Raw genomic sequence first — 57,671 nt, forward strand, 5'->3', positions numbered from 1 at the left:
TACAATCGATTCCGAAGTTCAAGGAACACGAACTGGCGAAGAAAATCGGACCGTGGTTCTTGATCAGCTGTTTGTTCAACGCAGGTTGGATCGTCTCGTTCACGTTTGAACTGTTCGTTGTCTCCGTTGTCGTCATCGTTGGTCTCTTGTTGTCTTTGATCGTCATCTACTCAAAAATTGACCGTGAGACGAAAGGATTACGCTTTAAGCTACCGTTCTCGCTTTACCTCGGCTGGGTATCGGTCGCGACGATTGCCGACATCTTCCTGACGATCAATGCAGAAGGTGTAACATCTTGGCTTGGAATTGGAGATGCGGGCTGGACGATGATCATACTCGTCGTCGGAGTCATCATCGCTCTTCTCTTCATGTTTGCGAACCGTGATCCGATTTATCCGCTTGTCTTCGTCTGGGCGTATATCGCGATCAACTTCGAGTCCGATAATGGTCTCGTCGATACGACGGTTCTCGGTAGCGTCGTCTTATTATTAGCCGGTTATATCTTCCTTCTCGTTCGGATGCGCCGCCAAGTCAGCGTGAGCAAGTGACGTTCCTTTCTCGTTCAAACGGCGTATACTAAAAGAAAGGAGTGAATGACCATGAACATCACATTTACACCGTCTGCTCAGGAGCGAATCCGCCAATTACGCGGTGAAGTATCCGGTCAACTGCATCTCTATTACGATACAGAGGGTTGTGGTTGCGGAAACTCTGGTATTTTCAGTATTCGCATCGTCGATGAAGCGACACCGGAAGACATGACGATTGATTCAAACGTCGGTCCTGTTCTCGTCAAGCGGTGGTCGAGTCATTTCCTCGATCAAGAAATGACACTCGATTACAACGAGGAGAAAAAAGCGCTCATCTTAAAAAGTGATGGCCAATACTTCAATACGAATGTGCTCGTGACGGATCAAACAGGCTGCGTCCTGACGGTTCGCTCATAAGCGCAAATGAAAAAGGCAACTTCCGTCGTGGAAGTTGCCTTTGTTTGTGTTCGAACAGACAGGTGCTGCGTCGAAAGCTAGATGGTCTGAGTATGATTGAATGTACTAGATGTCTGTCTGCGTCGTGCACGAGCTGGTAATATCCCAGCGCTTTGCGTCCCGCATGCATCATCCTCGCATGCTTATCTAGTATACGAACGAAAGTCATGTTTGGATTGCCTTATCCGACATTTAGAACGGTCTCTTCGATCGCTTGCTGATTTAAATCCTTCACATGCATCGGTCTACTATAGTAATAGCCTTGTCCATAATCACAACCGAGGCGTTTCAAGAAGAGATGCTGTTCGAGCGTTTCGACACCTTCTGCGACGACTTCGATCCCAAGACTCTTCGCAAGCTGGATGATCATTTCCGTAATCGCTGTTCCCCGTTCGTCATGTGGGACTTCATCGATGAACGACTTGTCGATCTTTAAGATATCGATCGGCAAATGCTTCAAGTGCGTTAGCGACGATAGACCCGTTCCAAAATCATCGAGAGCGATTGTCAGACTAAGCTGTTTCAATTCACCAAGCATCGTCATCGCCCGGTCCAGATTCTCCATAACGGACGTTTCCGTTATTTCGAGTTGTAGTTGCAATTCACTTCCGTTCTTCAAGGAATGATGAACGATTTCTTTAATCATCATATTATGCGACTCCGATCGGAAATGCATCGCGGATAAGTTCACCGAGACTTGGCGAATGAAATAATCTTCTTTCTTCCAAATCTCCATCTGTGCAACGGTCTCCTTCAACACCCACTCGGTCAAACGATGAATTAAACTATACTTTTCAGCAAGTGGAATGAATTCCGCCGGTGAGATGAAACCGAACTTCGGATGATTCCAGCGAATTAGAACTTCCGCCTGATCCACCTTGCCTGTCGCGAGTGCGATCTTCGGTTGGTAGACGAGAGCGAACTCCTTGAAATCCGTCATCGCCCGGCGTAAGGAACCGACGATCAATTGCTCTCTTTTGTCGGAATGCAGGGAATCATCGTACACGATGAATCGATCTCTTCCTTCGTTTTTGCCGACCCGGAGAGCACTTTCCATTTGACCAATTCGCATTTCTAACGTTTCTCCCATATCCGGTAAGATGACACCCATCGTTGCTGTCAAATGGATTGGTTGATCATCTAAGTGAATCGGTTGTCGAATATCTTCTAAAATTTGTTCGAAAGTACGAAGTAATGCATCAGTAGGTACTTTTTTGATAAGAAAAAACTGCGTTCCATTATAACGAATACATGCTTCATCTTCCGATAAGGACGCACGCATCCGATCTGCAAACTCACGAATGACGGCATCTCCTTTATCAAAACCAAACGTATCATTGACCCATTTGTACCCGTCCAGGTCAAGTATAGCCATCGCCATCTCGTCTTTAGACTTTCCGTAATGCGCATCTACTTTTATCATATGGTGATCTAACCATCTACGGTTATGCAAACCGGTCAAATGATCAGTATATGCCATCATCTGTAAGGCACGTCGTTCTAAATGAATATAGAGTCCAGCGATTAAGATCAAAATCAAAAATACCGGAATGGCTACATCGTTTAAAATATTCGATGTAATAGGACCATCACCAATACGTCCTGCTTGATCAATCGGGATACAAAAAGATGTTCCTAACATACCTACATAATGCATGGAAGAGATAGCAAAGCCCATTACAATCGCAATGGGAATAAGAATTCTTTTCTTATCAACATGTCGTAGACGATGTAAGAGTAACAAGGCAACATATGCTACAGTGATCGCAATTAGGATGGATAGAGCGAACAACCCTGTTTCATAACGAATCGCGCCACCAAAATCCATTGCCATCATCCCAAGATAATGCATCATCGCAATACCTACGCCCATCAAAGAACCTGCTAAAATGACTTTGTTTCGTGTAATCGCTGATGAGTAGAGTAGATAAAAGGCGATGAAGGCAGCTAAAATAGCTGGAATGACGGATAAGAACATTAAAATCCAGTCATAACGAACCGTGACGGATAAAGCGAAAGCACCCATACCAACGAAATGCATCCCCCAAATCGATAGTCCCATCGTCAAAGAAGATAAGAATAACGCTCGTTTTTTCAAAGAAGTCGCCTTAGCCAAACGTCGATTTAATTCAAGCGATCCATACGATCCAATGATCGCGACGAGTACCGACAGTACAACTAAGCCCACTTCATAGTGCTTTGTTAAAATAATCCATTCATTCATTGTATGTGGCCTCTCCTTATAGAACTGACTTTCTTCTTAGTATCGACGGTTATGAAGTATATTTTCAGTCGAAACTTGCATTTCATGCGATTTAATTGATATTTTCTATTTTTTAGTCTTTTTTTCTTAATGTAAAACGCACAAAAAAAACGAATTCGTCGTAGACGAATCCGCAGACTGAAGACAAAGTGCAATTTTTCTCTAACGAGAAGGATTGCGCTTTTTTGTTCGTCTCGAATCGTTTTCCTGGGACAAGCATCGCGCCGCTTCGCTTCGCTGCAGGGTCGCTCTTGCTTGTTTTTCCCTAAGAAGCGATTTCGAGTGAACAAAACACTTCTCTGATCCTTCTTCCGGGTATAAAAAAGTAGAAAAGAAGAAGGAGGACTTCCTATGATGGGTAAGAGAGATCACCATCATCGCTCAGAGAATGTCACCATCACATTGGAACAATTGGTCCCGCAGGACCATCTCGTCCGAAAAATAGATGCAGTCATCGATGTCGACTTCATCTATAGTGCCGTAGAGAACTTGTATAGCGAAAACACAGGAAGACCAAGTGTCGATCCCGTTCTGTTAATCAAGATGGCGCTTCTTCAATATGTATTTGGTATTCCCTCTATGCGGCGTACCATCAAAGAGATTGAAACCAATGTGGCATATCGTTGGTTTTTAGGTCTTGGTCTGGATGAGAAGGTGCCGCACTTCTCTACGTTCGGCAAAAACTACGTCCGGCGTTTTCAGGATACAGACGTCTTTGAGAGTATTTTTTATCGGGTCCTCACGCAAGGAGTCGAAGCCGGATTCGTGGACCCATCGGTCCTCTTCATTGACTCCACCCACATCAAAGCAAACGCGAACAAGCGGAAGTATAAGAAGAAGTTCGTTCGACGCGCCGCACAACAGTACAAAGAAGAACTAGACCAAGAAGTCAACGAGGATCGGATTTTGCATGGAAAAAAGCCTTTCACCCCCAAGATGAAGAAAGCTGAAGAACACGAGACGAAGGAGAGTACGACAGATCCGGAGAGTGGCTATTACGTGAAGGGGGAGCGTGAAAAACAATTCGCCTATTCGTGCCATACCGCCTGTGATCGGCATGGCTTTGTCCTCGGGATGATTGTAACGCCCGGAAATGTCCACGATAGTATCGTCTTTCCTGCACTTCTTCAAACGGTTACGCAACATTTTGGACAACCATTCGCAGTCGTCGCCGACTCTGCCTATAAGACTGTTCCGATCGCCCATCATCTTCTCAAACAAGGCAATTTTACCCGTCTTTCCTTATACACGCCCCAGAGGGGTGAAAGGAATGTTAAAAACAAAAGACTTTTACTATGACGAACATTATGACTGTTATTTATGTGAAAACAATCAAGTTCTCCGTTATCGAACGACGACGCGAGACGGATACCGTGAATATGTCTCGAATCCTTTTGTGTGCGAGACATGTCCTCTTCTCTCTCAATGTACGCAGAGTCGCGACCATAGAAAAGTCATCCATCGACATCTTTGGCAAGATGCGATGGATGAGGTGGAGCATCTCAGACATACAGTTGTGAATCGTGCGTTGTATCGAAAGCGTCAGGAAACAATTGAGCGTGTCTTCGCAGACACCAAAGAGAAGCATGGCATGCGTTGGAGCCGCTATCGAGGGCTGAAAAAAACGACGCTTCAAGCGATGCTTACTTTCATTGCCTTGAACCTCAAAAAGCTTGCGAATTGGTCCTGGGATTCCCCCGGGAATCCATGTCTTCACTACGTTTTAATAGGGAGTACATACAACAAACCCTCATTCCGATCATGAAATGAGGGTTTGTCTACAATCTGCGAATTCGTCGTAGACGAATCCGTTCGTATTTTTAAAATTAAAGTGCAACTGAGGCCACGATTTCTCCCGTAGGTTTCGCTAAATCCGGCTCTGGTTCGACAGTGATTGCTACAGCATCGACGTCACCATTACCTTTGAGTTGAAATACCGCTGCTGCTTCGCCGTCTTTTTCAATAATACCGTTCGCAGTCGGTGTCTCACCTTTGATGGTCCATAATTGATACAATTCTCCTTTTTTCAATGGAGGCAAATCTTTCAATTGAACGAGCATATACGACTTATCGTTTTGTGTAAATACCATGCTTGATCCCTTGATTGACTCGTTGCTTTCAAAGTTTCCCATTCCTTTAATTTCATCCATCGCCAGTGTTTCCGGTGTATCTGTACTTTCTTCCTGTGACAAAAAGTAGGCATTCGCACCAAGTGAAAGAATAAGGGCGGCAGCAATGCTCATCAACCAGCCAAGTGGGACACTCTTTTTCTTCGTTTGTTGCTGACGTGCTTGTTTAATGTCTACTGGAGTAGTCATCGGTTCTTCTTTAGGAGACTCCGTCTCTGTTGAACCAAGAACTTCTCCAAGAATACGTGCTTTCATTCCTACAGGAACAGGACGCTCCGGAAGCGATTCAGCGATGGGAAGCATGAGTTCTTCCATTTCTAAAAGTGCTTCGCGACATTCTTCGCACGTCGCAAGATGCGCTTCGAACGCGTCGCGATCTGCTGAAGAGAGTGTTCCATTGAAGTAATTGATCAAGTCATGACAACGTTCTTCCATCTCGTTCCCTCCCATCTAATCGTTTTCTTAATGCTTGAATCGCACTTCTGATACGTGTTTTGACTGTTCCGAGTGGTAAGTCAAGTTGATCTGCGATTTGTTGTTGCGTTAGTCCCTGAAAATAGACTAGTTCGATCAAATCCTGTTGTTCTGATTTTAGTTCACTTACGGCGCCCCGCACTTCCGCTGCAGTTTCGCGTTGCATGACGGTCCGCTCAACAGGTTCATCATATCCGCCATCTCGTTCTTCAACTTCAATCGTCGGTTGTCGTTTTTCACGACGTAAACAATCAAGAGCCGCATTACGCGTGATCGTCAAAATCCAAGATGAAAACTTTCCTTTTTGTGTATCAAAATTAATACGACCATTCCAAATTTTCATCCATACTTCTTGAATGACTTCTTCAGACAATCGATCATTATTCGTAAAGCGATAGGCGAATGAAAATAACAATCGCTCGTACTTCTCATACAAAGTCTCGAGTGCCTGTTCATCACCGCTACGCATCAGATGATAAAGCGATTCATCGGATTGAGTATGCATCCTTTTCCTCCTCCTGATATCAGCTTCATCATATAGTATACGAGAGCTAACACCAAATCGTTTTAGTTTTCATCAATTTTCTAAGTAAATTCCTCACCACATCCATATTCCCTGATTTCAAGAAAAGTATATCTTAAAATTCGATAGAATTGACAGTAATACCGTTATGGGCATAGCATAAAGGTATTACTCAGACGTTAGTTCTACTATGAAACGGAGGAACATATATGGATTATGATCGCAAAATGAAAAATCGCGTCAGCCGAATCGAAGGGCAATTACGTGGTATCCTTCGTATGATGGAAGAAGGGCAAGACTGTCGAGATGTCATTACTCAACTTTCCGCTGCTCGCTCCGCGATTGATCGTACGATTGGTGTCGTCGTAAGCTCCAATTTAATTGAGTGCGTAAAAAACGCCGAACAAAATGGTGACGGTCAGACAGAAGAGCTTGTGAAGGAAGCTGTAAATCTTCTTGTCAAAAGTCGCTAATTACTATAAACCACCCATCAGAGTAATTTTTATCTGATAAAAAAACAGGGTCAAGATTTCATTGAAATCCGATTCCCTGTTTTTTTAGGTTTAGTATAAAACTTTGAGTTGATCCAAGTACACCTTACTCTTAATGGTTGTTCCTTTTTTCGATGTATCCGTTTCAACAAAATACAACGATTCGATTTTAAGAGGTGTTGGCCACGTCGGATCGAGTGTCGCTTGTACCGTTTTAAATCCTTTCCAATCTACCTTCTTGACGAAATCCACGACATGTCGATTTCCTGCAGCATCTTTGACTTCTGAGCGAAGCCAAGGCGCGCGTCCATCTCCATACACATCCATCGTCAATGCACGGGCAGGAGAAGGAATGATCCATGATGCTTTTTTAATGTACATGGCTCCGTTTTGTTTCTTCCACCCTGAATAATCGTATGTCATTTCAAGTGATTGTTTGCCACTGGATTTCTGTAAGGAACTGAGACGGACAGCATAACTCGAAACATAAGGAGATTTCGCTTCGTAGACTCCCTGTTCGAAGGAATCGATGACTTCCTCTTTTTTCATAGCAGAGACGGTGACCGGTAGTCGAACCGTCTTCCCTCCAGATGAGACAGTTAGTTCTGTCTTCCCGATTTTCTTTGCAAGAATATTCCCTTTTGTAATCGATGCGGTCGCTCCGTTTGCAACCTGGTAATTGAGTTGCGAAGCAGGGATTACGACACGTCGTCCGTTTAGCCATCCTTCTGATGAAATCGCGAGGCGTTGTCCTACTTTTAACAAGATCGGACGCCCTCCATTGACTGTAAGACCGGTCAAGCGATTCGTGACTGGAATCGATACGGTTCGTTTAGCACGATCAACTTGCATCGTACCTGTCCATTTTCCAGGAGTCAGCGGTGCCGTGACTTGTAAGCCTTTGACACCTGTCCCTTTCCAAATAATCGATTTCTTCGTTGCATCTACAGGCTGTCCATTTGCATCCGTCAGCTTTAATCCAAATCCACCTTTTTCACCTACATATAATTCTTTAGGGGCAGTCAATAAAATCGTCGTCGCTACATTCGATGGAACATAATGAGTGGCTAATATTAAACCGTTCGTAATAGAGCGACTTCTTCCATCTGCCGGTACATTCGCTGTTTTAGGTAAAAACTCTCCAGCGCGTCTGACCATTATCTCTGTCGATCCCCCACCATCAAATGCGAGGGCCGACGTTACACCTAAACGCTTCATTTGCTCCACTGCCTCAAGCATCGTAATCCCTTTTGAATCAAGACGAGCTTGATCCACCGTAATAATTTGAACTGTCCCGTTTGATGTTGTACCGATAAGTGTCCGCGCCTTACGAGCGAGCATCAAAAAGCGGTCATGGTTCAATGCTAGGCTGTCTAAACTATATCCAACTCCATTTTGAATCAACCAGTTATATCCAGATACTGCTTCTTGAATATCGTTACGCATTTGAAGATTCGATAATTGAACTAGATTTAATTGTGTTGATAACAGACCATTTGATTTTTCTTCTGCTGCTTTCACAAGTGCAAGTAGTGCCGCTTTTTGTTTTCCGAGACCAACGAGGACAACTCCAGCATCGGGTAAGCGAATTTCTTTACGGAATGTCGTATCTACCGATTCAACGGTCCATTGATAGTTCTTCCCGAGTGTAAACGCCGATGTCGCTGTTCCTTTTAAATAGACGATAGCAATTTCTTTTTTCATCGCTTCTGACGGCTCAATTAGCTTCAGCATTTTTGAAGCATGATGAGCTGAACTAAAGATACCGATTCGATTCGCTAAGTTCTCGTTACGGTTAACTGAGTGGATCGTTACCCGCTTCGTATCAGTCGTCGCAGATCCGATGATACCGAACGACCCGATCTCTGGTTTCCCTTGTCCGTTGATCATGAATGATGGGAATTTTGTCGCAGAATCTTTTACACTATGACTAACCAGTACTTGATTTTGCTGAATTTGAAGTCCAATCGGTAACCCCGAAGCTACTCGATACATATCGGCATTGATCGCTGTTACGACACGCCCCCCGCTCGCTGTCACGCGACTAACTTGAGAAGGTAAAGATTCTGTTGCTAATACACGATCTCGTCCTTTCGTCGTCATCCAGTAGTTACCGGTATCGGGCTGAACCGTTATATGTCGAAATAACTGTGGTGTACCCGAAAGTGTTTCTGATTTTGTCGTATAGGTCACACCTTTTGAAATCGTTTCTGCCTGAGTGGTAGAGACAGATTGAAAAAGACAAAAAGTTGTTAATAAAATACAAATTTTCTTGAACATAACACACCTCCGTTATATATTATGCCTTTTTTAGTAAATAAATGACATAATTAATTTAGGAGAGGTTTATTTTTATTCATAACAGGTATAGAAAGTAGTTAACTAATTCCTTTTAAGCCACATATGTTGCAATCAACATATGAATCTATTCATACATGATGTAGGAGGCCTTTTCATGAGTGTATCTGTATTTATTGATGTCGCGTGTAAGACAGGTGAATCTCCTGTCTACGATGCGAAAACAAAACGCTTTTATTTTGTCGACATTCCGAATCAACTTCTTTTTTCATATGACCTTGCCACAGAAGCACTCAAGCCGTACACGTTACCAAGCGCCATCACATCAATTGCCTTGACGGACGCTCCAGACTTATTACGTGTCACGGCTGAACACGGATTTGGGACGTTTGATCTCAAGGAAGGTCATCTGTCTCTTGAGCATCAACTGTCACTGCCCGATTCTGACCGAATGAATGACGGGAAGCTCGATCCGACTGGACAATATGTCGCTGGTAGCATTAATGAAGAAGACGGTAAGACTGCTGGATTGTTCCGTCTGCGTCATGACGGTTCCATCGATGTCTTGCACGAAGACTTGACGAACTCGAATGGACTCGTCTGGTCAGAAGATGGCAAGACGCTCTATCACATCGATACACCGACAAAAAAAGTCTATGCCTTTGACTACGCTCCGGACGCACCACTTTCCAATAAACGTGTCGCCGTTGACCTTGAAGAAGAAGAAGGGTTCCCGGATGGTATGACGAAGGACGCGGAAGGTCATGCTTGGATCGCGCATTATGCTGGATCATGCATCACCCGTTGGAATCTTGCGACTGGTGAAAAACTCGATCATGTCGACTTCCCTGTTTCGAATCCGACGTGCCCGATTTTCTATGAAGATCGATTGCTCGTCACGACGGCTGCCGACGGAGATGATGCACCACATGCCGGTGCCGTCTTCGCTGTGACATTTGAATGATTCATAGAAGAGGGATCATCTTTTTACAGGTGATGCCTCTTTTTCCACATAATGCGTCTAGACGCATCTAAAAAAACAGACGATACTAAAGAAGAAAACTATTCATTTTTTTGAAGGAGTGAAGCCGATGCGTGTCACGACAATCGAACGTTTACACCAACTGCAGACGACCCCATCCTTTTTCCCGGTCAACTGCTACCTGTTTGAAGAAGCAGACAGTTTGACATTGATTGATGCCGGCCTCGGGATCAACGCAAAGGCGCTCTATCACTATATTCGAAAGCAAGAGAAACCGCTTGGTGCAATCATCCTGACTCATGCGCATGCCGATCATGTCGGTTCGCTTGATTTCCTTGCGAACGCCTTTCCTCTCGCTCAAGTCTGTATCAGTTATCGCGATGCTGCATTGCTAAGTGGAGACGAGACGCTACGCGAAGGCGAAACGACACCTTTAAAAGGTGGTATTCCGAAAAACATCAAAACACGTCCGGATCGCTTGCTCGAGAGTGGTCAACAAGTCGGAAGTCTCAGTGTCATCGCCTCACCCGGTCATACACCTGGTTCGATCTCACTTTGGCATGAAGGGAGCCGGACGTTGATCGCTGGCGATGCTTTTCAGACGCAAGGAGGACTCGCCGTCTCCGGTGACGTCCGCTGGCAATTCCCGTTCCCTGCACTCGCAACATGGGATCCGGACGTCGCCCTTCGCTCGGCTGATCAACTGACGGAACTGTCTCCGGATATACTCGCTGTCGGACATGGTCCGCTAATCCTTGGACCGAGTTATGAGATGCGCCAAGCCGTCGATCGATTCTCTCACGTCTTACAGACGAAAAAAACATCACCTTTCAAGTAATGTACGCATTTGAAAAAACATCCGCGAACGTGTTCCTGACATGTCCGCGGATGTTTTTCTTTTCAACAGACGACTCACGTCTGTTCTGTAACAGCATAACGATAGACGCGTGCTTCGTAAGGACGCAAGATATCCGGGCTATCCGGATAGTTTGATATGAGCAACTTTTCCTGTGGTAAGACGAGGGCGGTCTGCATCGGTTCATCGTGTACGTTGAGGACGATCCGCCAGACTTCTCCCTCTAATTCCCGCTCATAGATATAGAGATACGGATCATGAAGCGCTAAGTCTCGGTATGTACCGTAGACCATAATCGGATGATCCTTTCGCATCTGAATCAGCGACTTGTAAAAAGCAAGCACGGACGATGGATCTGCTTCTGCTTGCGCGACATTGATGTCCGTATAATTCGGATTGACCGCTAACCATGGTTTACCACTCGTAAAGCCAGCTGCATGTGTATCGTCCCACTGCATCGGTGTACGGGAATTATCGCGCGCGAGTAACTGCATCGATGAGAGCACGACCTCTGGGTCCTCTCCGCCAGCGACGCGCTCCGCGTATCGATTTCGAAAGGCGACGTCCTGATAAAGCGACGGATCCGAGAAGCGAATCCCCGTCATCCCGATCTCTTCTCCTTGATACACGTATGGAATGCCCGGTAACGTATGCAACATCAAACCGAGTAGTTTCGCACTCTCAACCCGGTATCGTTCACTGCCGAAGCGCGTCACTTGTCGTGTATGATCATGGTTGTTGAGGAACTGTGAATTGACACCTAATGGGTATAAGACGTCGTACCATCGTTTTTGAATCTCCTTGAATCGTAAGAGATCCATCGCTTCCATGTCGTCCGCGATTTCGAAGTGAAACAGTGTCCGGAGTTCTTTTCGTTCGTCACTGACATATAACAGTCCATCTTCTGGACCGACGAACGGAATCTCACCGACTGTAAACAAGTCTTTACCAGCGAGAACATTCGCATGCATCTCCTGCAAGAAGTCATGCACACCTGGCTGATTCCCAAGGTACGAGAGATCAAACGGATTGGCGACATCCTCGAACGACCGTTTTTTGATCAAGTTGATGACATCCATCCGGAAGCCGTCGATCCCTTGAGCAATCCACCAGTTCATCATATCGTAGATTGCTTGCCTCACAGCTGGGTGCTCCCAGTTCAAGTCCGGTTGTTCTTTGGCGAAGGAATGAAAATAATACTGCCCGCGCTCTTCACTCCACGTCCACGGACTTGGCGCAAAGTACGAGCGCCAGTTGTTCGGAGGCGTCTCTTTCGTGCCGTCTTTCCAGATGTACCAGTCATCCTTATCGTTGATCCGCTCACATGACTGACGGAACCAGTCATGCTGGTCACTCGTATGGTTCACGACTAAATCGAGAATGATCTTTAATCCACGGGCATGAGCAGCCGTGATCAACTCCTGGAGATCTCCCATCGTTCCCGCTTTTTTCATGATCTCGTAATAATCGGCAATATCATAGCCGTTATCGACGTCCGGGGAACGATAACATGGATTCAGCCACACGACATCGACACCAAGTGAAGCGATGTAATCAAGCTTCTCGATGACACCTCTTAAATCACCGATCCCATCCCCGTTCGAATCTTTAAAGCTACGCCAGTAGACTTGATAGACGACTGCCTCTTTCCAGTTAGCTCGCTTCATCTTCCCACTCCTCTCCCTACTCTTTATTCCCGCTCCACTTATCTGTACCTGTTTATCCGACAATTTTTTTAAATTTCGAAAAAGTTCTTTTCTTTTGACTGAATATTCGTTATCCTTGACGACAATACTACGAAGGAGGCATTCATCCATGAAACATTTCGCTCCATCCATCGCCATTGATCGGCTTCCTGCTCCCGTCTTCGCTGAACTCGCGAACCGAATCGGTGCTGTAAAAGCTGCCGGACACGATGTCATCACACTTGGTCAAGGAACACCCGACCAGACGACGCCTGTACATATCCTCGATGCCTTAAAACAAGCTATCGACGAGCCAACGAACCTTCAATATCCACCGTTTCGTGGACATGATTTTCTAAAACAAGCTGTCGCAAACTTTTACGCGACTGAGTTCGGTGTCACGATCGATCCAGCAACGGAAGTCGCGATTCTGCTCGGCAGTAAAGCCGGAATCGTCGCTTTACCGCAGACGATCGTCAACCCTGGAGAAGGAGTCATCGTCCCGGATCCAGGATACCCGGATTACCTATCTGGTGCCGCACTCGCTGGTGCTTACCCGATCACACTTCCGTTGCTCGAGAAAAATGATTTCTTGCCGGATTATGACTTACTTGATACGACGGACGTTGAGCGTGCCCGGATGTTGTTCCTCAACTACCCGAGTAATCCGACGGGTGCGACCGCGACGGCAGAAGCCTTCGAACAGACAGTCGCTTTCGCCGATGCCCATGATATCTGTGTCGTTCATGACTTAGCATACGGCGGTATCAGTTTCGATGGTCCGACGCGAAGTTTCTTGCAGACGGAAGGGGCGAAAGACGTCGGAATCGAGCTATTCTCACTCTCGAAACGCTTCAACATGTCCGGCTTCCGGATTGCCTTTGCCATCGGAAATCCGTCCGTCATCTCAAGCATCGAAACGTACCAAGAACATCTCTACGTCAGTGCCTTCACACCGATTCAGCATGCGGCGACCGTCGCCCTCACGAGTGACCAGACGTGCGTCCGTGAGTTAAGTCGCTTGTATGAAACACGACGCGATGCGTTGTTCGCAAAACTCGATGCGATCGGTTGGAGTGGACCACGACCGGGCGGTTCCTTCTTCGTCTGGCTTCCTGTTCCGGAAGGTTATACGTCCCAAAGCTTCACGGATCACCTGCTTGACGAAGCACATGTCGCTGTGACCCCTGGATCCTTCTTCGGCGAATACGGTGAAGGCTACGTCCGGATCAGCTTGATTGCTGACGTCAAACGTCTAGAAGAAGCCGTCGATCGAATCGGAACGCTCAACCTGTTCCGGACACCTGTTGCGGAATAATTCTGAAAAAACATTTGACAGATGGGAATCATTTCCGTTAAAGTAAATCCCAACAGCATAACTACTTATCGAGAGCGACCGAGGGATTAGGCCCAACGACGTCCGGCAACCACCTGTAAGGAACGGTGCCACATCCTACAGAATGATTTTCATTCTGAGAGATAAGTTACGAAATCTTACACTTTCGTCGCTTTTTTCTGGTTGCTCCGCTACTAGGAAAAAGCGACTTTTTTTGTATGAGGAGATGAGCGGATGATTGAATTCAAACACATTACAAAACGGTTCGTCCGAGACCGGACCCCGATTTTTGCCTTACGGGATGTCGATTTGACGATCCAAAAAGGAGAAATCTTCGGAATCATCGGTGAGTCTGGTGCCGGTAAAAGTACGTTGCTTCGCCTAATCAACGGGCTCGAGCATCCGACACAAGGAACCGTCAAGGTCGACGGTGTCTCGCTCGGCGGGATGTCAAAAGCAGATTTGCGTCAACTTCGCTTGCGGACAGGAATGATCTTTCAGCATTTCCAATTGATCCAGTCGCGCAACGTCGCGGATAACATCGCTTTTGCGCTCAAGGCCGCTGGCGTCAAACGAGCAGATTTCCCGGAGCGGATTCGCGAACTCGTCTCGCTCGTCGGACTTGAAGGATTTGAGACGAACTTCCCGAGTCAATTAAGCGGTGGGCAGAAACAGCGCGTCGGGATTGCCCGGGCACTCGCAAACAATCCGACCGTCTTGTTATGTGATGAAGCGACATCCGCTCTTGACCCCGTTACGACACTACAGATCCTTGAACTGCTGAAGGATTTGAATGAACGACTCGGGTTGACGATCGTCCTCATCACGCATGAGATTGATGTCGTCAAACAGATTTGCCATCGCGTCGCGGTCATGTCGCAAGGTGAAGTCGTTGAAGTCGCCTCAACCTATGACTTGTTCAGTCAAGCCAAGCATCCGGTGACGAAACATTACGTCGATACGGCACTACAAATCGAATTGCCGGAACGCATCTTACAGGCAACTCCAGGCAAGATCATCCGCTTGCAGTTCACGGGCGAGAAGACCGGTGAGAGTACGTTATCAGAAGCAATCCGCCGTTACGATATCTCAGTCAGCATCTTGCACGGCAAGGTCGACTACATTCAAGACGTCGCCTTCGGTGTCCTGATTGTCAGCTTGACGGGATCATCCGACCAAATCGCTCCTGCCCTCGACTGGCTCGCGACGGAACTTCATGCACTCGAGGTGATTCAGGATGTGGCTTGATCGTATTCAAACGATGTTACCTGAGCTCTTGAAGGCACTCGGCGAGACGGCGTGGATGGTAGGAATTTCACTTGCCTTTGCATTGGTCGTCGGGATTCCGCTCGGGATTCTCTTGTTCGTCACCGACCGGGGATTATTTTTTCAAAACCTTGCCGTCCGCCGTGTCCTTGACTTCGTCGTCAACATCGTCCGGTCGCTACCGTTCATCATCTTGCTGGTTGCCCTCATTCCGTTAACGAAGTTCTTACTCGACAATACGATTGGTCCGACGGCAGCATCCGTCAGTCTCAGTGTCGCAGCGATTCCGTTTCTCGCGCGACTCGTTGAGACGTCACTCCGCGAGATTCCGCCTGGTCTAATCGAAGCGGCGGAAGCATGTGGGGCGAAACCATTACGGATCATCGTCAGTGTCCTCTTACCGGAAGCACTCCCTGGCATCATTCAGGGCATCACATTAACGACGATCAGCTTGATCGGCTTCTCAGCGATGGCTGGTATCGTCGGCGGTGGAGGTGTTGGTGACCTCGCGATCCGTTTCGGTTATTATCGCTACGATAATCTCATCATGATCGTGACGATCGTCGTGCTCATCGTCATCGTTCAAAGTATTCAAGCACTTGGCAATCAACTGGCGCGAAAAACAGATAAACGCTAATCATACATGCAAAGGGAGAGTGGAATCATGAAAAAACGATATGCCTTTTTAGCAACAGCCTTACTCGGTGCAGGAGTCCTCGCGGGATGTGGAGACAGCAGTGCTGATGAAAAGGACAAGACGATCAAGATTGGTGCGACAAGCGGTCCGTATAGCGACATGGTCAAACAAGCGATCCAGCCGCAACTCGAAAAGAAAGGCTATAAAGTCGAGATTGTCGAGTTCAGCGATTACATCCAACCGAACATCGCTCTCGGTAGCGGGAACATCGACGCCAACTTGTTCCAACACTCGATCTATCTCAAGACGTTCTCTAAAGAAAAGAACCTCGATTTAAAAGGACTCATCACGGTTCCGACAGCACCGATGGGACTATACAGTAAGACAGCGAAGACACTTGACGACGTCAAGACAGGTGCTGAAGTCGCGACGCCGAATGATCCGACGAACCAAGCACGGGCACTGAACTTACTTGCGGAACAAGGCTGGATTGAACTGAAGCCGGACGCTGATCCACTAACCGTTTCAGAGAAGGATATCGTCAAGAATCCGAAGAAACTCGTCATTAAACCACTCGAGGCGGCTCAATTGCCACGCGCCGTCGAAAGTGTCGACATTTCAGCCGTTCCAGGGAACTTCGCACTTGCTGCGAAATTCGACTTACTTGATGCGTTAGCGCTTGAAACGATGGACGAACAATACCGTAACCTCGTCGCTGTCCAAACGAAAGATGCGGACAAGCAAGTCGCAAAAGACTTAAAAGCAGCCGTCGAATCGGACGCTTTCAATACAGTCATCGAAAAATCATTCAAAGGCTTCAGTAAACCTGAATGGGCAAACTGATGTAAAAAACGACCGGAATTCAACGAGATCACCTCTCTTTGAATTCCGGTCGTTTTGTGTTAGAACCGATACCACATCAGTTCTTCATCATGATAGGTATCATCGATTTTCAGCGCCCGCGGTTCAATCGCGTATGATTCAAAACCAAGTGATCGATACAACGCTTTAGCAGCTTCATTCGTCCGGACGACCGAGAGATGGACTTGCTCAATCACAGGATGCTGCTTTAATGTACGTAATGCCTCTTCTACAAGGCGTCGTCCGACCTGTTGTTTTCGGGCGCGTGGCGTGACGTACATCGCAAATACATTCGCTCGATGTCGCATCTTGAACGGCTCGGAGCAGACGATAGTGACGACACCGACGAGTTCATTTTCATGAAACGCACCAAACGTCATCGACTGTTCGCTTTCAAGACGAGTTGCGTACCGTTCGACGGATCGATCTTTTTCTGATTCATAATCAGAGCCAAATTCCTCAGGATGGTTTCGTAAGGCTTCTAATCGCAACGCTTTATAGAGTACTGCATCTTCTGGATTCAATCGACGGATTTCCAACATCCCCACCTCCTGCCTTTAGTGTAAAACACATCGCTTCATGAAAAAGAGGACGACATCGTGAAATATCGTCCTCCATTTTTCTATTTTAAAGTGTTCGGAAATTAATCGTGAAGTATGGCGCGTTACTCCGGAAAGCCACACCGATGTCAGCTTGTTTGTACTCTTTTTTCAAAATATTTTCTCGGTGCCCTTTTGAATTCATTAAGCCCCAATGTGATGCAAAGACATTCGGATAGCCCATTGATAGATTTTCACCAGCATAGCTGAACCTGATTCCTTCACGCTTCATCCGGTCGAACGGATCACGCCCTTGCGGATCCGTATGTGCGAAGAAATTATTCTTCGCCATATTTTCGCTATGACCGCGTGTCACTGGCTTCAGTGCCGTATACGGAGCCAACGGATTTAACTTGTAGTCAGCCCGTTCCCAGTTCATCAATCGTAGCATCAGCTTCTCATCCGTCGTTCGTAACGCATTCGAAGCCGTACCATAGAAACCCTTTTTCTTCGCTTCGACGTCTTTCGGAATCGACAGTGTCGCTTTCACCTTATTCCCATCATGTTGGTCGAAGAAATAGGTGACGTAATTCCCCTTCTTCTCATAGACGGCTGCATGATCCAGGTTCAACATGTAGTTCGTGTTGCCTTTACGGTAGGACTTCACTGCGGTCCATCCTTTTTTCTTCAGCGATGATTCCGTATCCTTGTTCAAGACTGCCCCTTGCGTTGTTATACCATTTTTAAATCGGTACTTTCCGTATTCCTTACCGTCCTTCGTCAACGATACGAATTCTTCGCTGGACGTCCGCCTGACTTCCCAGTCGTAACCTGGATATTCACTGCTATATCGATCAATCAGCTTGCCGCCACTTTTCGGATAATCGGCTTCTGCCTGTTCCATTGGAATGTTCTCGTAGCCGAAAAAAGCTACTGCTGCTACTCCGACGATCAACCATTTTTTCATATCTTCGTTTCGCCTCCTTTAATCATTACCTTTATTTTAAAAGAAAATGATTCTTTCGAACAGTCATTGGCTCTTAATTGTCTAAATCACATTTTCCGTTCACAAATTAGACACGTTTTATGAGAACGTTCTCATATTATTAAAATGCTTTCGTTAAGAGGATTCTTAAAAGTATTTAGTACATATACTAAACCATCTTTCCCTTTTCTTAAAATGTGTGAACATTCTTTTATTTCATCATTCGAGATTTTTGATTGCTCTCGGAATTCTTACTCGGTATCATTAGAATTCGTAAGCCAAACTTTCAATGCTTTTCCAAATAACATAATGAAATGAAGGAGTTGACCTATGGTTTTACTGTATTTCATTTATGAGTCCATCGCCTTTTTACCGATTCAGCAATATTTATTTTCTGGATGGATGATTCTCGTCGTGTTGACGGTTTCATTCAGTTTAGCGAATGCACACGAAGATGTACGATTGAATCAACGACTCGGTTTTGAGTTACTCGTTCCTGGTTCTGGTATGTTGCTTTGCAAACAATTCATTCCTGGTCTCGCCATTATCCTATTTTTGATCATGGTACACTTCACGTATATGTTCCGCGTCATCCCTCTTCCTGTCGCGTTAATCTCGACACTTTCGATTAGCACACTTTCTTTTCTTTCTCTCTTTTTCTCGTCACGCAAAAAAGCGGACCGTTAAGTCCGCTTTTCATCATTGATATTTCGTTGTTTCTTTCAAACGATAGAAATGAGAAAGTTCTAACCAAATTGTTTTTCCTTTTTTCGTCTTCACTTGAATATATGGTCGATCTTGCGATACACGCAGTGCGAGCAACTCACCTTGTTGCTCTCCAGTTGTTCCGCTCGCTTTTAACCAATGACGACCTAATTTCCATTCGAGGAAGATATGTTTTCCTTTTTGAACGGCACGCCATTTTCCGATTTCTGCGATGCCTTTGACCGGAACGGCTGTCTCTGCACCTTGAATCGAGATGATCGCCGGATCGTGGTCACTCGCGCTACCGTCTGCTTCCATATACTCCGAGTTGATGTTGACGATATCAGAAGACGTATAACGTTTTAAGTTGTTCGAGATCAAGATGTGATCGAGCACTTGAGCATTTCCGTTATAGACGTAAGAGTATCGCTCGGATTCTGGAAGATCATCGACTGTATTCCAGAGGTTTTTCCCTTTCAGGATATTTAGCGTTTCTGAGAACTGGAAGTCGTTCAAGTCACCGAGAACGACGACGTTCGAATCTTTGACTTCCGTTTTCAATTCAGAGACGAAATCTTGGACGATGTTCGCGATCGCATGACGCTGGACTTCACTCTTACGTACGACCGGTTGGTTCTTACCGAAGTCAGCTCCGTCGCCACCTTTTGAGTTGAAGTGGTTGACGATGACGTGATACGAATCACCGTTGAAGAGGAATTCCGCGACGAGTGGTTTTCGAGAACTGGCGAAGTTCGGATCCGTCGGCTGGATGCGACCCGGGTTTTTCGTCAGCTTGCCGTTCTCCACCGCAACAGCTTCCGTTGCACCACCTTTTTCACCTGGTGCGAGAGATACACGCGCCGGGTTGTAAAGGAATCCGACACGGATGTTTCCACCCGGCTGTCCACCGTCTTTCTTATCTTCAGGCGCGATGTCCGTATAGGCATAGCGGACACCTGTTTTTGCTTCGATTGCTGCAATCAATGTCTCGAATGATTTTGATGCGTCGACTGTTCCGCTATCCGTCGCACCATCATTATCCTGCATCTCTGTCAAACCGACGATGTCCGGCGTCTTCAGGAATGTCGCGATGCCTTCTGAGACACGATCGACTTTTCCAGCGTCTGCCGTTGAGGCGAAGTTCTCGACGTTGTACGAAGCAACCGTCAAGCGTGATTCCCCCGTCTTGATGTTCGTCGGTTGACGCTCCACTTCGCTCGTGACGAGTTTCGGAAGGTCCGCTGCTTTGGCGAGTACTTTATAGGCCGAATAGTTATAGCTCATGACGCCTTCGATTGTTCCATCGAATGTATCACCAGCTTTCGCACGGTACGACGAGCTGCCCATCTCGACAAATAGACGTTCTGGGTTGACATTATCCTTCGTCAGGATTGGTGTGCCACGTTTTGTGTAGACCTTGTTTGCATCTGTTTGTGTCCGAACTGGGATTGTTCGGTTTGCTTGCGGCCCTGTGACGATTGCGTTCGGTAACGCGACACGCATACCTTCTAAGCTTTCGTATAAATCGATCGCATCTTCTTTTGGATCAAACTGCGCGAAGGAATCATTGTCGACGACTTGCGTCGGAATCAAGACCCCTTTATCACCAAGAACGATACTTGCTGGTAAGCCTTCGTTAAGCGCACCCTTCACGAGATTGACCGTACTGATTTCCGTGACAGCTAAATCCGTATCGAACTTATCGCTGTAGCCGCCAAGCAACCACTCTTTGACATATCCTGTCGTCGCGACTTTTTGTCCAACGGCAGCACCATGGTTTTTCGCGTAGACGAGAATCCCTTCCGATGTCCGGCTGTCGTTATCCGGATTCGGATCTTGCATGTAGAAGTTGTTCGCATCGACGACGTACGTGACGACACCTGTCGTCCGGACGAGTTGATCTGCGTACGGCGACGTATGCGCAACGCCTTGGATGTTGCTGATTTTCGTGATTGATGGTGCGATGTAATACTTGAATGTCGAAACAGCTGACGTTTTACCGTCCTTGACGGCAACTGCTTGAATCGTCACTTCATCGTTGATCGTAATCGGTGACGTGTACACCGGACTGTCGACAGTCGGTGTCGTGCCATCGACCGTATAATGGATCGTTCCTTCACCTGACAATGTCACTTGATCCCCACGTTCGACTTCACCGACCGGAGAAGCTGTAGGTGCTGCAAGAACGTCGCCCGCTTCTGTCTGATGACTGCCGAGATTCGTCAGTGTATCAACCGGGAAGCTCGTCCACTGTGATGGTTCGTACGTTTTAGCACCTGATGTGACGCCCGCATTCCGCACGAGTGTCGTATCTTTTGCGAAATCCGTTGATGAACCGAGTGGTCCGATGATATCAAGAACGACATCGCCTTTTTTCAGTGCGATGGGATCATTCCCGTTAAAGTTCAATGATCCCGTCGTCAATTGTGCTTTTGCTTTGATGTCCGCATTCGCACTCGCGTTCGCGATGACGAACGTCTTCCCTGGATCCACTTTCCCCGATAGTGTGATTTTCGCTTCTGACGGTCCACCGTTCGTATATTGAACAAGAGTATAGTCTGCTAAATCAATGATTTGCCCCGACCCATTGTATAGCTCGATTGCCTTGTTGTTGCTTGTTCCTTCTATGTATTCAGACAAGATGACGCCTTCGCCTTCTGCCCCGACAAGACCCGCTTGTGGAAGGATTCCTGCTGTTAACACTCCGGCCAATGCCCACTTTCCAAACGTACTGCCGTATTTCATGATGAGACCCCCTTTGAATTTTCTGACACTTCTTTATAATATCAGATTATATTCTCAATAGTGTATATTTTTCGTAAAAAAAGATACCATCCTTCGTAAATGAAAGTAATGGTATCGCTTACAACTTTTTTATTGTTCGTCTTTGTGACTTTCGTACCATCTTTCAGCTTGTGATGTCGCGATTGGAATGGCGCGTCCTTCCTCATACCCTTCTTCTAACAAAGCATTTGCAATCTCAATCGCTTTCTGTCGTAGTGGTGGATCAAAGTTCTTGAATGACTCTGGATAGTCGTTCTCATTCCATGGCATGTCGTCACCTCCTTCTTTCAGCCTTACCCGAAAAAAGGCATAAAAAAAACGCCTCATCAGCGTGTCGTTGTTTTTGGTTGTCATGAGAATCGAGGATTACAGGTGATCAAAACACCTGAAACGACGAAAGCCCTACCTCTCTTTCGTTGTTACGGCTCCTTGGCCGCGCCAGCTGAATCAAGCATTTTAGCAAGAATCGTGATGCGTCTGCAACGGACGCATGATACTGGGATTTTTAGAAATAGCTCGGGAATGAGCGGAAAAGTATCGATTGGAAGGTTTATCTTGCTGGGTCAACTTCTCCTCGTAGTATGAAGAAGGACAAAATAAAAGCGATGACTTATGTCTGACTCATTTGTCAGTAGCGGTCTAAAAATCCTGACCTGTCGATTTAATTGTATGATATGGATTGAAGATTCTCACATGAGTGATCATCCCCGATTCATGACTTGTATTAATCTATCACACTTTCTTTTATAAAGTCAATCTTTCTTTTAAAAAATCGTTTTCTTCTGTCTCAGAATTGAAGTTGCACCTGCCGTAAAAGCCGAGTATCGTGAAGAGGACTCATTACTATAGAAGAAACGAGGGAAATCTATCATGTCGAATCGACTTATCCATGAAACGAGTCCCTACCTATTGCAACACGCTCACCAGCCTGTCGATTGGTACCCGTGGGGCGAAGACGCCTTCACTGCCGCTCGAGAAAGCGGCAAGCCGATCTTTTTATCGATTGGTTATTCGACGTGCCATTGGTGCCATGTGCTGTCTCATGAGAGCTTCGAAGATGAAGAAACGGCACGACTCTTGAACGAACGCTACATCGCAATCAAGGTCGATCGGGAAGAACGTCCTGACATCGACCATGTCTACATGACGGCGGCTCAAGTCATGAACGGACAAGGCGGCTGGCCACTGAGCGTCTTCATGACAGCGGACCAGCAACCATTTTACATCGGCACGTATTTTCCGAAGACGCCTCAGTTCAACCGTCCGAGTTTTCGTCAGGTGACGCTTCAGCTCAGCGAACAATTCCGCCGTTCACCAGAAAAAATCGCACAAGTCGGTCAGAACATGTCCCAGACACTTCGCGACGTGTTACGACCAGCTTCATCAACCAGTACTTGGGATGAATCCATCATTCACGACACCTTTGATCAAGCGATGCGCCAATTCGACCGTCAACACGGTGGATTCGGAGAAGCACCGAAATTTCCGTCGCCTGCCCTGCTCCGTTTCTTGCTTGATTATTATCAATTCGCGGAAGACGAGACGGCGCTCCATATGGTCATGCGGTCATTGATTGCGATGCGTGACGGCGGGATGACGGATCAAGTCGGCTACGGATTGTTTCGTTACACGGTCGATGCCAAATGGGAAATTCCTCATTTCGAGAAGATGCTGTACGACAATGCGTGGTTCGCAACCTTATGCATCGAGACATATCAAGTGACCGGACAACTCCGCTTCCGACGTTACGCGGAAGAAGTACTGACATTCGTAGAGCGTGAGTTGTCTGCACCGGACGGCACCTTCTACGCCGCCTTGGATGCGGATAGCGAAGGAGGCGAAGGACATTATTATACGTTCACGGCTGCTGAACTGACCGACTTACTCGGACCAGACGCGCTGTTCCCGCGCTTCTACCATGCTTCACCATCAGGAAATTTCGAAGGACGAAACGTCTTTTACCGGACGGGACGAACACTTGAGACATTCGCGCGTTCCGTTCACTTTTCGCCTGCTGAAACAGCGGCGCAACTCGAACGCGAGCGCCAGCTCCTCCTTCGTGCGCGAAATGAACGTCCGCGACCATTTTGTGATGATAAGCGATTGACCTCATGGAACGCGATGATGATCTCGACGTTCGCTAAAGCCGGTCGTGTCTTTGGTGAACCGCATTATACACGTGTCGCCACGCGTGCGATGACATCACTCGAGCGATTCGTCCGCACGGAGAATCAACTTGCTGTTCATTACCGAGACGGACAAGCAACCGGATACGGATTCCTCGATGACTATGCATATTTGATCGATGCACATCTTGAACTATTCCAATCAACACGACGGGCGCTTCATCTAAAGGAAGCTTTAGCATTCGCAGATGTGCTGCAGGACCAGTTTCAAATAGCAGATGGTTATTTTTATCTGACTTCGTCACGCTCCGATGAGCTACTCGTTCGCCCACTCGATCTGTATGATGGCGTCACACCTGCTGGAAATAGTATTGCCTTAAACGCTTTCTTCACGCTTAGTCGTCTGACCGGGCGTCTCGTTTATCAGGAAAGTGCCGAACGGGCGCTCACAGCTTTAATCGAAGAAGTCGAGCAACAACCGACCGGATTTGCCTCCCTTGTCAGTACCTTCACCTACCGGCAGATGGAACCGAAGGAATTGATTATCTTGATTCCAGAAGACGTAGACATCCCGGTCGAAATCGAGCAACTGCAACAGTTACGCTTACCGGAAGTTGCGTTGTTAATTGGTACGAAGCGTGACCTTTTGCCGCACGTCTCTTTGCTCGTGGATTATCCAGAACCAGAAGAGCCAACGGCGTATCTCTGTCATGATTTTACTTGTGAACGCCCGACGACGAATTTAACAGAAATCCTCGCACGTCTCACTATCTGATCCTATTCCCTCTTGTTTAAACAAACAGGAGGGTTTTTCAAAAAACTAAATCCCTTTTTTCAAAAAAACCCAATATTTTCTTCATAAAAATCCGATATGGTCGATAGTAGGAATAGGCATAAGTACGTACACCTTAGACCAGACATCCTAGAAGCCGATTCCGTCCGCTTGGACGAATATCTACTAGGAGGAAAGATACTTTGAATACGACATCCATCTCGAAACCTTTGAAGGTGTTCGCGAGTCTTCTTATCGTGTTTAGCATCATTCTATCATCTCTACCGATAGTGAACGCAGCAACAACGAAAGTAACGGCTTATCGTCTATCGGCAGATACGGATCTGTATGATAAGACGACATCTTCACGGAAACGCTTGTTGACGATCAAGACCGGAACGGTCGTTTCATCCGCATATGATGCCGGAAGCTACAAAAAAGTAACATATGGCGGAAAAACGGGATATGTCGCTTCAAAATATTTAGTGTTGTATGAGAAAAAGCAAACGATCTCTGGACAACGCTATATCGTCTCTACGAATACGGCGATTAAAAATGCGGCACGCACGACAGCAACGACAATTGGCACCCTGCAAAGTAAAGATGTGTATTATACGACACAACGGATTACCGATCCATACGGCAAAACGTGGTATCGCCTGAACTACGCAGGAAAAACAGGATATGTCCCATCTGGTGCCACTCCTGTTTCCTATCAGAAGATCGCGAACGAAACATCACGTACGACGGATACCTACACGCTACATACTTATGCAGGAACGGGTTATCCAAAAGTCGAATCGATTCCAGTTGGGACAAACGTTGAAGTAGTCGGAAAAATCGACGGCTGGTATAGCGTTCGTCACGGCAAAAATAGTGGATACATGCACCGTGACGCTTTTTTACAAGTCTCTAAACAAAGTATCAAAACGATTCCTACTACACGTGTTCTCTTGAAGAAATCCATCGAAATAAAGGCATCCGCCTCGTCGACGAGTAAAACGATTGCTTCTTTAAAAACAGGTGATGCGTATTACACGACGACACTCGCAACGGATTCACGAGGTAGCACGTGGCACAAAATCAAAAAAGACGGTCAAACCGGTTATCTTTTAGCAAATCAAGGAACGAACGTGAATTACGAAAGCCTGAAGAACGTTTCTTTCATCACAACAGCTAAAACGACAATTCGTTCTTATGCAGGCAGTTCGTATGCAGGGATCAAGTCGATTCCGGCCGGTGCAAAACCGCTCGTCTCTGGTCGAATCGGTACATGGTATCGTGTCACGTACGATGGTGTAACAGGATATGCGTCGGCTTCGACGTTTAAGACAGCAGCCCTCGTCCAAACCATTTCAGGTACACGTTTCGCCGTCACATCATCCACCGATATCTTAGTCGCTCCTGAAGCAGATGCGTTTAAAATCGCTACGCTTCAAGAGGGTGATATCTATTACACGACACGTCTCGTCACACTTGGTTCTAAAAAATGGTATCAGATCAAAAAAGACGGAAAGACCGGTTACATCGCTTACGGAACAGGAGAAAAAGTCTCCTATCAAGCAGATGCCGTGACGATGAAAACAACCGACGCTACAGGATTAAAGTCTTATGCTGGCGTATCTTACGCTTCCATCAAGTCCATCTCAAGCGGTACGAAGGTATCCGTTACAGGATCCATCAATGAGTGGTACCGTGTGACGTATGCAGGAAAAATCGGATATATTCATCAGGATGATTTGAACGAATATATCGTAACGTCTACGATCTCAGCAGCGCGTTATGTATTAAATACATCCATCGACGTCAAAACGACGTATCAGGCGGATGCCGATACATGGAAGACGCTAAAGAACGGGGATGTCTATTACACGACGCGCCTTGTCACGAACGGTCACGGTCAGTCGTGGCATCGTATTTCAGTGGACGGGAAAACAGGATACATCCGAGCCAACCAAGGAAGTCCGATTTCATACCGTAAGATTTCAGCCCATCGCTATAAGACGGTACAAACGACTTCTCTGAAGTCATACGCTGGTCCGACATACAGCGAAATCGCTTCACTGCCAAACGGAACGATCGTGCAGGTGAATGGTTCAATCGGGAAATGGATGAACGTAAGTGTTAATGGAAAAACAGGGTATATCGATGGCGCTCTTTTAACACCTTATACAGAAACGAAAAAGATTAGTGGCGCTCGTTTCCTCGCGAACGAGAACTTAATCATTCGAAATTCACCTTTAGAAGAAGCAACAGCACTTACGACACTAGCTAAAGGAAACGTCTACTACACGACTTCACTGATTACGTCACATACGAATAAACAGTGGCATAAAGTAACGATCAATGGAAAAACAGGGTATGTCGATACGAACGCATCTACAAGTAAGATTGACTATGTATCGAAAGATTCGTTATACGTCCGAGCTACAAGTCCTACTCCACTTCGCTCGTATGTCGGAAGTTCCTATCAAGTCGTGACGACGATTCCTTCGAACGTCGTCGTCAACGTCACCGGACAAATCGGACAATGGTATAAGATTTCCTATCAAGGTAAATCAGGCTATGCGTATAATGGAACACTTGTAACGACATCTTCAAAACTAAATGTCTACAATTCCATTGCGACACCGTATACATTTGATAACTTTATCAGCACTCAAATGAAGTTAAATCCTTCACCTCAAACCGATTTATATAAAAATAAGATGATGTATGTCAGCTCGATGTACGTTCGATTCGGTGGATCGGAAGACCCAGTCAATGGTACACTCGCGACCGTATCGTCAACGACACCACTCAATATACGTTCCGGCGCAGCAACGGATAGCCATATTTATGGACAATTCCAGCCGAAACAGATGATTAAGGTCTATCAACGAATTGGTGATTTCTATACGACGTATCCGCGTGTTTACACGTCTTCCACCGGATACTGGACACTTGGTTGGTTGAATGCACTCGAGTCTGATGTCCGGAACGTCGCTGACCCATTAAAAGTCAGCCGCTCTTCAAAGGAATTCTTCCAATTCCTTGATTTATCGAAGACGACAGGCGCTTCTGCTGCAACATTAGATAAGATTATCAGCACAAAAGGCATCTTTGGTAAATGTACGACCGGAAGCTGCGGACAAGCATTCATCGACGCTGGTACAGCCTTTTCCGTCAACGAAATCTACTTGATCTCCCACGCGCTACTTGAGACAGGAAATGGAACGTCGACTTTAGCGAATGGCGTCATGTGGAATGGAAAAATGGTCTATAATATGTACGGTATCGGCGCTGTCGATTCAGATCCGATCAACGGTGGAGCAAGAACAGCCTACGAAAAAGGATGGTTCACACCGGAAGCGGCCATCATGGGTGGAGCCGAATTTATTGGAACTCAATATATTCACCATGCCTACAATCAAAACACACTCTATAAAATGCGCTGGAACCCAATGAATCCTGGTCGTCATCAATATGCGACAGACATGGGATGGGCTGCGAAACAAACGACTCGCATTTATGATTTATATCAACAGATGGATAGCTATACAGCCGTCTTCGATATTCCAGTCTTCGCTCGTTGAGGAGACGATGAAGCTGAGTCTTTAAATCATTGAAATGATTCCAACAAAAAAGGAAAGACCGTTCTGGTGACTTCACTGGAACGGTCTTTCCTTTTTGATTGATGTAGAACGAAAAAGGTCATCCTCCACTCCTACAGGATCAGAAAGCGCGCGCGGCGCTTTCGTCAGGGCTAGGTAAGACCCGGCAGACCGCATCAAATGCGGGGATGCCGCGTCTTACCTCCCGCCTGAGGACAGGGAGAATGACCGACTCGTTCGTTTTGTGAAACGACAAACTTCGAAGAGAACCCCTGCATTTACGCGGAAGGGCTCCCCTAGCGTTCCATGTCATCAGCGACGATTTGAATATCGATGCCGCGGACATGACGCATGATTTCATTGATGATCGATCCACGCCGGATTTCCTGCCAACGGGTTCGTGCGGATTGACCGAGAACGATTTGAGTGATGCGATGATGTTTCGCGGCAGCTGTGATTGCTTGGGCGATCGAGCGCTCGCCTTGGATTCGGATCAGAACTTCTGCTCCGAACAAGGAACCACTCTCGCGTACCATCGCAAGCACTTCTTTTTGTTTCGCATTCAATTGATTCTCCGCTGCCGGTAAGATTGTTAGGACATGCAGTTCTGCCTTCAATCGACTTGCCATGCGAAAGCCGCGATAGATCAACTTCCGCGCATTGTCATTGAGCTGTATACAGACAAGGATTCGCTCTTGTAGCGTCGCCGGATCTTTTTCGATCAGCAAACGTGATTGATAGACTTGATCGTCTACTTCGTCCGCGACCTGACGCAGCGATAGCTCACGTAAGCTCGCAAGATTCTGAAGCGAAAAGAACGAATTCAAGCTCTGTTCAATCTTTTCCTTCTTATAGATTTTTCCTTGCTCGAGTCTCTCCCGTAACGTTTGTGGTGTGACATCGACGAGTAGAATCTCATCGGCTTCCCCGAGAAACGGATCCGGGATGCGTTCTCTCACTTCGACACCCGTCACTTCTTTGACTTTAAAAAGCAAGCTTTCGAAATGCTGGATATTGACGGCAGAGTAGACATTGATTCCTGCTTCAAGCAATGCTGCAACATCTTGATAGCGTTTCTTTCGTACCGATCCTGGCGCATTCGTATGCGCCAGTTCATCGATTAGTACGATATCGGGGCGACGGGCAATGATCGCGTCCACGTTCACCTCGGGGAATGTCTTGTCCTTATAGACGACTTCAAGTAGCGGGACTTGTTCGAGTTGCCCGACCATCTCCGCCGTCTCTTTGCGACCGTGTGTCTCAATCAGTCCGATGACGACATCCTTACCCTCAAGCGTCAATGTTCGTGCATCGGCAAGCATCTTATACGTCTTTCCGACACCAGGAGCTGAGCCGATATACAGCTTCAGCTTTCCTCGTGTCATGACTTACTCCGATCAAGTGCTAAGTTCAAGCGCAGGACATTGACGTAATCATGGGTTCCTGCTTCCTTTGTGATCAACTTCCGTACTTCTTCACGCGACAGATCGCGTGCGGTTGCGATACGCTTCGCCTGAACCAAAACATAATCGACTGAGATGTGCGGATCGAAGCCAGAACCGGATGTCACGAGGGCATCGTCCGGAAGCGAAGCGTCGTCCACTTGGTTCTGTTTCTGTAATTCCGCCATCTTCGTGCCAAGCTCCGGGTTCGATGCTGCTAGGTTATCCCCAGCAGACGCTCCCGCTAATTGATCGACCGCTGATGGACGTCCGTGAAAATACTGTTTCGACGTGAACGGCTGGGCAATCAATTCCGATCCGATGAATTTTCCGTTTTCCTGTACTAAAGAACCTTCAGCTTTATCCGGTACGAGTAGTTGACCGAACAGGGTCAATAAAGCGGGAAAGACGATCCCGCATAACGCCGTGACGAAGATTGTCACACGAATGGCTTGTTTCATGATTCGTTTTCTCCTTAGAGGATGCTTGCAAGCAAGACATCGATGATTTTAATCCCAATGAATGGAACGACGACACCGCCAAGACCGTAGATCAGCAAGTTACGACCGAGTAATTGATCCGCCGTCATCGGTTTGTAGGTAACCCCCCGCATCGCGAGTGGAATCAACATCGGAATGATGATCGCATTGAAGATTAAGGCAGACAAAATCGCACTCGTCGGTGAATCAAGACGCATGATATTGAGCACTTCCATCTGCGGGATCGCGACCATGAACATTGCCGGGATGATCGCGAAATATTTCGCGACATCGTTCGCGATCGAGAACGTCGTCAACGCTCCTCGTGTCATCAAGAGCTGTTTCCCGATTTCGACGACTTCGATGATCTTCGTCGGGTTTGAATCGAGATCGATCATGTTCGCCGCTTCTTTTGCGGCTTGCGTCCCACTGTTCATCGCGAGACCGACATCGGCTTGAGCGAGCGCCGGTGCGTCATTCGTACCGTCTCCCGTCATCGCGACGAGGTGACCGGCTGCTTGTTCCTGCTGAATGACACGAATCTTATCTTCCGGCTTACATTCGGCAACGAAATCATCGACGCCTGCTTCGCGGGCAATCGTTGCTGCCGTCAACGGATTGTCACCTGTACACATGACCGTCTTGATCCCCATCTCACGCAACCGATCGAATCGTTCGCGCATGCCCGGTTTCACCGTATCTTTCAAATAGATGACGCCAAGGATCGTTGCGTCGATCGCTACGACGAGTGGTGTGCCACCAAGACGAGAGACCGCATCTACTTTCTCTTGCAAATCATTTGGAATGGTTCCACCTTGTTCCTTGACCCATTCTTGAATCGCTTGCCCAGCCCCTTTCCGTACACGGCGACCATCTCTTAAATCGAGTCCGGACATCCGTGTCTCTGCGCGGAACGGTACGATCTCTGCACCATCTAACCAATGTTGTTCAACAGGCATCGCGCGAAGTTCAGCGAGTTCAAGAACGGAACGTCCTTCTGGTGTCTCATCAGCGAGTGAGGCAAGGATTGCCCCCTCAAACGCCTGCTCAGCAGTGCGTCCACCGACTGGTGTGATCTCCGACGCCATCCGGTTACCGAACGTGATCGTTCCTGTTTTGTCCAGGATGATCGTTTGGATATCGCCTGCTGCTTCGACCGCTTTCCCGCTCATTGCGATGACGTTGAAACGCGTAACACGGTCCATTCCGGCGATTCCGATTGCTGACAGTAAGCCACCGATCGTCGTCGGGATCAAACAGACGAGTAAGGCGATCAAGATTGAACCTGATAGATCAAATCCAAGGTAGTTCGTAAAGACCGGTAATGTCATGACGACAAGTAAGAAAATCAATGTCAAGCTCGTCAAGAGCGTTGATAACGCGAGTTCGTTCGGTGTCTTTTGACGACTTGCGCCTTCGACGAGGGCAATCATCTGATCGAGGAATGATTCACCCGGATTACTTGTGATCCGGACTTCGATCTCGTCACTGACGACGAGCGTTCCACCGATGACCGAGGAGAAGTCACCGCCCGCTTCCTTGATGACGGGTGCGGATTCACCCGTGATCGCCGATTCATCGATCGAAGCAAGTCCTTTGATGATTTCACCGTCACCCGGTACATACTCCCCTGCTCGGACGAAGACGATATCGCCCTTACGAAGGGTCGCAGACGAAACGCTTTGAATCAGTTGCCCGACACGTTTACGTGCCATGACATCCGCTTTTGACGCTTTCAGTGAGTCCGCTTGTGCTTTCCCGCGTCCTTCCGCGATTGATTCCGCGAAGTTCGCGAATAAGACCGTCAGGAAGAGAATAATGCTGACCGTTAAGTTAAAGCCGCGCATCTCATCAATGAAAATCGTATAGCCGATTGCGAGCAAGCAGCCGATCCAGACGACGAACATGATCGGTTGTTTGACCATATTAACGGGATTCAATTTTTTAAAGGCATCGATCGTCGCTTGACGCGCGATCGAGCCACTGATTGCTGATTTGGATTGGTGTTCCGGCTCCCCGTTCGGTTGGTGTTCATCGGGCGTCGGATGCATGATTCGTTCCATCATATGCTTTTATCTCCTGTTCACATCGTCAGCCAATCCGCGACCGGTCCAAGTACGAGCACTGGCAAGAATGTCAATGCACCGACGAGTACGACCGTACCGAGGAAGACTGTTCCGAAGAGTGGTGTGTCTGTCTTAAACGAAAATTCATCTTGCGGGACCGATTGCTTCGCTTTAAGCGAACCCACGATTGCAAGCATCAAGATCAATGGGATGTAGCGTCCGAAGAACAACGCGAATGACGTCGAGACATTCCAGTAGACGTTTGCGTCGCCGAGTCCTTCAAAACCGGATCCGTTGTTCGCTGTCGCGGACGTGAACTCATACAAGACTTGCGACAGTCCGTGATAACCTGGGTTCGAGATGCCGGCGACGCCTGGTGCGACGTACATCGAGATCGCCGTTCCAACGAGAATCAGGAAGGGCGGCACGAGTAGCGCGATCGCGATCATCTTCACTTCGAACGTCTCGATTTTCTTCCCGAGGAACGTCGGTGTCCGACCGATCAAGAGACCTGTCAGAAAGACTGCGACAAAGGCGTAAAGCAAAACGTTCAGGAATCCTGCACCTGCTCCACCGTAAACGACGTTGAGCATCATATTGCCGAGTTGGATCAATCCTGCGAGCGGATGCAGTGAGTCGTGCATCGCGTTGACCGCACCAGTTTCAGCTGCCGTCGTAATCGAACTGTAGAGCGCCGTTCCGATTTGACCAAATCGTAATTCCTGACCATGCGCCGTTGGATTCGCAAGTAAGCTCCCTGCCATCCCGACCGTCATCATGATGAAGAGAAGCGTCATGACACTAAGGAACAGTCGCCCTTGTTTCGCTGAACCGATGATTTTACCGTATGCAATCGGAAGTGACATCGGAATCAGCAACATCAAGAACATCTGGATGAAGTTGACGAACTGGTTCGGGTTCTCGAATGGATGCGCTCCGTTGGCACCAAAGAAACCACCACCATTGTTTCCGAGCTGTTTGATGACTTCAAAAGCAGCGACCGGTCCGCGGTAGATCAACTGCTTCGCTCCTTCGAGCGTCGTGACGCTGACTGCTCCTCCAAATGTCTGCGGTACACCGAGTAGGATCATCGCTAAACCGAAGACGAACGAAATCGGTAAGAGAATTCGGAAGATGAAGCGGAAGAAGTCGGCATAGAAGTTACCGAGCGGTTTGTTCGCAAGACCACGAATGACAGCGATACAGACCGTGAATGCCATCGTCGGAGCGACGAATAACATCGTTCCGAGGACGAACGTTTGCGAGAGATACGAGAGTGCCTCACCCGAATAGTGTTGTTGATCGGTATTCGTCATGAAGCTGATCGTCGTATGAAGCGCCGTCGACCAGTCGAGATTCACAGCATCGTTCGGATTCAGGGGTAGACTACCTTGGAAGCGAAGTAACAAATATCCACCGATGAAAAATAATAGGTTAACGAGCAAGAGGCTCTTCGAATAGCCGACCCACGATTGATCGTGTTTCTTTTCATCGACACCGAGTAATAACAACAGTCGTCGTTCGACCTTACCAATTTTATCGACCCGGCGCTCTGCGACAGGTGCGAAGTATACTCCGATGTAGCGACCAAGTAAGACCGCCGCGCAAAGTGCGATGACGAGTAGGATCCAAAATTGGATCATGAATTGAGTCCACATGTTTTTCTTTTCTCCCTATGCGATTAGAATTTTTCTGGATACATCAGACAATAACCGAGATACAAGAAGACGAGGCAGCCCGTCGCCAGTAAAAACCATGTCATTTGCGGTCACCTGCTCTCCACTGGACGCGTTCGATCAGATGAATCATCCCGAACGTCGTGCCGAAGAAGAAGGCAAGTAGTAAAATACTCCACAGCTCTCCCACTATGAAATTACCTCCATATTATTCAATATTTTTACAATTAAACACGACAAAAAGACGATGTGAGGCGAAAAACGGCCCCAGCATCGCCTTTATACCTTGGCATACTGAAAAAGAGTCGTTCCCTCCTAAAAACGCCTGCGAGGTTAGCTGTCGGATTCGGGCATACCTAGGATTTCGCCCTACCTTTCCCGTTCGGAAAGGATTCACCCCGTGTCACGTGTCGTGACGGTTGGGTCCCCCGCTTCAATCATGAATTCGGCGTACTTTGAGATCGAAACATTAACATGTTAGTGTTCGTTGATGAGATGGATATTACTCCGATTTTTTAGAGTTGTAAATAGAAAAGTTGAAAAAAAAATAGTCTGATTTTTTAATGACTTACTTTCGAAAAATAGTGTTTTTCAACCCTATGCTATAGAAGAAAAAAAACCGCAGAAATCGATTCCTTCATCTAAAGTGGAGGAGCTCCATTTCAGTGAGAATCGTTCCGCAGTTTCATGAACAAACAACGATTATGATTGCTGATTCATTTTGGCATGGACCGTCAAAGGAGCTAGCATCGTCACCCATAGGGCAACCACTCCAGAAACAAGAATCACAATATCGCGTTCGAATCCAAGCGTCAGTAACGTGATACAACTACCGACCAGGACGAGACAAAGCGTCGCGATCATGACGAACCGCGATTGTTTCAACATTTTTCTCATGTGGCATCTCTCCTTTCCTTCCATATTTCTTTTCATCGTAACAAAGATTCATCGAAAAATCGTCACTGACACCCGATTGTGATGTTTCTGTCATCTCGCAAGTAACGATAGAAGACGACGAGAAAACGGATTTGTTACACTGGAGAAGTACTTAAAAAGGGGGAATCGATATGTTACAAGATCATTCATTTCAACGCGTCGACGGAACGTCGGCATCCTTAAGTGACTACCCAGCTCAAGCATGGCTGATCGTCAATACAGCCAGCAAATGTGGCTTGACGCCACAGTTCGAAGGACTCGAGCAATTGCATCAAGACTATCGTTCGCAAGGATTGACCGTACTTGGTTTCCCATGTAATCAGTTCGCGAATCAAGATCCGGGAACGGACGAGGAGATTCAGTCGTTCTGCCAAGTCAACTACGGCGTGACATTCCCCGTCTTCTCAAAAATCGATGTCAACGGTGAGCAAGCCCATCCGTTATTTGAGGAACTGAAAGCACAAGCACCAACGACGGACGGTACAACAGACGTCGAGTGGAATTTCACGAAATTCCTCGTGACCCGTGATGGAGAAGTGACGCGGTTCTCACCAAAAACGAATCCAACTGATTTGACGGCAGCAATTGAACGATTGCTCGTTCAAGTCTAAAAAATAAGCTTCCCTCCTTCTCTCTTGAAGGAACGGAAGCTTATTTTTTATGTTGTCCCCGGCTCAAGATGACGGCTGATCATCTCTTCCGCCAATCGTTTGACGTCATCGATGTCGCGCATTTCCGTGAACGGATGCCCCCAGACGACCAGCTCTTCGATTTCTTCAATCGGTTGCGTCGTATAGCGCGTACCATCGGCAACGAACTCTTGCGCAATCGTAGATTCAAAAGCTGCATATTTCAGGAGCCACGGCTTTTCACTTAAGATTTTTTGCGCATGTTTTGCTTGCTTGAACGCAACATCACCGACGAGGACGACCGGATCGAATCGTTCATGGAGCGGATGCGTATATTGAACAGAGATCAGCAATCCATGTTGGTTCGTTTTTTCTTGTTGCCGGACATACGTCCGAGTTAAAAAGTGCGGTACGAGCGACTCGGCACTCTCCTTCGTCTGATGGATGCTCAGACCATGCTCCGTTTGGACGACTTCCGGGAGAACCGGTTCGTATCCACGTTTTGCTAATTGTTGATCAAGCTCTTTGAATAATAGCAGGGTATGTTCGACTAATGCTCGAACTTGGCGAAACGATAATTGAATCGATTGATTGATCATACGATGACCTACCTTCTTAAAAGTATGGCAATATACAGTTATTTACCCAAACTTTTCCGACTTCATCCCTGTTCCTGTGAAAGTTCTTTTAGCCAGATTGAGGTCTGCTCTGTTAAGCGAGCAAATGTCTGCTCTTTGTCTAACGTAACGGGTTGGTTGACATGAATCGATCGACAATCCAGCGCACCGGATACCTTTTCTTCGACGATACCAGCAAGAATAAGACATGGAACTTGAGCAACTCCAGCAGATCGCACGATTTCTCCTGTTATTTTCCCTAATTGACTTTGGTGATCGACTTTCCCTTCACCAGTCCAGACATAATCTGCTTTCCGTAATCGTTCTTCGAATCCTATATACGTAAGGATGGACTGGGCACCGGATACGATCGTTCCCCCGACAGCATGAATCGCACCACCCAGTCCACCTGCGGCTCCTGCACCTTGAATATTTTCTAGCTTAAGAATCGTTTCCATTTCTTTCAGTCGTTGATCTAAATATTCAATCTCATTTCGTCGCAACCCTTTTTGGGGTCCAAATAGATATGCTGGACCGTCTTGACCAGAGTAATGGGAACGAACATCGACCAATGCCTCCAACGAAAATGAAGCGTCTATACATGTCAGCCGTTGCGTCTCGACTAGCGGATTCGTGTGAAACCGAATCGGACGATCTTCCTCATCTCGTAAAGAACATCCCATTTCATGTAAAAAACCAAGCCCGCCATCTGTCGTTCCTGTTCCTCCAAGAGCGACTCGAATCTTTGTCATGCCTTTTCGGCGTAACGTCTGGACGAGATGACCGACTCCTTTGGTGTGTAGCAAAAACGGATCGTCTGTTTCATGTCTCATCGATAATCCGCATATCTGTGCGACTTCAATGACGGCTTCTTGTCCATGTTGCGCATACATCACTTCACAAGGGCGTCCGGCTAAGTCCACCGTCCACTCCGTCCGCATCTCATAGCCCCCTGCCGCGTACACGGTGAGTGTCCCTTCTCCTCCATCAGCGACAGGCGATTGATCGATGATCGCGGATGGATCCCGTTGAAGAATACCTGCAGCGACCGCCTCTGCCGCTTCTTTCGAAGCGAGGCTTCCTTTGAACGTGTCCATTAAAATCAAATGACGCATTCTTCACACCTTCTTTATAAGTTAATCCGACTTTTTCTGTAACCACTTACATTTACTTTTATGGTATGTTATTGTGTGTCGAAAATACCATTTACTTCTTTTTACATCTTAGGAGGTTTTGTTATGAATGTATCACATCTGTTTTTGAGAATGGCACGGTCCGGTAAAACGATCTTACCGAAACGCTCTTCTTCTAAAGAACGGAAGACTAGCAAACAGCAGATCTCTCTTATGTCAGATGAACATGCTTTATCCTTATCGGGTCATCTGACCGATCCGGATTTAGTCGTCGAGTCCCTTTGTATTTATGACCGGAATCAGCTCCTCGTCACGGAGCTCGTGAATCATCAAGCACGTTCAACCTTTTTCCGATTCGAATTCAATCCATCCCATATTCACCTTCTGATCGATCACCTCATTCAGCATCAAGACACTCACCTAGAACAAGAAGATTTTTTAGAAGAATCAGCTCTTACACCTGAGACGTTATTGCCTCATGGTCGATTTTCCCTATATCTCAAATATCGTAAACCGCTTGCGGCCATTCCACCGGAAACACTCGAGAAGTGGCAAGAGAACGGTCTTCCTTCGCGCGCGATGATCACACAGGATGCTTACGTACGCGAGATTACGTTAGGTCGTTATTTACAAACGGTCATCCCCTCACCGCTCGCACCTTTATTTGATGCGACAAAGCAACATCGTGTCTTTTTATACACAGACTTGAAAGGGAACATCCGATTATTACTAAATAAGGAACCCCTCATTAAGTCACGGCTACAGATTGATCGGATTGATAAAAAACACTCTCACGAAACACATATAGAGGGCAAGTTGTTTTCGCGCCATTCTTTTTTAAAGAAAGGACAGCTCATCCTCGTCCATCGTGAAACTGGAGATCGGATCGCACTGCCCGTTGATTGGTTTTACGATCAAGAGGCAAGTCAACGTCGGTTTGGTCTATATCGCTATACGTATCGCACACAGATTGATTGGTCCGCCTTACAATCGGAACGTCTTCTCCATGAAGGCATCTACGATAGCTTCATGGAACTGACCTACTACCATCGTCTGATCCCTCGCCTCGTCCGACTCGGAAGAGCTCGTTACATCACACGTCATCTCACAACGGAACTTACTGGGCGCAACGCGACACATACGATGCATGTCACACCTTATTTCACTGTCGGTCATCGGAACCTCTCGTTTGAATTAAGTGCGTTCACGAACGAAAATTATCGTTACCTTGAGCATATGATGACGTTTGCCCCTCTCTATCGTCTCTTTGCTGACCGAAAAACATGGTTGATCGGGGAAAGACCTTATAAAGCACAAGATAACGGGTATCACTTTTTCCGGTTCATGCGCGAGCAACATGCAGAACATCCTGCTTACTAAGTGATTGATCCAAATTCACCTGAGTATGATAAGGTCGCGATTCTTGGAAATACCTTGCCTTTCCGTTCGAAAGAACATATTTATCATTCGTTCATGGCAAGTAAATTCGTCGGAACCCATCATGCCGACTATCTTTATCCCCTTCGCTCACCGCGATTCAAGCGAAAAATGAAAGCCGACCGGATCTTCATTCAACATGGAGTACTGGGCGCTAAAAATATGGAGAATCAGTACGGCAAATTCGCATTATCGTTCGATACCGATCTCTTTTTAGTGAGTTCTGAACGGGAACGTCGATTGGTCATACAGGATATGGGCTATCGTCAAGACGAGATTCGAATTACGGGGCTCTCACGCTTCGACGCCCTCTTGAACGGTGACACGCCCGTCAAACGGCAAATCTTGATCATTCCGACGTGGCGTTCGTGGTTGCAAACACCTATTCAGTTCTTGGAATCGGACTATTTCGCACAGTACTCCGCTCTTTTAGAACACCCGCGCCTCCATGAACTCGCACACGACCATGATTTGGAGATTCTGTTCTGTCTACATCCGAATATGCAACAGTACGCGAGCCATTTCGAGCGTTTCCCAGTGACCGTCATCTATCAAGGCGAACGGGATGTCCAAAGTTTGTTGAAGGAGAGTCTCTTACTCATTACAGACTACTCGAGCGTCGCCTTTGATTTTAGTTTCTTAGGACGACCGGTTCACTATTTCCAATTCGATGCTCGCAGATTCATCGGTCCGGTCGGTTCGCACCTTGATTTAGCGAAAGAGTTACCCGGTCCCATCTCGACTACAGTCGATGATTTAATCGCTGACCTCGAAGCGACGGCCTCACGTGATTTTGCGATGCTTCCGTCTTACAAGGAGCGGGCTGCGGTCTTCTTGAAACCAACAGAACAGTCTTATTCCGAAGATATCTACCAAACGATTCTTGATTACAAACAGCAGCGCCATGTTTGGGAAACGATACAAACAAAAGAAGCATCACTCGTGTTATTCCGACTTTTCCGTCGGAGTCGCTTCTATTTCCCAATCATGAAAATCAGCTATCGCTTGATGAAAAAATTACCGGTACAAGAAAATAAAATCGTGTTCGAGAGCGGGCTCGGTAAACAGTACGGTGATAGTCCCCGTTATATCTATGAAGAATTGCGTCGCCTCGGCAGCACCCATCAAGTCATCTGGGTGCACAATAAACGACTCTATCTCGGGGATGATCATGTTAACGTCATCAAACGTCTGTCACCTCGCTACTTTTATTATTTAGCGACGGCCAAGTATTGGGTGAACAATCAAAACTTCCCTCATTACATGACCCGACGTAAAGAAACGACCTATATTCAAACATGGCACGGCACACCACTGAAAAAGATGTTATTCGATTTAGAGGAAATTCATGGTCGAGACGCCGGGTATGTCGACCGCGTCACTCGCTCGATCCAACAATGGAGTGTGCTTCTTTCGCCGAGTAGTTATGCGACAGCGATCTTTAAAAGTGCTTTCCAGTATGAAGGAACGATCCTTGAATCCGGCTATCCACGTAATGACTTATTCTTTGCAGATACTACGAAAAAAGTCGACGATTTGCGTGCACAATTGAATATTTCTCCGGATAAGAAGGTCATTTTATATGCTCCTACGTTCCGGGATCATCATGCATTAGGAAACGGAAAATTTTTCTTTGATTACCCGTTCGAATTCAGTCGTGTCGCTGAAGCATTAGGGGATGATTATGTATTCCTCATTCGGACCCATGTACTCGTAACGAAAAAACCGAAAATTCCAAGTGAATATCAAGAACAGTTCCTCGATGTCACCAACTATCCCGACATTCAAGAGCTGTATCTATTAACTGATTTATTGATCACTGACTATTCATCCGTCTTTTTCGATTTCGCCAATCTGAATCGTCCGGTCCTGTTTTATGCTTATGACCTAGAGCTCTATCGCGATACGTTGCGCGGTTTCTACTTAGACTACCAAAAGGACTTACCTGGTCCGATCATCGAAGAAGAGCTGTCCTTTTACGAGGCACTGGCGACGATTCCATCTTGGGCGAAGGATTATCAAGTAAAGCTCGATCATTTTCGGGAAACGTTCTGTGCGAAAGAGGATGGGCTTGCCGCTAATCGCGTAGTACGCACCTACTTCTTAGATGATGCTCCACTCGAAGCGTCCGAGACAGCGGAAGGAATCTTCGTAACGGATCCGTTGAAAAGTACGTAAATGAAACAGTAAAGAACTCATCCATTATCAAGCTGGATGAGTTCTTTTTCATGCTTTGATTACGTTTTCAATTAATGATAAGATGGAAATGATTTCAATAAATAAGATACCGACAAGAAATTGAATTTCATACACTTAGGAGGACTTGTCTTATGGAACGTTGTTCACTTTGCGGAACACCTCTAGGCTACGAGGATGACGCGTGCTCCTATTGCCAGCATCCCGTCATCGCACGGAAGCGTCCTGAAACGGAACCGACTTCATCTGCATTTCGTCCTGTTCTACTATGCATAATCATTCTTTTCGTCTTAATGACTTCGAGTTTATTTTGGTACATGACGAAAGATGCCTCTTCTTCAGAGGTCGTACCTTCCAAAGTCCAGACATGGAGTCTCTCGGAATGGTCAGATGAACAGGTTGCCTATAATCAAACCTATTCGAAAAATAAACCGCCTACATCGTATGATGTATTACGTTTCGTCCGTCAGTATACAGGAACCGTCCCTGAACTCATCACCTTTTCAACACGTTATGATTCGATCGAGACATTCTCTTCGATTCAATATATGTCTTCTCGCGCATTCAAATCTGAACTTCAGGCACTGACTGCTCTACGCCAAAAAGCAACTTCTGCTGCACCACCCCGCATTCACACAGTTGAATTCCAGGATTTTTCATCCGATGGCTCCATCTATGAACTTCGTACGCTAGAAACGTATCAAATGACACAAGGAAACGAGCCGTCATTTGTCACCTATCGCGTGCAGTATCGTATTCAACTGCATACGGATCATCTTCAAATCACGCACACTACACGAACTGAGGTGAAAACATGAGATATACATGGATGCTTCTTTTCTGTTTGATTTTATCAGGTTGTAAAGAGACGCCCTCTAACGTTCAAAGGGAAATGGAGAACGATGCCTACACTCAAGTCGTCGAGCGTGCGACAACTGAGCAGGATAGTCAAGCGGCTCAAACGATGGTGAAGCTGGAGCAACAGTTCGCTAGCTATCATTTCAAAGAAGTAATCCGAACTGCCCGTACGATTGAACAGTCTGATTTAGCGCCGGATCACCCGATTCGTGAACGGGCTCAGTTGATTGAACAAACCGCTCAAGAGAAAATCAAGCAAGTCCGGCAGTTTGAAGGAACGTATGAAGTGGAGCGAAGTACTTTCGAAAATGAACCGTTTGAAGGGAGCGGTCGTATCCACGTTTCGTTTGATTCACGAAATACCTTTGTCGCATCCCTTCAATTCGATCACTTCGGAACAGCTGGATCTTTTCGAAACGATACAGAGGTCATTCGATTCGAGCCTGACCTTTCAGCTCGCCTTTTCTTTTCAGAAGGAAGTGTGACCTATCGATTCGTTCGTTCCTCGCTTCGTCTGACCTTCGAAGGACCAGGCGGAAAAAAGACGTATCAGCTTTATGAGGTGACGTGATGGTAGAAGACCCATTCCTCGATTCCATCCATAGAAAAGCCGTACTCTTCTTGATTCCAGAGTACGGCTTTCGTTCATCTCATCACATGTTGATAGATGTGATGACAGAGTTCATGAGTTTCTAAACTATCTGAAGCCGTGACGGACGCAGACGGCTCACCCGCTATCGTTTTCAAGAATGCATCAATCAAGGCAATGAATCCTCTTCGACTCAATGTCGATTCCCAGTTATCTAGCGGATAGACAAGCGTTCCTTCACTCGTTTGTCGTTCGTGCATCGTCACGTCTGTAGCGATCCGCTTTTCATACGGTCCCATCACTTCTACCCGCTCTTCCGTGACACCATTGTTCCGGTTCATCACTCCGATGGCAGTAATTCCATTTGATTCGAATTGGATCGTAACGTGATGCAACCCACTCGTATCCTGCTTACTCCGGATATGCAGGTTTTCGATTTTTCCACGTCCCGTCAAATAGCGCAGCGTATCCGCAACATGGATGAAATCATCAAACAAAAAAGGTTGCGCGCCCTCAACAGAAGGCGTTCGATTTTTTTGCATGATGATCATATTCGGGGATTCAACTTCTAACAGGCGACGATGTGCGGACGCGAATCGTCGATTGAATCCTGTAATGAACGGGACCTTCTTTTCCTCTGCCAATTGAACCAGCTCCCGAATTTCCTCGATGTTCATCGAAATCGGCTTATCGACGAATACAGGTACTCCTGCTTCGAGTGCTTGCTTCGCTTGTGTTGCATGCGCTTTTGTTGCGGAATGAATCATGACAGCATCCATTCCCTCTGACAACGCCGCTTCTAAAGTCGGAAACGTGCCTGAAAAACGATACATCGATTGCCATTTTTTCGCTTTTTCCTCTTCGCGCGAAATCAAATGAATGTCCACGTCTTCTCTTGCGGCATATACAGGTAAGTATGCTTTTTGTGCGATATCTCCGATACCTACTACGGCTAATTTCATCTACTATCTCCTCCATTCATCTGCTCCATTATTCCCTTTTCCTCACTATTATATTCGAATGCATCAATTTTTTTGAAAACAAGTGAATTTCCTTTTTTTGTTTTATGATGAATCTATATTTTCAAAAAGGAGGGAATGATTTTTTATGAAGCCATTTTTTCGAATGAGTCTGATACTCCTGATCCTGTTTACACTTTTCCTACCAGCTTTACCGGCGCAAGCTGCCAGTTATCAAGTCGTCGTCACATCCAAATCCGGAGGAAATATTCGTTCTAAACCAAGTACGAGTTCCTCTGCAACTATCGTTCGCCTCGCTGCGTATCAATCGAAATTCACAGCAGTATCGTATTCGAACGGTTGGTACAAAATCAAAGATGGCGGTACTTACCGTTATCTGTCCAATCAAGTCGCAAAAAAAGTGACTGGTTCGAGTACATATGCTCTCATCGTCACCTCTAAGTCTGGCGCGAACATTCGCTCCAAACCAAGCACCTCCTCTAGTAAGACGATTGTTCGGCGTGCTGCTTACAAGAGTGTGCTACAAGCAGTCTCCTATTCCAAAGGATGGTATAAGATTAAAGACGGAGGAAAGACACGCTACGTTTCCAATCAAGTCGTCCGAAAGAAAACAGCAGCTAGTAAATACCCGGTTGCCTCTTTACGCTATTTTCAACTCGGTTCTACTTCCTATATCACGACGAAACAAAGTAACGTCCGACGGTATCCGGCAAGTACGACCAAGTTGTTGACTGCCATCGTCGGATACGAAGTAGCCGCTCGAAACGGTACACTGGATCAGCCTTTTACGCTCACGTATTCCATGATTTCAGTACCGTATGGTAGCAGTGTCGCGAGTTTACGCTCGGGAGATCGTGTCACGATGCGCCAACTCTTGAATGGCATGTTGATTCGCTCGGGTAATGATGCCGCTAAAGCGATTGCCGTTCGGACCGCGGGTTCTGAATCAAAATTCGTTTCGTTAATGAATAGTCGTGCTCAAGCACTCGGCATGTCAGCCAGTCATTTTTCCAATCCACATGGTTTTCATGAATGGAATCACTATACGACAGCTGCTGATATGCAAAAACTCGCGAACACGTACGCGAATTATAGCTACCTGATTACAGTAAGCGGTCGAAAATCATATAAAGCAAGCATCAAAGGACCTTACGCTCGAACGTTGAAGTGGTATCACACGGATAAAACCTTACCTAAGGAACCTCGTATTTATGCGAGTAAAACGGGATACACCCCTGAAGCGAACAATACGCGCGTCTTTTTCCTTAAAAAGGGGAATGTCCGTTATGGATTGGTCACACTCAAAGGTACTCCCACTCAAACGGAAACGACACTCCGCTCTGTCTTGAAACAATAATTGCTCAATCAACAACCTGATTCCCTTTCCGGGAGTCAGGTTATTTTTCATTTTGTCTCTAAAATTATGCTTGCACTGAAAACGAATTCATCTTAGAGTTAAGAATAGAATCAGACGTCTGACGTCTTAATGAAGGAGAGTTTTACGTGGGAAATGTCAGTTTGTTATTTGGGGGCGTCGCGCTCTTTTTAAATAGCTTGACCTTGTTCGGAAAAGTCGATCTCCGTAGCGCGGGTGTCTTCAGTCTCATCACCGGTTTATTGCAGACGTTCATCGCAACCTATCTCGTCATCGGTGCCGCTGGCGATCCAGCGTTGACGTTCGGATACGCGAGCATCTATCTGTTTGCCTTTACGTACGTTTACGTCGGGATCACGTTCTTGTTTAATCTCGACGGGAGCGGGGTCGGTTGGTTTTCCTTGTTCGTTGCGATTGCCGCCTTGTTTTATGCGTTCGTCAGTTTCACGACGAATGACATCATCGGTGGTGTGACGTGGTTGTTCTGGGCGTTGCTCTGGAGCCTGTTCTTTCTCGGAATGGGAATGAATCGCCCGATTGATGCAATCACTGCCCGTGTCGCCCTCGTCTTGAGCTGGTTGACATTAATCGTACCGGCACTGATCGGGCTTCGATTCGACTACTTCAGTTCAGCGTATCAATGGTTATGGAGCGGTGCTGCCCTTCTGACTACCGTCTATTTCCTCTATACGATGATGAAATTCTCGATGCTTCGGACGATCCGGTCGTCGTGATACGCTCATCGATTCATCAAAAAAAGATGTCCATTTTCGGTTATGAATCGGAGATGGACATCTTTTTTTGTTTTATTTGTAGTATACGTCAAACGAAAAGCAAAATAATTTGTTCGCTCGACATCGCTTCCTAGGGAAAAACAAGCAAGAGTGACCCTGCAGCGAAGCGAAGCGGCACGATGCTTGTCCCAGGAAAACGATGCGAGACGAACAAAGCATACGCTCGTTCTTGCCTCATGTCATTCCAATGCTTCCTTTAGTTGAGCTTGAACTTCTTTCAACGACTTATCCGTCGGATGCCAGTAGTAGATTCCGTCCGATTCGATTCCCCCTTTCCCGTCGAGTGATAAGGTCTCGACATTTCGTAAGGCATCCCGGTAATCCGTCGCGACGGTCCGGGCAACGGAAAATGGTACGTTCGTCTTGACGTTTTTCCCGAGTGCGTCGAGGACAGCATTGAAGCGACGAATCGAGAAGTCCTCCGTCATCTTATCGGTGACCGCCTGAACGACTTGCCGTTGACGGATCTGTCGTCCAAAGTCACCGCGTGGATCATCATAGCGCATCCGCGCATAGGCAAGTGCTTCTTTCCCGTTCAGCGACAGTTCCCCTTTTGGAAATTGCATCTCATAATATGAGAAATTGATATCGTTCTCGACGGTGACACCATCGACGGCATTAACGAGATCCGTGAACCCTTCTAAATTGATTTCTGCGAAATAGTCGAGTCGGATATCCAGCAGATGACTAACCGTGTCGAGTGCCATCTGTGGACCACCGAAGGCATACGCATGATTGATCTTATCGTTCGATCCATTGCCGATGATTTCTGTTTTCAAATCACGCGGGATACTGATCATTTGGCTCTTATTCGTCTTCGGATCAATCGTCACGACGATGATCGTATCACTGCGTCCTGTCTCGTTTTTTCGTTGATCGACGCCGAGTAATAAAAAGGAGAGCCCTTTTTTCTGTTCGACAGCTTTCTCTGTCTCGACGCTCGCTTTGACTGGCACCTGTACTTGGACTTCTTGCATCGTCTGGCTCGCTTTTTGGTAAACGTATCCGCCTGAACCGAAGAGAAGGAGCAGGCATATCCCCGTCAGTGTCAACACGATCCATTTCCACTTCTTCATCATCCATTCTCCTTTTCTTCGATCTGAATTCAGGACTGTCTCTGTGCTTCAAGTACGAGCAACGCATTGCGCCAGCTACCGAACAAAGCGGTGATGACGCCGATGCTTGGCGCATCACGTCCGATGCTGAACCGTTGGTAACTTGCGATCGTCAGATGTTCCGTTTCTTTTGCGGCTGCAGCGAGCACGTCGAGTACTTCCTCTTCCCGCCAGCGTTTTCGCGGAAATTCAATGCCGATGATTTCAAGGGCGTTTGACCAAGAGCCGTACCGGCGAGCAATCGTTGCGACGGTCGGACGATTTTGACCAGCCGCCCACTTCGTGTAGGTCTGGCTCGTCAAGACCGGCAAGGCACCTTGCGCTTCAAGTAATGACTCGATGATCCGTTGTTCCATTTCCTGGATGCGTTCCTTTAAGATATCCGCTTCTGACAATGCCTGCTGCCACGAGTTGAATTGATGGACGATATCCGTCAGGCTAGGTGCTTGCTTTTGTTGCGCCCATTCGCGGTACGTCGCGCTCGTGAAAGGATCGAGTTCCTCCCGTGCCTGACGCAAGGCGTCAATGATTTCCGATTTCGTGAACGTCAAGCGGGCTTGTCCGATGCCAGCTCGTTCCAAGGCGATCTGCCACGACCCAAACAGCATCAGGATTTCCGCGACGCTTGGATGAGTGGTGTTCAATTGCCAGCGGAAATAGGTATTGGCCGTCAATTCATTCTTCCCGTTCGCAGCGAGACGGAGTGCGTGGATCGCTTCCTCCATATCGCGCATGACGATGTCCCCTTCCCATATATTCATGACTGGACGTTCCGGCGTACGTTCGTCTGTAAGGTATGACGAACGTTTCGGATGACGACGGCTTGTTCGGTGAACGTCATTTGTGAAGCAGACGGGAGGCAGATGCCGTCTTCAAACAGACGACGGCTGACATCCATCCCTTCTGCTGTGATGAATGGTACGTCGCGATAGACGGGCTGCAAGTGCATCGGTTTCCAGACCGGACGGGACTCGGCATTCGCTTGTTGTAGCGTCTGGATCATTTCGTCGCGTTGCACTTGACCGCCTGGTAAGAGAAAAGCACTGAGCCAACGGTTGGCGAATGTTCCGGTCTGCTCGACTTGCGACGTGACGCCGTCCGGCGCAAAGGCACGATCGTAACGATCAAAGATTTTTCGCCGTGCATCGACGCGTTGATCGATGACTTCGAGTTGACCGCGTCCGATCCCAGCAGCGACGTTGCTCATCCGGTAGTTGTAGCCGACTTCCGTATGCTCGTAATGGAGGACCGGTTGTCTCGCCTGTGTCCCGAGATAGAAGGCACGTTCGATCAAGACTGGATCATTTGCGACGAGCATTCCACCACCTGACGTCGTGATGATCTTGTTGCCGTTGAAGGAGTAGATTCCGAACGTCCCGAATGTCCCCGTCATCCGCCCGTTGACGCGTGTTCCAAGTGACTCTGCCGCGTCTTCGATCAACGGAACATCATACTCTTCACAGAGCGCAGCGATCTCCTCGATTTGTGCCGCGACTCCGTATAGATGAACGACGATGACGGCTTTCGGAAGTTTTCCTCGCGTTGCCGCCTGGATCAACGCGCGTCGGAGTGCGACGGGTGACATGTTCCATGTCTCCTCTTCCGAATCGATCAGGACAGGACGAGCACCGACGTAACGAATCGGATTCGTCGAAGCGATGAACGTCAAGGACTGACAGAAGACGTCATCCCCCGTCGTGACACCAAGCGTCGCGAGTGCCAAGTGAATGGCTGCCGTACCACTGCTCGTCGCAAGCGTTGCGCGAGCTCCCGTGTAGGCTTGCATCTCTCGTTCGAAGGCATCGACGTTCGGTCCAAGCGGTGCGACCCAGTTCGTCTCGAGTGCTTCCGTGACGTAACGTGCTTCTTGACCACTTAAGTGCGGGATGGAGAGCGGGATGTGTTTCATGATGTTTCCTCCCTTCGAGGTGACAGCTGACGGAGCGGCGTCCGGTAGATCGGGAACCACTGTCCTGTCTCGATTTCCGGATGTTGTTGTTTGATTTGTCGCGCGAGCCGGTCATAAATCGTCGGATCAAGAATCGATGTCCCGAGTCCAAAAAACGTTCGATTCGCTTCACCAAAGGATCGTTTGTAGGCGAGTAAGCTATCTGCATCGGATCGTGTCGTTCCGCCACCGAGATGCAACGCTTGCAGACCAGCTTGTTTTGCCCAGCGAATCATCTCCGCGAATAAGAGGTGGTTCGGGCGAAGCGACAAGTAGGCAGGATCTGAAGCACCGAGATGATAATGTGCGAACTGGCGACCCGTCAGGACGATGCACCCAGCGATGATCCGCCCTGCTTGCTCGGCAAGCAACAGGACATTTTTGATCCGTCCTTCAGCGAAGTGATCGAAGTAGGTCTGATCAAAGTAATACCGCGCATCGGCTTGATGTTTATCCATCGTCATCTGATAGAGACGGGCGAAGTCCGAGTACTCTTCCGGACGTCCGAGGCGAATCGTGACGCCTTCGCGGCGTGCTTTCCGGATGTTACGTCGCGTCATTTGCGAGAATCCACCTTCGATTGTCTCGAACGGATCCGTCAGCTCAAGTGTCACCGTCGGCTGCAAGATATCCGTTTGATGGCACCAGTGTTGACCGAGTTCCTGATTGTGTAGCAAAGGGTGGAAACGAACCGTCTCGGTGACGATTCCGGTTTCACGACAGTACTGTTCGAATCGCGCGCGGGCTTCGCGAATCTGATCAAGTGACCAGATACCCATGAAATAAGGACCACCATAGCCGTACGGCGTCGTGATGTCCTCAAAGCGTGTGCCTGGAATCGGTCGCCGCAAGTACGGATAGATCAACGTCCCAAACTCCGTCGGATAATAAAATAATTCAGGAATCTCATCGGGTCCCTTCGCAAGTTCGAAGTAAGCATGTTCGTAATAACAATCGAGTTGATAGGTCGCGACGAGTGCGTCCCATTCGCGTGGATCCCGAATCAACCGTTCATCGCTTAGCGACATCATGGGGAACACCTCCGTCGAGACCCTTGAACTCACCCATGCCGGTCTGGTGAGCCGTCGAGTTCCCTTCTGACGAGATGACCATTTTGAACGTCTTGAATAGGATGTAGAGATCCAGTCGGAATGTATGATTGGCTGCATACCATTGATCTTGCTCGAGGCGTTGCTGCCACGTCGTTGCGTTGCGACCGTGAATCTGTGCCCATCCCGTCAGACCAGGTAAGACATCGTGTCGTGTCATCTGCTCCTTCGTATAGTGGTTCAAGTAGCTGACGAGTAACGGACGCGGTCCGACGAAACTCATCTGTCCGCGGAGGATGTTTAAGAACTGCGGGATCTCATCAAGGCTTAAGCGACGAATCCACTCGAGCGATGCCGGAATCCGGTCCGCATCCGGAAGGAGTTTCCCTTCGGCATCCGTTTCATTCGTCATTGTGCGGAACTTATAGATCTTGAACAATTCTCCCTTATAACCAGGGCGGACTTGATTGAAGAAGATCGGTCGTCCAAGCTTCGTGTAGATGACTAAGGCGACGACGGCGTAGACAGGAATCAAGATGAGGATGGCGATCAGACTAACCGTGAAGTCGAATGTGCGTTTCATGATGACGTCCTCCTTTTACATAGCTGAAAAGAGATCAAGTTGTCGTTTGATGACGTCGGCTTCGTTGAAATGTTTCATGGCACGGTCAAATCCATTCCGTCCCATCTCGTTGGCACGGTCAGGATGTTCGACGAGTGTATTCATCCGTTTGGCGAGCTTCGCGATGTCGTGGACTTCAACGAGATACCCCGTTTTCCCCTCGACGACCTCTTCGCGGCAGCCGCGGATGTTTGTTGCAATGACGGGCTTTGCGCTCGCCATCGCTTCGATGATCGAACGTGGGACGCCTTCGCGATGCGATGGTAAGACGAAGGCATCGACTTGTTGAAACAAGCTCGGTACGTCTTCGACGAACCCAAGGTAATCGACATTCGGAATCTCGCGAATCCGTCGTAAGAATAAGTGTTTCGTCGTCTGATCCCGCTCGCTTGCCATCATCTCACCAGCGATGACGAGACGGGCTTCCGGGTGGCGATAGACGACGTCCTCGAACGCATCGAGCAGTTCGAGAATCCCCTTTTCTTCGACGATCCGACCGATGAAGAGGAACGTAAACGGCGCTCCGGCTTCACGTGGTCGTGGGTAGAAGCGGGTCAAGTCAATCCCATTTCCAAGGTGCATCAGGCGGGTATTCGCCTTAAAGCGTTTGCGCTGAGCGAGTTGATAATCTTCTTCGCTCTGGAGGAGAAGGTAATCGGTCGCGAAACGAGCTAGCCACTTTTCAACGGAATACGTCAGCTGGTACGTCACCCGCCCCATCTTCTCGTGGAAGTAAAAGCCGTGTGCCGTGTAGACGATATGCTTCGTTCCGGCCCGTTTTGCGGCGACGCGTCCGAGGGCGGCAGCGACTGGTGTGTGGACATGGACGGCGTCGTAGCCGTCCTCCTTCAAGATTCGTGTGATTTCTTGGATCGTCCGCCAGTTACTTGTCCAGTCGATCCGGCGCTCGATCGGGATGTCGTGCATCCGGAATCCCTTTGCAGCGAGTTTCACCGAGGCACCGGTGTCGGCACAAGCAATGCCGACGTCGTGCCCGGCGTTTTGTAAAGCGAGTAAGAGCGGCTGTAACATCGTCTCTGCCGTCGTATCAAGGGCACAGACCTGAAGAATTTTTAAAGGCGCCATACGTGGACCCCCTCTGGCTGTTCTGACCGTGGCAACATGCCTTTGATGTCGACGACGATTCCGCGTCCGACCTTCAGTAAGTGTTGCGCTAGATTCCAACCGCCTTCGACGTATTCTTCGTGTGAGACGGCGAAGATGACGACGTCGGCTGGTTTGAGTTCGCTCATCTCGAGCAAGTCGATGCCGTACTCGCGTTTCGCCTCACTCTTTTCGACGAGTCGATCCGTCACTTGGACGTCAATGCCGAACTCTTCGATTTCGCGGACGAGGTTCGCGACTTTCGAGTTCCGGATATCGCTGACGTTCTCCTTGAATGATAAGCCGAGGATCGTGACACGAGCACCGAGGACCGGCATGTTCTGTTTAATCAGGTTCTTGACGAGCGCTATTGCGATGAAGCGTCCCATCGTATCGTTGATCCGGCGTCCGGCGAGGATGACTTCCGGATGATAGCCGAGCGACTCGGCTTTCATCGTTAGATAGAATGGATCGACGCCGATACAGTGACCACCGACGAGACCCGGGCGGAACGGAAGGAAGTTCCATTTCGTACCGGCTGCTTCGAGGACTTCGAGCGTATCAATGTCCATCCGGTCGAAAATGATTGCCAGTTCGTTCATCAAGGCGATGTTGAGGTCGCGCTGTGTGTTTTCGATGATTTTTGCGGCTTCTGCAACCTTGATCGACGAAGCCCGGTGGACACCGGCTTCGACGACCGCTTCGTAGACTTCCGCGACGATATCGAGTGTCTGTTCATCCTGAGCCGAGACGATTTTTTTGATCGTCTTGAACGTGTGCTCGTGGTCACCCGGATTGATCCGCTCCGGTGAGTAGCCGACGAAGAAGTCGACACCGGCGCGTAAGCCCGATGTTTCTTCAAGGACCGGGATACAATCTTCTTCCGTCGCTCCTGGGTAGACCGTCGACTCATAGACAACGATATCGCCTTTATTGAGCTGGCGACCAACGAGGTGTGAGGCCCGTAAGAGTGGCGTTAAATCCGGTTGATTCTGCGCATTGATTGGTGTCGGAACGGCGATGATGATGAAGTCACTCGCTTGCAGTGCTGATGGATCCGAGACGTAGTCGACGGTTGCGTTCTTCAACGTGAACGGACTCAGTTCGAGTGTCGCGTCGATCCCTTCTTGCAGTTCTTGAACGCGTTGTTCCTTGATGTCAAAGCCGACAACGGCTGTTTTTTCGCCGAAGGCGACAGCGACGGGAAGACCGACGTATCCGAGTCCAACGACGGCAATCGAACGGTTGGCAATGGGAAGTGAACCAGTTTGGGCTGCTGTCGTATCTACGATGTGTTTGACTGCCTTGTTCATGGTGGGTTCCTCCTATTTCATCGACTGTTTGACGATCAACGTTTTTCCGTTCGGTTCCTGTTTGACTTGTTCGACAGGCTCAAGGACGATTTTCATCTCGGATCCGAGCAACTTGCGCATCTCGTTCAAGAGGATCTGCTCGTGTTTTGGATGGAAACGCTTCGCATCTGGAATATACCGAAGTGTCACGTGATTGAGCGCGTGCTGCTCGACTTGGAGTCGCAAGACGGAGTTCGGAAGTTCTCGGGCAATCGTCGTGATATCCCCTTCGAACACCTTGCCCCTCTTTTCGCTGACGATATAACTCGTTCCCCGTCCATCGATCGAAGCGATGACTGGTCCGTTTAAGCCACAGCTACAGGTCTCGTCACTGAGCGTCATCCGGTCACCGATCCGGTAACGAATCAGTGGTGTGCCCCGTGTCGTAAAACACGTGACGACGACTTCTCCGTCCTCTCCATATGGTTCGATGATGCCCGTCTCATGATGGAGATGAAGTTTTCGATGACTGCATTCTGAGATGATTGGTGCGCCTTCTGAAGAACCATATTGATCGAAGACCGGTGCGTTGAAGGCTTCCTCGAGAACCGAGCGCATCTCCTCCGTCACCGTTTCCGATGTCGGGAAGATGGCGATCAGCGGGATATCCAGCTTTATATGATGCTTCAGCATATAGCGGGCGATTTCGACCATCGCTGTCGGTGTGCCGTCAAGTGCTTGCGGCTGGAATCGATTCAGCTCCTCGATGTAGGCCGGGAAATTCTCTTCCTTCATGTGAAAGATCGAGACGAGCAACTGATTGAGTGGTCGGTTCATCCGCCAGAAGATTGGTTTCTTTTGATCGACAGCTGTCAGCGTCCGTCCGGTGAAACTCGCTCGGCGCATTCCGGCGTGGAAACCATGACGTTCTTTGAAGTAATCGAGATGTGCCATCCGTTCCTGGACATCCTCGCGCATGAACGCCACTTGAAGTGACTTCCCGCTCGTCCCCCCCGTCCGCCCTCGAACCGGCGCATCGACGCGGGACATGAAGGCGTCATTGTTTTGACGAAGTGTTTCTTTTTCAAGGATTGGAATTGTCTTCAGTTGCTCGAGTGACGTGAACGGTAATTGGATATCATGTTCGTAAAAGAGTTGCGCGTAGTATGGCGTATGCGTTGCAACAAAAATGAGAAAGGCATTCAAGCGATCGAGTTGTTCCGCTTTATAATCTTGCGTCCGATCTTTTTTCCGGAGTTCCTTCATCTTCTGTTCATAGAGGGGACCGTATCGTTCTTGCATTAACTTCCGACCGTATAAGGAGGTCAGCCAATTTTGGATGAAGATTGGGGACCGATAGTAGAATTCCTCTTTAAGCGCCATCTTGAATTTCCTCCTTCAGCAAGTAGTGACTCTCGTACCAGTCGATGAATGCATTGACGCCCGCTTCGACCGTCGTCTGTGGACGGTAGCCGATCGTCTCGAACAGTGATGAGACGTCAGCAAAGCTTTCTGGAACATCGCCTGGTTGAAGCGGCATCCCGTTTTGGATTGCCGTCTTGCCAAGGCGCCGCTCAATCAAAGCAACGAATTCATTGAGACGAATCGGGCTGTGACTGCCGATGTTATAGACACGATACGGAACGTTACTGCGGTCCGGTAAGGGATTTGAGGCATCGAACGATTCATCGACTTCCGGTTCAGTCTGGAACAGGCGGTAGATGCTTTCGATGATGTCGTCGACGTAAGTGAAGTCCCGCCCCATCTCACCGTAGTTGTAGAGGTCGATTGGTTTGCCTTTCGCGATTGCTTCCGTGAACTTGAACAGTGCCATATCCGGGCGTCCCCAAGGACCATAGACGCTGAAGAAGCGAAGGCCTGTCGTCTTGATGCCGTAGAGACTGCTGTAGGTGTGTGCCATCAGTTCATTCGCTTTCTTTGAAGCGGCGTAAAGACTTAGCGGATGATCGACGGCATCCGTCGTCGCAAACGGCATCTTCGTATTCGATCCGTAGACGGAACTTGAGGAAGCGTAAATCAGTTGTTCGACTGGGTAATGCCGACACGCCTCAAGAATCGAGAGAAAGCCGACGATGTTTGACGTCATGTAGACGTCCGGTCGATCGATGCTATACCGTACCCCTGCTTGTGCTGCCAGGTGGAGAACGAGATCGATCGATTCCTGTTCGAAAATCTGCGCGACGGCTGCCGTCTCTTCGAGTGAAACCCGGTAAAACGTGTAGTTCGTTCCGAGTTCAGCGAGCCGGGCTTCTTTTAACGTCGGGTCGTAATAGTCGTTCACTTCATCGAGTCCGATGACTCGGTAACCCTCCCGGATGAAACGACGTGCGGCGTGAAATCCAATGAAGCCTGCGATACCAGTGATTAAGATCGTTTTATTCGGCACGGTGTTCGACCTCCTCGAAGTAGTGGCGCGCTTGCCAGCGCAAGTAGTGAACGGATGTGTAGACGATGAGTAACATCGGGAACAACTTATACCGGTGTCGGATGGCCGTTCCGACATTGCCGGTTCCAAGACCGAAGATGACGGCATTAAGTGCGAAGAGAAGGAAAAAGAAGAAGAGGACGCTGCCGAATGGATGCTGACGGATCAGTTTAAAGGACCGGACGATCGCAAAACAAGCGATGAAGTAGAAGACGGCGTCAAGGAAGAAAATCAAAATGTTCATGACGCTCGACCATTGCCACGGGAACGGTGAGAACAGGAAGTAAATCGTTCGAATCGGCGAGTAGAGAATCATGTCAGTTGGACCTGTCACCGTCAATCCGTTCAGATAAGCGGAGCCGCCACGGTCGTAACTCATCCCGCTGAACAACTGACCGTTTTCTGAGACGTGGGTGAACTTTGCAAACAAGACATCCTGGAAGCTGTAGACGATGAAGCCGACGATCAGTACTTGAAAGATTAGTCGCCGCACCTTCGTCGGTTCAAAATCCATTCGTCGTGTCTCATGGCTATAAAACGAGAAATAGACGAGTAAGACGATGATCCCGACAGCAAGTCCGGAGTGGAACATTGTACTAACGAAGTAGCCGAGATACGCGAGCGTCATATGCCATCCGGACTTCTCTTCCGTCCAGCGCACCATGTAGTAAAGTGTGTAGACGATGCCCAGAGCGACGATCTGGTCACGCAAGAGAATCGGTGAGAGCAACAATCCTTGTGGGAAAAATGCGAAGATCAGTGTAGCTACGAACACGTATCGTTCCGGTAAGCGTAACCGTTGTAGCGCCTTCGCTAGGATGACGACAGCGACAACACCGAGGATAACGTTCAAGAACTGAGCGAGGATTCGTTCAGGACCGAACATCAGGTAGAAGATTCCGAGAAACTTAGAATAGGTGCCACGAACGACATCATTGAAGGTCGACGGATCGGTGAAGATTTGGACACCTTCGAGATGAAAAGCTTCCGTATCGTCCCCACTGTGTGGCGGTAAACGGAACAGCTCGAGATCGATGAACATCAGGACCAGCCGGACGAAGAAAGCGGTGATGAAGACGAGAAAGAGTGGCGTCGTCTCTGCCTGACGGAGTAGATAATAGAGAAACAACACCGAGTTGATGAGCAGCAAGGCGGTCACGTAGGTGTCCGGGAAGAGCGACCGGGCGAATTGACAAACGAGCGCTTCGATGACGATGAGTAGTAGGATTGGTCGCATCTTCTTCCCTCCTTAGCTGCGTTGTTCGACGACGAGCGTGACGTCCCGTGGATACAAGGATCGATACAATGCTGGTAACAATAGGACGATCTGAGTAACGGCGCAGAGGGTGTAAGCGATCGTCGCACCGTATAGACCGTACAGCGGAATCAACAGGCTGCAGGCGATCAGGTTGACGACGACACTACCGAAGATCGAAATCGTCTGAATCCGAAATTGCTGGAAGCCGGTCAAGAGTGCCTGAATGACGGTCGAGTTGTAGAAAAAGAGTGAGGCGACCATCATCAAGACGAAAATCAAGTGGTATTGAACGAACGACGCGTTATAGAAAATCGTCAAGCCCCACTTGCCGAAGAAGATCGCTCCGACAATCAACAGGATGCCGACGACGTTCGTCATCAGTAACATCGAGCGGGTCAGCTTGCGCAGTTCCGGTAAACTTTGACGTTCACCCGTCTCAGACGAGAAGTTCGGTAGTAAGACGGCGATCAAGGAGTGGATGAACAGACTGCCAAGTACGAGTAGATAGGCGATGCTGGCGTAGTAACCGAGCTCTTCCGTTCCGATTGCGTGACCGACGAACAATCGTGGAATGTTTGCGTTCAAGGCGATCAGGAGAGCGACGAAGCCGAGTGGCATCGCTTTAAGGAACAGCTCCTTGCCTGACCGGTACCGTAAGTCGAGCGCTTGATTGTCAAAGCCGCGACCAATGCGACGAATTGTCGGTAAATCGTATGCGAGTAGCATGATCAAGTTTCCAGCGATCAAGGCGAGTACGAATCCATGGATTGAATGGGTCGTAAAGAGGACGAGTGCTGCGCCCGAGACGTTCAAGAGACTCCGGAAGATTTTCGAGACGGCGACTTCCTTGAAGGCAGTGTGTCCTTGCAAGAAACCGTAAGCGAGATCAGCGAACGATTCCATGTACTTATTCAGGTAGACAAGCAGTGTCAGGAGTAAAATGTCCGCTTCACCGAAGAAATAATAGACCCCAAGGAGGACGAACACACCTGCCGAGAGGAGTGAAAAACGAGTCTTGATGAAGAGCCAGAAGTTCGTCAGTCCAGCCCGTTCTGCCGTCAGGATCGTACTGGCGTTCAGCCAACAGAACATGACGATCGGTGCGGTGATGGCAAGGGCGTAGTTGAAATAACCGATGTTGAGCGGTGTACTCCATTTGATCAGGAGCGTCAAAATCATCCATTGATGAAGCGAATACGCCGTATCGGCAATGAAGATGAGATTGAAGCGGGACAGCCGGGCCGTTTTCATCGTTTCCCCTCCTCTCTATTTGCGAGCGATCCGCATCGTCGGTGCGACCGGGTCGGCATCGGTTTCGTTCGTGACGTCTAACAAATAC

The 57,671-nt window shown here is 48.0% G+C and carries 48 protein-coding genes, 1 pseudogene and 2 riboswitches (2 of these 51 cut by a window edge); of the genes and pseudogenes, 20 read left to right on the top strand and 29 right to left on the bottom strand.

What is annotated here, in order from left to right:
- Both KNQ12_RS06375 and KNQ12_RS06380 read left to right on the top strand, forming a co-directional pair.
- Nucleotides 1-548, top strand: the 3' portion of a protein-coding gene (locus KNQ12_RS06375; RefSeq protein WP_214746879.1) for a tryptophan-rich sensory protein. It extends 184 nt beyond the left edge of the window; 548 of the gene's 732 nt are visible here — the last part of the coding sequence; the start codon falls outside the window, past its left edge; the stop codon is at nt 546-548.
- 51 nt (nt 549-599) lie between these two features.
- A complete protein-coding gene (locus KNQ12_RS06380) occupies nt 600-947 on the top strand; it encodes an iron-sulfur cluster biosynthesis family protein (RefSeq protein ID WP_055969076.1) in 348 nt (115 codons plus the stop codon).
- 220 nt (nt 948-1,167) lie between these two features.
- Here the strand turns inward: KNQ12_RS06380 and KNQ12_RS06385 are convergent, their stop codons facing one another.
- Nucleotides 1,168-3,210 (bottom strand): putative bifunctional diguanylate cyclase/phosphodiesterase, encoded by a 2,043-nt coding sequence (locus KNQ12_RS06385; RefSeq protein WP_214746882.1) that lies wholly within the window; start codon nt 3,208-3,210, stop codon nt 1,168-1,170.
- Between the two features lie 390 nt (nt 3,211-3,600).
- On the opposite strand from KNQ12_RS06385, the pseudogene KNQ12_RS06390 reads away from it, so the two are divergent.
- A pseudogene (locus KNQ12_RS06390) lies at nt 3,601-5,014 on the top strand (IS1182 family transposase).
- 61 nt (nt 5,015-5,075) lie between these two features.
- Here KNQ12_RS06390 and KNQ12_RS06395 read toward each other — a convergent pair.
- Complete coding sequence (locus KNQ12_RS06395; protein ID WP_035396129.1) at nt 5,076-5,813, bottom strand: anti-sigma factor; 738 nt, start codon at nt 5,811-5,813, stop codon at nt 5,076-5,078.
- Nucleotides 5,794-6,357, bottom strand: a complete 564-nt coding sequence (locus tag KNQ12_RS06400; protein WP_214746885.1) for an RNA polymerase sigma factor — start codon at nt 6,355-6,357, stop codon at nt 5,794-5,796. The genes KNQ12_RS06395 and KNQ12_RS06400 overlap by 20 nt, the downstream gene beginning before the upstream one ends.
- A gap of 227 nt (nt 6,358-6,584) precedes the next feature.
- On the opposite strand from KNQ12_RS06400, the gene KNQ12_RS06405 reads away from it, so the two are divergent.
- Nucleotides 6,585-6,848, top strand: coding sequence for a metal-sensitive transcriptional regulator (locus KNQ12_RS06405; RefSeq protein ID WP_214746887.1), 264 nt, complete (start codon nt 6,585-6,587; stop codon nt 6,846-6,848).
- Between the two features lie 90 nt (nt 6,849-6,938).
- On the opposite strand, the gene KNQ12_RS06410 is transcribed toward KNQ12_RS06405, so the two are convergent.
- A complete protein-coding gene (locus KNQ12_RS06410) occupies nt 6,939-9,146 on the bottom strand; it encodes a phosphodiester glycosidase family protein (protein ID WP_214746892.1) in 2,208 nt (735 codons plus the stop codon).
- 175 nt (nt 9,147-9,321) lie between these two features.
- Here KNQ12_RS06410 and KNQ12_RS06415 point away from each other — a divergent pair, with 175 nt between their 5' ends.
- Complete coding sequence (locus KNQ12_RS06415) at nt 9,322-10,128, top strand: SMP-30/gluconolactonase/LRE family protein (RefSeq protein WP_023469361.1); 807 nt, start codon at nt 9,322-9,324, stop codon at nt 10,126-10,128.
- A gap of 127 nt (nt 10,129-10,255) precedes the next feature.
- Nucleotides 10,256-10,984 (top strand): MBL fold metallo-hydrolase, encoded by a 729-nt coding sequence (locus KNQ12_RS06420; protein WP_214746895.1) that lies wholly within the window; start codon nt 10,256-10,258, stop codon nt 10,982-10,984.
- A gap of 74 nt (nt 10,985-11,058) precedes the next feature.
- On the opposite strand, the gene KNQ12_RS06425 is transcribed toward KNQ12_RS06420, so the two are convergent.
- Nucleotides 11,059-12,669 (bottom strand): alpha-glucosidase, encoded by a 1,611-nt coding sequence (locus KNQ12_RS06425; protein WP_055969085.1) that lies wholly within the window; start codon nt 12,667-12,669, stop codon nt 11,059-11,061.
- A gap of 148 nt (nt 12,670-12,817) precedes the next feature.
- Between KNQ12_RS06425 and KNQ12_RS06430 the strand changes: the two genes are divergently transcribed.
- The 4 genes from KNQ12_RS06430 to KNQ12_RS06445 all read left to right on the top strand — a co-directional run bounded on the left by KNQ12_RS06430 (nt 12,818) and on the right by KNQ12_RS06445 (nt 16,769).
- On the top strand, nt 12,818-14,005 hold the full coding sequence (locus KNQ12_RS06430; RefSeq protein ID WP_214746898.1) for an aminotransferase class I/II-fold pyridoxal phosphate-dependent enzyme: 1,188 nt from the start codon (nt 12,818-12,820) through the stop codon (nt 14,003-14,005).
- A 62-nt stretch (nt 14,006-14,067) separates the two neighbouring features.
- Nucleotides 14,068-14,173: riboswitch (SAM riboswitch) on the top strand.
- Nucleotides 14,174-14,257: 84 nt separating this feature from the next.
- Nucleotides 14,258-15,271 carry a methionine ABC transporter ATP-binding protein gene (locus KNQ12_RS06435; protein ID WP_214746900.1) on the top strand — a complete coding sequence of 338 codons (1,014 nt, stop codon included), beginning with the start codon at nt 14,258-14,260 and terminating at the stop codon, nt 15,269-15,271.
- Nucleotides 15,261-15,926, top strand: a complete 666-nt coding sequence (locus tag KNQ12_RS06440) for a methionine ABC transporter permease (protein ID WP_023469366.1) — start codon at nt 15,261-15,263, stop codon at nt 15,924-15,926. Before KNQ12_RS06435 ends, KNQ12_RS06440 begins: the two co-directional genes overlap by 11 nt.
- 27 nt (nt 15,927-15,953) lie before the next feature.
- Nucleotides 15,954-16,769 (top strand): MetQ/NlpA family ABC transporter substrate-binding protein, encoded by an 816-nt coding sequence (locus KNQ12_RS06445; protein WP_064299347.1) that lies wholly within the window; start codon nt 15,954-15,956, stop codon nt 16,767-16,769.
- Between the two features lie 59 nt (nt 16,770-16,828).
- On the opposite strand, the gene KNQ12_RS06450 is transcribed toward KNQ12_RS06445, so the two are convergent.
- Complete coding sequence (locus tag KNQ12_RS06450; RefSeq protein WP_251055714.1) at nt 16,829-17,329, bottom strand: GNAT family N-acetyltransferase; 501 nt, start codon at nt 17,327-17,329, stop codon at nt 16,829-16,831.
- An 85-nt stretch (nt 17,330-17,414) separates the two neighbouring features.
- Complete coding sequence (locus tag KNQ12_RS06455) at nt 17,415-18,293, bottom strand: CAP domain-containing protein (RefSeq protein WP_214746904.1); 879 nt, start codon at nt 18,291-18,293, stop codon at nt 17,415-17,417.
- 348 nt (nt 18,294-18,641) lie between these two features.
- Between KNQ12_RS06455 and KNQ12_RS06460 the strand changes: the two genes are divergently transcribed.
- Entirely contained in the window at nt 18,642-18,998 is a 357-nt protein-coding gene (locus KNQ12_RS06460) for a hypothetical protein (RefSeq protein WP_023469370.1), read from the top strand.
- A 12-nt stretch (nt 18,999-19,010) separates the two neighbouring features.
- On the opposite strand, the gene KNQ12_RS06465 is transcribed toward KNQ12_RS06460, so the two are convergent.
- Nucleotides 19,011-21,761 carry a chitobiase/beta-hexosaminidase C-terminal domain-containing protein gene (locus tag KNQ12_RS06465; protein ID WP_214746907.1) on the bottom strand — a complete coding sequence of 917 codons (2,751 nt, stop codon included), beginning with the start codon at nt 21,759-21,761 and terminating at the stop codon, nt 19,011-19,013.
- Nucleotides 21,762-21,890: 129 nt separating this feature from the next.
- On the bottom strand, nt 21,891-22,070 hold the full coding sequence (locus KNQ12_RS06470) for a DUF2188 domain-containing protein (RefSeq protein WP_214746910.1): 180 nt from the start codon (nt 22,068-22,070) through the stop codon (nt 21,891-21,893).
- Between the two features lie 600 nt (nt 22,071-22,670).
- Here KNQ12_RS06470 and KNQ12_RS06475 point away from each other — a divergent pair.
- Nucleotides 22,671-24,701 carry a thioredoxin domain-containing protein gene (locus KNQ12_RS06475; protein ID WP_251055715.1) on the top strand — a complete coding sequence of 677 codons (2,031 nt, stop codon included), beginning with the start codon at nt 22,671-22,673 and terminating at the stop codon, nt 24,699-24,701.
- A 200-nt stretch (nt 24,702-24,901) separates the two neighbouring features.
- Nucleotides 24,902-28,273 (top strand): SH3 domain-containing protein, encoded by a 3,372-nt coding sequence (locus KNQ12_RS06480; protein WP_214746913.1) that lies wholly within the window; start codon nt 24,902-24,904, stop codon nt 28,271-28,273.
- A 314-nt stretch (nt 28,274-28,587) separates the two neighbouring features.
- Here the strand turns inward: KNQ12_RS06480 and KNQ12_RS06485 are convergent, their stop codons facing one another.
- The 5 genes from KNQ12_RS06485 to KNQ12_RS06510 form a co-directional block, all read right to left on the bottom strand.
- Nucleotides 28,588-29,676, bottom strand: coding sequence for a universal stress protein (locus tag KNQ12_RS06485; RefSeq protein ID WP_214746916.1), 1,089 nt, complete (start codon nt 29,674-29,676; stop codon nt 28,588-28,590).
- A complete protein-coding gene (gene kdpC, locus KNQ12_RS06490) occupies nt 29,673-30,194 on the bottom strand; it encodes a K(+)-transporting ATPase subunit C (protein ID WP_214746920.1) in 522 nt (173 codons plus the stop codon). Before kdpC ends, KNQ12_RS06485 begins: the two co-directional genes overlap by 4 nt.
- Before the next feature lie 14 nt (nt 30,195-30,208).
- The gene (gene kdpB, locus KNQ12_RS06495; RefSeq protein ID WP_483297638.1) at nt 30,209-32,278 is read right to left on the bottom strand and encodes a potassium-transporting ATPase subunit KdpB; all 2,070 of its coding nucleotides are present in this window, start codon (nt 32,276-32,278) and stop codon (nt 30,209-30,211) included.
- A 17-nt stretch (nt 32,279-32,295) separates the two neighbouring features.
- Nucleotides 32,296-33,936: a potassium-transporting ATPase subunit KdpA gene (gene kdpA / locus KNQ12_RS06500; RefSeq protein WP_174316576.1), complete on the bottom strand. Its 1,641-nt coding sequence runs from the start codon at nt 33,934-33,936 to the stop codon at nt 32,296-32,298.
- Between the two features lie 325 nt (nt 33,937-34,261).
- Nucleotides 34,262-34,415: riboswitch (cyclic di-AMP (ydaO/yuaA leader) on the bottom strand.
- Nucleotides 34,416-34,656: 241 nt separating this feature from the next.
- Nucleotides 34,657-34,851: a hypothetical protein gene (locus KNQ12_RS06510; protein WP_023469379.1), complete on the bottom strand. Its 195-nt coding sequence runs from the start codon at nt 34,849-34,851 to the stop codon at nt 34,657-34,659.
- 170 nt (nt 34,852-35,021) lie between these two features.
- Here KNQ12_RS06510 and KNQ12_RS06515 point away from each other — a divergent pair, with 170 nt between their 5' ends.
- The gene (locus KNQ12_RS06515; RefSeq protein WP_214729259.1) at nt 35,022-35,501 is read left to right on the top strand and encodes a glutathione peroxidase; all 480 of its coding nucleotides are present in this window, start codon (nt 35,022-35,024) and stop codon (nt 35,499-35,501) included.
- Nucleotides 35,502-35,548: 47 nt separating this feature from the next.
- On the opposite strand, the gene KNQ12_RS06520 is transcribed toward KNQ12_RS06515, so the two are convergent.
- Together KNQ12_RS06520 and KNQ12_RS06525 are read right to left on the bottom strand one after the other, a co-directional pair.
- Nucleotides 35,549-36,118: a hypothetical protein gene (locus KNQ12_RS06520; protein ID WP_214746924.1), complete on the bottom strand. Its 570-nt coding sequence runs from the start codon at nt 36,116-36,118 to the stop codon at nt 35,549-35,551.
- A gap of 62 nt (nt 36,119-36,180) precedes the next feature.
- On the bottom strand, nt 36,181-37,251 hold the full coding sequence (locus KNQ12_RS06525; protein ID WP_214746926.1) for a glycerate kinase: 1,071 nt from the start codon (nt 37,249-37,251) through the stop codon (nt 36,181-36,183).
- Between the two features lie 123 nt (nt 37,252-37,374).
- On the opposite strand from KNQ12_RS06525, the gene KNQ12_RS16975 reads away from it, so the two are divergent.
- The 4 genes from KNQ12_RS16975 (at nt 37,375) to KNQ12_RS06540 (ending at nt 42,331) form a co-directional block, all read left to right on the top strand.
- Nucleotides 37,375-38,649 (top strand): hypothetical protein, encoded by a 1,275-nt coding sequence (locus tag KNQ12_RS16975; protein ID WP_251055716.1) that lies wholly within the window; start codon nt 37,375-37,377, stop codon nt 38,647-38,649.
- Nucleotides 38,650-40,884 (top strand): CDP-glycerol glycerophosphotransferase family protein, encoded by a 2,235-nt coding sequence (locus tag KNQ12_RS16980; RefSeq protein ID WP_353047608.1) that lies wholly within the window; start codon nt 38,650-38,652, stop codon nt 40,882-40,884.
- A 152-nt stretch (nt 40,885-41,036) separates the two neighbouring features.
- Nucleotides 41,037-41,720, top strand: a complete 684-nt coding sequence (locus KNQ12_RS06535; RefSeq protein WP_214746929.1) for a hypothetical protein — start codon at nt 41,037-41,039, stop codon at nt 41,718-41,720.
- Entirely contained in the window at nt 41,717-42,331 is a 615-nt protein-coding gene (locus tag KNQ12_RS06540) for a hypothetical protein (RefSeq protein WP_152995325.1), read from the top strand. Before KNQ12_RS06535 ends, KNQ12_RS06540 begins: the two co-directional genes overlap by 4 nt.
- A 74-nt stretch (nt 42,332-42,405) precedes the next feature.
- Here KNQ12_RS06540 and KNQ12_RS06545 read toward each other — a convergent pair whose 3' ends face one another.
- A complete protein-coding gene (locus tag KNQ12_RS06545) occupies nt 42,406-43,311 on the bottom strand; it encodes a Gfo/Idh/MocA family protein (protein WP_214746932.1) in 906 nt (301 codons plus the stop codon).
- Nucleotides 43,312-43,474: 163 nt separating this feature from the next.
- On the opposite strand from KNQ12_RS06545, the gene KNQ12_RS06550 reads away from it, so the two are divergent.
- Nucleotides 43,475-44,686 carry an SH3 domain-containing protein gene (locus KNQ12_RS06550; protein ID WP_251055717.1) on the top strand — a complete coding sequence of 404 codons (1,212 nt, stop codon included), beginning with the start codon at nt 43,475-43,477 and terminating at the stop codon, nt 44,684-44,686.
- A gap of 146 nt (nt 44,687-44,832) precedes the next feature.
- Nucleotides 44,833-45,438: an AmiS/UreI family transporter gene (locus tag KNQ12_RS06555; protein ID WP_214746940.1), complete on the top strand. Its 606-nt coding sequence runs from the start codon at nt 44,833-44,835 to the stop codon at nt 45,436-45,438.
- Nucleotides 45,439-45,677: 239 nt separating this feature from the next.
- Here KNQ12_RS06555 and KNQ12_RS06560 read toward each other — a convergent pair whose 3' ends face one another.
- The 12 genes in view from KNQ12_RS06560 to KNQ12_RS06615 are tightly spaced (at most 29 nt apart) and all read right to left on the bottom strand, a layout consistent with a single transcriptional unit that may run on beyond the window.
- A complete protein-coding gene (locus tag KNQ12_RS06560; RefSeq protein WP_214746943.1) occupies nt 45,678-46,574 on the bottom strand; it encodes an LCP family glycopolymer transferase in 897 nt (298 codons plus the stop codon).
- Between the two features lie 29 nt (nt 46,575-46,603).
- Complete coding sequence (locus KNQ12_RS06565) at nt 46,604-47,374, bottom strand: hypothetical protein (RefSeq protein ID WP_251055718.1); 771 nt, start codon at nt 47,372-47,374, stop codon at nt 46,604-46,606.
- Nucleotides 47,371-48,522 (bottom strand): aminotransferase class I/II-fold pyridoxal phosphate-dependent enzyme, encoded by a 1,152-nt coding sequence (locus KNQ12_RS06570; RefSeq protein ID WP_251055719.1) that lies wholly within the window; start codon nt 48,520-48,522, stop codon nt 47,371-47,373. The genes KNQ12_RS06565 and KNQ12_RS06570 overlap by 4 nt, the downstream gene beginning before the upstream one ends.
- Entirely contained in the window at nt 48,519-49,592 is a 1,074-nt protein-coding gene (locus KNQ12_RS06575; protein ID WP_214746946.1) for a lipid II:glycine glycyltransferase FemX, read from the bottom strand. The genes KNQ12_RS06570 and KNQ12_RS06575 overlap by 4 nt, the downstream gene beginning before the upstream one ends.
- Nucleotides 49,573-50,193: a sugar transferase gene (locus KNQ12_RS06580; RefSeq protein ID WP_214746949.1), complete on the bottom strand. Its 621-nt coding sequence runs from the start codon at nt 50,191-50,193 to the stop codon at nt 49,573-49,575. Before KNQ12_RS06580 ends, KNQ12_RS06575 begins: the two co-directional genes overlap by 20 nt.
- 15 nt (nt 50,194-50,208) lie before the next feature.
- Entirely contained in the window at nt 50,209-51,318 is a 1,110-nt protein-coding gene (locus KNQ12_RS06585) for a glycosyltransferase family 4 protein (RefSeq protein ID WP_035396069.1), read from the bottom strand.
- Complete coding sequence (locus tag KNQ12_RS06590) at nt 51,306-52,649, bottom strand: nucleotide sugar dehydrogenase (protein ID WP_251055720.1); 1,344 nt, start codon at nt 52,647-52,649, stop codon at nt 51,306-51,308. Before KNQ12_RS06590 ends, KNQ12_RS06585 begins: the two co-directional genes overlap by 13 nt.
- 12 nt (nt 52,650-52,661) lie before the next feature.
- Nucleotides 52,662-54,011, bottom strand: coding sequence for a phenylacetate--CoA ligase family protein (locus KNQ12_RS06595; protein ID WP_214746952.1), 1,350 nt, complete (start codon nt 54,009-54,011; stop codon nt 52,662-52,664).
- Complete coding sequence (locus KNQ12_RS06600; RefSeq protein ID WP_214746955.1) at nt 54,001-55,035, bottom strand: NAD-dependent epimerase; 1,035 nt, start codon at nt 55,033-55,035, stop codon at nt 54,001-54,003. The genes KNQ12_RS06595 and KNQ12_RS06600 overlap by 11 nt, the downstream gene beginning before the upstream one ends.
- Nucleotides 55,025-56,311, bottom strand: coding sequence for a hypothetical protein (locus KNQ12_RS06605; protein ID WP_214746957.1), 1,287 nt, complete (start codon nt 56,309-56,311; stop codon nt 55,025-55,027). The genes KNQ12_RS06600 and KNQ12_RS06605 overlap by 11 nt, the downstream gene beginning before the upstream one ends.
- 12 nt (nt 56,312-56,323) lie before the next feature.
- Complete coding sequence (locus KNQ12_RS06610) at nt 56,324-57,583, bottom strand: oligosaccharide flippase family protein (protein WP_214746960.1); 1,260 nt, start codon at nt 57,581-57,583, stop codon at nt 56,324-56,326.
- Nucleotides 57,584-57,598: 15 nt separating this feature from the next.
- Nucleotides 57,599-57,671 carry the 3' portion of a polysaccharide biosynthesis protein gene (locus KNQ12_RS06615; protein WP_023469400.1) on the bottom strand. The gene runs 1,793 nt beyond the window's last position, so 73 of the gene's 1,866 nt are visible here — the last part of the coding sequence; its start codon lies off the right edge, out of view — the gene reads right to left on this strand; it ends in the stop codon at nt 57,599-57,601.

Origin of the sequence: Exiguobacterium sp. s11 (assembly GCF_018619015.1) — a bacterium.
GTDB classification, from domain to species: domain Bacteria; phylum Bacillota; class Bacilli; order Exiguobacteriales; family Exiguobacteriaceae; genus Exiguobacterium_A; species Exiguobacterium_A indicum.

Coding starts and splice junctions, on each gene's coding strand:
- KNQ12_RS06565 (WP_251055718.1), bottom strand. CDS start 47,374: ATGAATATATGGGAAGGGGACATCGTCATGCGCGATATGGAGGAAGCG.
- KNQ12_RS06550 (WP_251055717.1), top strand. CDS start 43,475: ATGAGTCTGATACTCCTGATCCTGTTTACACTTTTCCTACCAGCTTTA.
- KNQ12_RS06410 (WP_214746892.1), bottom strand. CDS start 9,146: ATGTTCAAGAAAATTTGTATTTTATTAACAACTTTTTGTCTTTTTCAA.
- KNQ12_RS06585 (WP_035396069.1), bottom strand. CDS start 51,318: ATGGCGCCTTTAAAAATTCTTCAGGTCTGTGCCCTTGATACGACGGCA.
- KNQ12_RS06535 (WP_214746929.1), top strand. CDS start 41,037: ATGGAACGTTGTTCACTTTGCGGAACACCTCTAGGCTACGAGGATGAC.
- KNQ12_RS06590 (WP_251055720.1), bottom strand. CDS start 52,649: ATGAACAAGGCAGTCAAACACATCGTAGATACGACAGCAGCCCAAACT.
- KNQ12_RS06465 (WP_214746907.1), bottom strand. CDS start 21,761: ATGAAATACGGCAGTACGTTTGGAAAGTGGGCATTGGCCGGAGTGTTA.
- KNQ12_RS06560 (WP_214746943.1), bottom strand. CDS start 46,574: ATGAAGAAGTGGAAATGGATCGTGTTGACACTGACGGGGATATGCCTG.
- KNQ12_RS06510 (WP_023469379.1), bottom strand. CDS start 34,851: ATGAGAAAAATGTTGAAACAATCGCGGTTCGTCATGATCGCGACGCTT.
- kdpB (WP_483297638.1), bottom strand. CDS start 32,278: ATGATGGAACGAATCATGCATCCGACGCCCGATGAACACCAACCGAAC.
- KNQ12_RS06545 (WP_214746932.1), bottom strand. CDS start 43,311: ATGAAATTAGCCGTAGTAGGTATCGGAGATATCGCACAAAAAGCATAC.
- KNQ12_RS06420 (WP_214746895.1), top strand. CDS start 10,256: ATGCGTGTCACGACAATCGAACGTTTACACCAACTGCAGACGACCCCA.
- KNQ12_RS06400 (WP_214746885.1), bottom strand. CDS start 6,357: ATGCATACTCAATCCGATGAATCGCTTTATCATCTGATGCGTAGCGGT.
- KNQ12_RS06580 (WP_214746949.1), bottom strand. CDS start 50,193: ATGAAACGCACATTCGACTTCACGGTTAGTCTGATCGCCATCCTCATC.
- KNQ12_RS06605 (WP_214746957.1), bottom strand. CDS start 56,311: ATGCGACCAATCCTACTACTCATCGTCATCGAAGCGCTCGTTTGTCAA.
- KNQ12_RS16975 (WP_251055716.1), top strand. CDS start 37,375: ATGAATGTATCACATCTGTTTTTGAGAATGGCACGGTCCGGTAAAACG.
- KNQ12_RS06440 (WP_023469366.1), top strand. CDS start 15,261: ATGTGGCTTGATCGTATTCAAACGATGTTACCTGAGCTCTTGAAGGCA.
- KNQ12_RS06475 (WP_251055715.1), top strand. CDS start 22,671: ATGTCGAATCGACTTATCCATGAAACGAGTCCCTACCTATTGCAACAC.
- KNQ12_RS06520 (WP_214746924.1), bottom strand. CDS start 36,118: ATGATCAATCAATCGATTCAATTATCGTTTCGCCAAGTTCGAGCATTA.
- KNQ12_RS06540 (WP_152995325.1), top strand. CDS start 41,717: ATGAGATATACATGGATGCTTCTTTTCTGTTTGATTTTATCAGGTTGT.
- kdpC (WP_214746920.1), bottom strand. CDS start 30,194: ATGAAACAAGCCATTCGTGTGACAATCTTCGTCACGGCGTTATGCGGG.
- KNQ12_RS06570 (WP_251055719.1), bottom strand. CDS start 48,522: ATGAAACACATCCCGCTCTCCATCCCGCACTTAAGTGGTCAAGAAGCA.
- KNQ12_RS06380 (WP_055969076.1), top strand. CDS start 600: ATGAACATCACATTTACACCGTCTGCTCAGGAGCGAATCCGCCAATTA.
- KNQ12_RS06415 (WP_023469361.1), top strand. CDS start 9,322: ATGAGTGTATCTGTATTTATTGATGTCGCGTGTAAGACAGGTGAATCT.
- KNQ12_RS06455 (WP_214746904.1), bottom strand. CDS start 18,293: ATGAAAAAATGGTTGATCGTCGGAGTAGCAGCAGTAGCTTTTTTCGGC.
- KNQ12_RS06460 (WP_023469370.1), top strand. CDS start 18,642: ATGGTTTTACTGTATTTCATTTATGAGTCCATCGCCTTTTTACCGATT.
- KNQ12_RS06385 (WP_214746882.1), bottom strand. CDS start 3,210: ATGAATGAATGGATTATTTTAACAAAGCACTATGAAGTGGGCTTAGTT.
- KNQ12_RS06430 (WP_214746898.1), top strand. CDS start 12,818: ATGAAACATTTCGCTCCATCCATCGCCATTGATCGGCTTCCTGCTCCC.
- KNQ12_RS06575 (WP_214746946.1), bottom strand. CDS start 49,592: ATGATGTCGCTAAGCGATGAACGGTTGATTCGGGATCCACGCGAATGG.
- KNQ12_RS06485 (WP_214746916.1), bottom strand. CDS start 29,676: ATGACACGAGGAAAGCTGAAGCTGTATATCGGCTCAGCTCCTGGTGTC.
- kdpA (WP_174316576.1), bottom strand. CDS start 33,936: ATGTGGACTCAATTCATGATCCAATTTTGGATCCTACTCGTCATCGCA.
- KNQ12_RS06595 (WP_214746952.1), bottom strand. CDS start 54,011: ATGGCGCTTAAAGAGGAATTCTACTATCGGTCCCCAATCTTCATCCAA.
- KNQ12_RS06445 (WP_064299347.1), top strand. CDS start 15,954: ATGAAAAAACGATATGCCTTTTTAGCAACAGCCTTACTCGGTGCAGGA.
- KNQ12_RS06405 (WP_214746887.1), top strand. CDS start 6,585: ATGGATTATGATCGCAAAATGAAAAATCGCGTCAGCCGAATCGAAGGG.
- KNQ12_RS06525 (WP_214746926.1), bottom strand. CDS start 37,251: ATGCGTCATTTGATTTTAATGGACACGTTCAAAGGAAGCCTCGCTTCG.
- KNQ12_RS06395 (WP_035396129.1), bottom strand. CDS start 5,813: ATGGAAGAACGTTGTCATGACTTGATCAATTACTTCAATGGAACACTC.
- KNQ12_RS06425 (WP_055969085.1), bottom strand. CDS start 12,669: ATGAAGCGAGCTAACTGGAAAGAGGCAGTCGTCTATCAAGTCTACTGG.
- KNQ12_RS06435 (WP_214746900.1), top strand. CDS start 14,258: ATGATTGAATTCAAACACATTACAAAACGGTTCGTCCGAGACCGGACC.
- KNQ12_RS06470 (WP_214746910.1), bottom strand. CDS start 22,070: ATGCCATGGAATGAGAACGACTATCCAGAGTCATTCAAGAACTTTGAT.
- KNQ12_RS06450 (WP_251055714.1), bottom strand. CDS start 17,329: ATGTTGGAAATCCGTCGATTGAATCCAGAAGATGCAGTACTCTATAAA.
- KNQ12_RS06610 (WP_214746960.1), bottom strand. CDS start 57,583: ATGAAAACGGCCCGGCTGTCCCGCTTCAATCTCATCTTCATTGCCGAT.
- KNQ12_RS06515 (WP_214729259.1), top strand. CDS start 35,022: ATGTTACAAGATCATTCATTTCAACGCGTCGACGGAACGTCGGCATCC.